This window comes from Gracilimonas mengyeensis (genome assembly GCF_900182705.1).
In the GTDB taxonomy this organism is placed as follows: Bacteria; Bacteroidota; Rhodothermia; order Balneolales; family Balneolaceae; genus Gracilimonas; species Gracilimonas mengyeensis.
In genome coordinates this window covers 173,014-230,684 of record NZ_FXTP01000004.1, presented here as the reverse complement: position 1 = coordinate 230,684, position 57,671 = coordinate 173,014, and the positions used below count along the sequence as shown (strand labels likewise).

Annotated in this window: 39 protein-coding genes (2 of these 39 only partly in view); 13 read left to right on the top strand and 26 right to left on the bottom strand. The window is 45.3% G+C overall.

The features are described 5' to 3' along the window. The 5 genes from FN815_RS06300 to FN815_RS06280 form a co-directional block, all read left to right on the top strand. A protein-coding gene (locus FN815_RS06300; protein ID WP_142453777.1) for a heme exporter protein CcmB crosses the window boundary here: on the top strand, positions 1 to 130 show its final stretch. It extends 536 nt beyond the left edge of the window; only the last 130 of its 666 coding nucleotides appear in the window; the start codon falls outside the window, past its left edge; it ends in the stop codon at positions 128 to 130. Between the two features lie 36 nt (positions 131 to 166). Further along, positions 167 to 1,117, top strand: coding sequence for a glycoside hydrolase family 43 protein (locus FN815_RS06295; protein ID WP_142453776.1), 951 nt, complete (start codon positions 167 to 169; stop codon positions 1,115 to 1,117). A 15-nt stretch (positions 1,118 to 1,132) separates the two neighbouring features. Continuing rightward, positions 1,133 to 2,314 (top strand): DNA polymerase III subunit, encoded by a 1,182-nt coding sequence (locus tag FN815_RS06290; protein ID WP_142453775.1) that lies wholly within the window; start codon positions 1,133 to 1,135, stop codon positions 2,312 to 2,314. Positions 2,315 to 2,416: 102 nt separating this feature from the next. After that, complete coding sequence (dapF, locus tag FN815_RS06285) at positions 2,417 to 3,247, top strand: diaminopimelate epimerase (RefSeq protein ID WP_142453774.1); 831 nt, start codon at positions 2,417 to 2,419, stop codon at positions 3,245 to 3,247. Next, entirely contained in the window at positions 3,240 to 4,523 is a 1,284-nt protein-coding gene (locus FN815_RS06280; protein WP_142453773.1) for a type IX secretion system plug protein, read from the top strand. The genes dapF and FN815_RS06280 overlap by 8 nt, the downstream gene beginning before the upstream one ends. A gap of 323 nt (positions 4,524 to 4,846) precedes the next feature. On the opposite strand, the gene FN815_RS06275 is transcribed toward FN815_RS06280, so the two are convergent. The 6 genes from FN815_RS06275 to FN815_RS06250 are packed head-to-tail and all read right to left on the bottom strand — an operon-like array spanning position 4,847 to position 18,359. Continuing rightward, on the bottom strand, positions 4,847 to 8,224 hold the full coding sequence (locus FN815_RS06275) for a peptidase MA family metallohydrolase (RefSeq protein ID WP_142453772.1): 3,378 nt from the start codon (positions 8,222 to 8,224) through the stop codon (positions 4,847 to 4,849). 16 nt (positions 8,225 to 8,240) lie between these two features. Beyond that, a complete protein-coding gene (gene rnr / locus FN815_RS06270) occupies positions 8,241 to 10,406 on the bottom strand; it encodes a ribonuclease R (protein WP_142453771.1) in 2,166 nt (721 codons plus the stop codon). A 25-nt stretch (positions 10,407 to 10,431) separates the two neighbouring features. Then, complete coding sequence (locus FN815_RS06265) at positions 10,432 to 15,129, bottom strand: translocation/assembly module TamB domain-containing protein (protein ID WP_142453770.1); 4,698 nt, start codon at positions 15,127 to 15,129, stop codon at positions 10,432 to 10,434. Next, on the bottom strand, positions 15,129 to 16,220 hold the full coding sequence (gene aroB, locus FN815_RS06260) for a 3-dehydroquinate synthase (RefSeq protein ID WP_142453769.1): 1,092 nt from the start codon (positions 16,218 to 16,220) through the stop codon (positions 15,129 to 15,131). The genes FN815_RS06265 and aroB overlap by 1 nt, the downstream gene beginning before the upstream one ends. After that, positions 16,213 to 16,779 carry a shikimate kinase gene (locus FN815_RS06255; protein WP_142453768.1) on the bottom strand — a complete coding sequence of 189 codons (567 nt, stop codon included), beginning with the start codon at positions 16,777 to 16,779 and terminating at the stop codon, positions 16,213 to 16,215. Before FN815_RS06255 ends, aroB begins: the two co-directional genes overlap by 8 nt. Beyond that, on the bottom strand, positions 16,776 to 18,359 hold the full coding sequence (locus FN815_RS06250; protein WP_142453767.1) for an NFACT RNA binding domain-containing protein: 1,584 nt from the start codon (positions 18,357 to 18,359) through the stop codon (positions 16,776 to 16,778). Before FN815_RS06250 ends, FN815_RS06255 begins: the two co-directional genes overlap by 4 nt. 33 nt (positions 18,360 to 18,392) lie before the next feature. Here FN815_RS06250 and FN815_RS06245 point away from each other — a divergent pair, with 33 nt between their 5' ends. Then, positions 18,393 to 19,046 (top strand): hypothetical protein, encoded by a 654-nt coding sequence (locus FN815_RS06245; protein ID WP_142453766.1) that lies wholly within the window; start codon positions 18,393 to 18,395, stop codon positions 19,044 to 19,046. Positions 19,047 to 19,127: 81 nt separating this feature from the next. Here the strand turns inward: FN815_RS06245 and FN815_RS06240 are convergent, their stop codons facing one another. The 8 genes from FN815_RS06240 to FN815_RS06205 form a co-directional block, all read right to left on the bottom strand. Continuing rightward, on the bottom strand, positions 19,128 to 20,534 hold the full coding sequence (locus tag FN815_RS06240) for an NAD-dependent malic enzyme (protein ID WP_142453765.1): 1,407 nt from the start codon (positions 20,532 to 20,534) through the stop codon (positions 19,128 to 19,130). Between the two features lie 164 nt (positions 20,535 to 20,698). Beyond that, positions 20,699 to 22,444 (bottom strand): alpha/beta hydrolase, encoded by a 1,746-nt coding sequence (locus FN815_RS06235; protein WP_142453764.1) that lies wholly within the window; start codon positions 22,442 to 22,444, stop codon positions 20,699 to 20,701. Positions 22,445 to 22,774: 330 nt separating this feature from the next. Then, on the bottom strand, positions 22,775 to 23,068 hold the full coding sequence (locus tag FN815_RS06230; protein ID WP_142453763.1) for an HU family DNA-binding protein: 294 nt from the start codon (positions 23,066 to 23,068) through the stop codon (positions 22,775 to 22,777). Positions 23,069 to 23,292: 224 nt separating this feature from the next. Continuing rightward, the gene (locus tag FN815_RS06225; RefSeq protein ID WP_142453762.1) at positions 23,293 to 26,019 is read right to left on the bottom strand and encodes a DUF5916 domain-containing protein; all 2,727 of its coding nucleotides are present in this window, start codon (positions 26,017 to 26,019) and stop codon (positions 23,293 to 23,295) included. A gap of 110 nt (positions 26,020 to 26,129) precedes the next feature. Next, entirely contained in the window at positions 26,130 to 26,942 is an 813-nt protein-coding gene (locus FN815_RS06220) for a DUF4097 family beta strand repeat-containing protein (RefSeq protein ID WP_142453761.1), read from the bottom strand. A 12-nt stretch (positions 26,943 to 26,954) separates the two neighbouring features. Next, positions 26,955 to 27,866, bottom strand: coding sequence for a DUF4097 family beta strand repeat-containing protein (locus FN815_RS06215; protein ID WP_142453760.1), 912 nt, complete (start codon positions 27,864 to 27,866; stop codon positions 26,955 to 26,957). A 20-nt stretch (positions 27,867 to 27,886) separates the two neighbouring features. Further along, positions 27,887 to 28,675 carry a hypothetical protein gene (locus FN815_RS06210; RefSeq protein WP_142453759.1) on the bottom strand — a complete coding sequence of 263 codons (789 nt, stop codon included), beginning with the start codon at positions 28,673 to 28,675 and terminating at the stop codon, positions 27,887 to 27,889. Next, on the bottom strand, positions 28,668 to 29,207 hold the full coding sequence (locus tag FN815_RS06205) for an RNA polymerase sigma factor (RefSeq protein ID WP_246075171.1): 540 nt from the start codon (positions 29,205 to 29,207) through the stop codon (positions 28,668 to 28,670). Before FN815_RS06205 ends, FN815_RS06210 begins: the two co-directional genes overlap by 8 nt. A gap of 936 nt (positions 29,208 to 30,143) precedes the next feature. Between FN815_RS06205 and FN815_RS06200 the strand changes: the two genes are divergently transcribed. Further along, positions 30,144 to 31,880 carry a phospho-sugar mutase gene (locus tag FN815_RS06200; RefSeq protein WP_142453757.1) on the top strand — a complete coding sequence of 579 codons (1,737 nt, stop codon included), beginning with the start codon at positions 30,144 to 30,146 and terminating at the stop codon, positions 31,878 to 31,880. Positions 31,881 to 32,376: 496 nt separating this feature from the next. On the opposite strand, the gene FN815_RS06195 is transcribed toward FN815_RS06200, so the two are convergent. The 4 genes from FN815_RS06195 to rpsF form a co-directional block, all read right to left on the bottom strand. Next, positions 32,377 to 34,260, bottom strand: coding sequence for a protein-disulfide reductase DsbD family protein (locus FN815_RS06195; RefSeq protein WP_246075170.1), 1,884 nt, complete (start codon positions 34,258 to 34,260; stop codon positions 32,377 to 32,379). A 220-nt stretch (positions 34,261 to 34,480) separates the two neighbouring features. Continuing rightward, positions 34,481 to 34,927 (bottom strand): 50S ribosomal protein L9, encoded by a 447-nt coding sequence (gene rplI / locus FN815_RS06190; protein WP_142453755.1) that lies wholly within the window; start codon positions 34,925 to 34,927, stop codon positions 34,481 to 34,483. An 18-nt stretch (positions 34,928 to 34,945) separates the two neighbouring features. Beyond that, positions 34,946 to 35,197, bottom strand: a complete 252-nt coding sequence (gene rpsR, locus FN815_RS06185; protein ID WP_142453754.1) for a 30S ribosomal protein S18 — start codon at positions 35,195 to 35,197, stop codon at positions 34,946 to 34,948. A gap of 30 nt (positions 35,198 to 35,227) precedes the next feature. Then, on the bottom strand, positions 35,228 to 35,614 hold the full coding sequence (gene rpsF / locus FN815_RS06180) for a 30S ribosomal protein S6 (protein ID WP_142453753.1): 387 nt from the start codon (positions 35,612 to 35,614) through the stop codon (positions 35,228 to 35,230). Positions 35,615 to 36,226: 612 nt separating this feature from the next. Between rpsF and FN815_RS06175 the strand changes: the two genes are divergently transcribed. From FN815_RS06175 to FN815_RS06150, 6 genes are all read left to right on the top strand, one after another. Further along, complete coding sequence (locus FN815_RS06175; RefSeq protein ID WP_142453752.1) at positions 36,227 to 37,213, top strand: hypothetical protein; 987 nt, start codon at positions 36,227 to 36,229, stop codon at positions 37,211 to 37,213. Further along, positions 37,213 to 38,943, top strand: a complete 1,731-nt coding sequence (locus FN815_RS06170) for an ATP-dependent DNA ligase (RefSeq protein WP_142453751.1) — start codon at positions 37,213 to 37,215, stop codon at positions 38,941 to 38,943. Before FN815_RS06175 ends, FN815_RS06170 begins: the two co-directional genes overlap by 1 nt. A 485-nt stretch (positions 38,944 to 39,428) precedes the next feature. Continuing rightward, on the top strand, positions 39,429 to 41,186 hold the full coding sequence (locus FN815_RS06165) for a PKD domain-containing protein (protein WP_185957190.1): 1,758 nt from the start codon (positions 39,429 to 39,431) through the stop codon (positions 41,184 to 41,186). 395 nt (positions 41,187 to 41,581) lie between these two features. Beyond that, positions 41,582 to 42,910: an efflux RND transporter periplasmic adaptor subunit gene (locus FN815_RS06160; RefSeq protein WP_142453749.1), complete on the top strand. Its 1,329-nt coding sequence runs from the start codon at positions 41,582 to 41,584 to the stop codon at positions 42,908 to 42,910. Positions 42,911 to 42,921: 11 nt separating this feature from the next. Beyond that, complete coding sequence (locus FN815_RS06155) at positions 42,922 to 46,035, top strand: efflux RND transporter permease subunit (RefSeq protein ID WP_142453748.1); 3,114 nt, start codon at positions 42,922 to 42,924, stop codon at positions 46,033 to 46,035. A gap of 179 nt (positions 46,036 to 46,214) precedes the next feature. Further along, complete coding sequence (locus FN815_RS06150; RefSeq protein ID WP_142453747.1) at positions 46,215 to 47,162, top strand: DNA-3-methyladenine glycosylase family protein; 948 nt, start codon at positions 46,215 to 46,217, stop codon at positions 47,160 to 47,162. Between the two features lie 247 nt (positions 47,163 to 47,409). Here the strand turns inward: FN815_RS06150 and pelA are convergent, their stop codons facing one another. From pelA to FN815_RS06115, 8 genes are all read right to left on the bottom strand, one after another. Continuing rightward, entirely contained in the window at positions 47,410 to 48,537 is a 1,128-nt protein-coding gene (gene pelA, locus FN815_RS06145; RefSeq protein ID WP_142453746.1) for a pectate lyase, read from the bottom strand. Between the two features lie 455 nt (positions 48,538 to 48,992). Continuing rightward, positions 48,993 to 49,652, bottom strand: a complete 660-nt coding sequence (locus FN815_RS06140; RefSeq protein ID WP_142453745.1) for a LutC/YkgG family protein — start codon at positions 49,650 to 49,652, stop codon at positions 48,993 to 48,995. Continuing rightward, a complete protein-coding gene (locus FN815_RS06135) occupies positions 49,645 to 51,072 on the bottom strand; it encodes a LutB/LldF family L-lactate oxidation iron-sulfur protein (protein WP_142453744.1) in 1,428 nt (475 codons plus the stop codon). Before FN815_RS06135 ends, FN815_RS06140 begins: the two co-directional genes overlap by 8 nt. Continuing rightward, positions 51,069 to 51,806: a (Fe-S)-binding protein gene (locus FN815_RS06130; RefSeq protein ID WP_142453743.1), complete on the bottom strand. Its 738-nt coding sequence runs from the start codon at positions 51,804 to 51,806 to the stop codon at positions 51,069 to 51,071. The genes FN815_RS06135 and FN815_RS06130 overlap by 4 nt, the downstream gene beginning before the upstream one ends. 596 nt (positions 51,807 to 52,402) lie before the next feature. Next, on the bottom strand, positions 52,403 to 53,851 hold the full coding sequence (locus tag FN815_RS06125) for an FGGY-family carbohydrate kinase (RefSeq protein ID WP_142453742.1): 1,449 nt from the start codon (positions 53,849 to 53,851) through the stop codon (positions 52,403 to 52,405). Between the two features lie 25 nt (positions 53,852 to 53,876). Further along, positions 53,877 to 55,160 (bottom strand): sugar isomerase, encoded by a 1,284-nt coding sequence (locus FN815_RS06120; RefSeq protein WP_142453741.1) that lies wholly within the window; start codon positions 55,158 to 55,160, stop codon positions 53,877 to 53,879. Positions 55,161 to 55,333: 173 nt separating this feature from the next. Beyond that, positions 55,334 to 55,504, bottom strand: coding sequence for a hypothetical protein (locus tag FN815_RS18860; RefSeq protein ID WP_185957188.1), 171 nt, complete (start codon positions 55,502 to 55,504; stop codon positions 55,334 to 55,336). 24 nt (positions 55,505 to 55,528) lie between these two features. Continuing rightward, positions 55,529 to 57,671, bottom strand: the 3' portion of a protein-coding gene (locus FN815_RS06115) for a bifunctional rhamnulose-1-phosphate aldolase/short-chain dehydrogenase (RefSeq protein ID WP_142453740.1). The gene runs 56 nt beyond the window's last position; the window shows 2,143 of its 2,199 coding nt (coding positions 57-2,199); its start codon lies off the right edge, out of view; the stop codon is at positions 55,529 to 55,531.

Genomic DNA, 57,671 nt, shown 5'->3' with positions numbered 1-57,671 from the left:
CGATATCAGCAAAACAGCTTTTGTAAGCGGTGGCGACGGTTCCTGGAATAACTACACCGCCCTAATTGGATTTGCGGGAGTAACCATCACCGCCGGTGTGCTTCTTTTTGATTACATTTGGGAAGAATAATTTTTAATTACATCCAGCCTTAATTCACTTACTACTATGCTTCGAACTTTTTATGCGTCTTTATTGATTCTCTTCTTAGCTTTTGGTTGTTCTTCATCCGAGCAAGAGAAAAAAATGTACTTGTTTTCTTATTTCCAGGGTAATGGAGAAGACGGCTTGCACCTGGCTTATAGCGAAGATGGTCTGGAATGGACGGCTTTAAATAACAACGAATCTATCTTGGAACCCCAGGTGGGCGATGCCAAACTCATGCGAGATCCCTGCATCATTAAAGGCCCGGATGGTACATTCCATATGGTTTGGACGGCCGGCTGGACCGAAAAAGGCATCGGTTATGCCCACTCTGAAGATTTAGTGAATTGGTCGGAACAGCAGTTTATTCCGGTGATGGAGCACGAACCGGAGGCACGTAATACCTGGGCTCCTGAACTCTATTACGATGAACCCTCCGGGCAGTATATGATTTACTGGGCCACTACCATCCCGGGAAGATTTCCTGAAACGGATTCTACCGGTGACAATGGGTACAATCACCGCATGTATTACACCCTCACTAAAGATTTTGAAACCTTCAGCGATACAAAACTCCTCTACGACCAGGGTTTCAACGTTATTGATGCCACCATCCATCACATTGACGGCGAATATGTGATGTTTCTTAAAAACGAGATCCGCTGGCCTGAAGCCGAAAAGAATATTCGCATTGCAAAATCAGACAGTCTTACCGGTCCTTACTCTACCGCTTCCGAGCCCATCACCCGGAATTGGGTTGAAGGTCCTACTGCTATTGAAAGTGACAGCGGGTGGATAGTATACTTTGACCGTTACATCGACCATCAAATGGGGGCCCGCCGCTCCACCGACTTAAAAGACTGGGAAGATATTTCTGATCAACTTGATTTCCCTGAGGGAACCCGACATGGTACCGTGTTCAAGGTTGATTACGATGAGTTCGAGCGCATTAGCAATTCACTGAATAGCAATTAAAGACGGAATCACTGTATGAAGATAAAATTTGGAAACCGTCGCATCATTGGTCAAAAAAGGGCTAAAGAGCAAGCTGAGCGTATCCTGGATTCCGGACGTATCAGTCACGCCTACTTAATTTCCGGACCTAAGGGTGTAGGAAAAACAGCTTTTGCCCTAACTTTTGCCGAAGCCATAAACGGCATCGATCATCTTAGTGATCTTGGAGAGTACAAATCTTCCAAAAAATCGTCTTGGTTTACTCATCCCGATATTCACGTATTCATCCCCAAACCAACAAAAGTAAATACCGAGGAACTACGAGATCGGCTGCAGCTGCTGGAAAAAGATCCCTACGAAATTATTGGATTTTCACAGCGCCCCTCCCTGGATGACGAATCTTCCAAAAACCTGCAAGCCTTTTATCCCATTGATTATTTCAGGGATGATATACGTCCCATAGCTAAGCTCAAACCCAATGAGGGCAACAGGGTAGTTATCATTCTCACGCAGGTTGAAACCATGCGTAAGGAAACCGCCAATGCCTTCTTGAAGCTTCTGGAAGAGCCTTCCGACCGCCTGATGTTTATTCTAACTACCGAAAGCTATGAGAGCTTGTTGCCCACCATCACCTCCCGCTGCCAGCATATCCCGCTGGGCTCGCTGAGTACCCGCGAGGTTGAACAGGGCCTGGTAGAAGTAGACGGACTGCAGCCTGATGAAGCTGCTTATCTCTCCCGCGTATCGAACGGGAATTATGCCATGACCCGTTTCTTTGATATCTCCAAGCTGAAAGAGAACCGAGAGGAAGTGGTAAAATATATGCGGCTGGCTTATGGACAAGATGCCGCCGGACTCTCTACCCTGGTGCAAGACTGGCAGAGCTCTAATAACATCGAAGGGCTGATTGCCCTCACCAATCTCATAGAGATGTATATTCGGGATCTGATGGTCTACCGGGAAACCGGAAAGAAAGAATTTATCACTAATATTGACCAGCTGGAGTCCATTCAGAAATTTGTAAAGGCCCTTGAGGATGCCCGGCTTGAAGAAATGATTGAACACCTGGATCAGTTCCGTGCCCCCATTCGTCAGTATACAAACCCAAAACTTGTTTTCATCGTGTTGGCATTGCGCTTTAGTAACTTAATGCGTGGCCTGGATCCATTTATTCCGGAAGAAGAAAATTGGCAACATGTTCCTGCGTTTAGCAGTTAGTGTGTTTACAAGAACAATTCTTGAATAATTTTCACAGAAGTTGCTTAACGGGTACCTTATCTTGTGCAAAAGTAAAGGAATAAAAAACGCATATATCATCCAATGACCAATTTGAAGTTTCACAAAATGGAGGGAGCCGGAAACGATTTTGTAGTGCTGGATAACCGGCAGTACCGCTTTTCTCTTGACGAAATTATTGAGTTTACCCCAAAGCTATGCACCCGGCGTTTTGGTGTTGGGGCTGATGGTCTGTTAGTTCTCGAAGAACCGCAAAGAGACGACGTTGACTACACTATGATCTATCGAAATGCCGACGGCAGCGATGCCGGAATGTGTGGAAATGGTGCCCGTTGCCTTGCTTTATTTGCGGCCCGTAATGGTTTCAAACATTCGCACCGTTTTAATGTACACGATAATATGTACCAGGCAGAAGTAACCAAAATGGACGACCGCGTTCGCATTCACTTTCCGGTTGAGGTACAGCCTGAGACCATACAGCTGGACGGCATAGAATTAATCAAAGCAGATGCAGCTACCGAACATTTGGTCCGTTTTGTGGATAAAGAAAGCCTTGAAGCTGAAGAACAGCTGGTAAGTACAGGACGCAAACTTCGCTATCACGAACAGGTAAATCCTCCGGGAACTAACGTCAATTTTGTGCAGTACGAAGAAGGAGAAACATCTATCAATCTGCAGACCTACGAACGGGGTGTTGAAAACCTTACTTTGGCCTGCGGAACCGGAGCTCTTGCTTCGGCCATTGCCACACACTTTCAATCTAAAACAAATAGCGAATCTGCCAGCTACGAGGTATCGGTGAAAGGTGGAACGCTGGAAGTGTCTTTTGATTTTAATGAAGATACCAACACGTACCACCATTTAATATTAACCGGACCCTCCCATTTTGTATTTGAAGGAAGCATCTTTGTATAAATTATTATTGATAACTGCCTTTGCCGTCTTGCTATCCGCTTGCTCGGCAAACCTTCCCAGTCCGGCTAATAACAGTTATTCAACCAAAAAATATACCAGCAGGGCCATGGTACCAGGCCAATTGCCGGCTCCCCAATCTATACAGAGTGTGCAGTTGTATCGCAAGGGCAATCCCACCAACCCACCGGTTCTAAGACTTGATGGCAGCCAGTCTCTCGTGTTAGCCTTTGATGAGCTCTCTGACCTATCCGGGCAGTTCCGGGTCACCTTTACCCATCATAACCGCGACTGGAGCCTTAGCAGCTTGCCCTCAAATTGGCATATGGAAGGCAGGAATGAACTGATCATTGGAGGTGGAGAACGTAACCGGCTTGCAGCTCCGGTTTATCATCATTATAAAGCTGAGTTTCCCGGCGACGGGATCAATTTCACGGTAAGTGGCAACTACATGGTGCATATCTCTGATTTTGCAACCGGCACCCGCCTTTTCTCTCTTCCCTTTTTCGTTACTGAAAATAAAGGCAACATCCGCTCCTGGGTTGATACCAAGTACAATGCTGGTGAACGATATAATGCCTTAGACCGTCCATTCAGTGAATTCATCTACCCCGATTCCATAGAGACTCCTGAGTTTTATCTGTCCTTCTATTTTGCTCAAAATCGTTTTTGGGGAGATATTCGACAGTCAGAAAATTATGATTTCTCTGATGATGAACATGCTGAGTTTCATTTATCAGAGCGTAAAGCCTATCCGGCTAATTATGATTTCATCACCTTGAACATGGATGAGCTTTCCGCCAACGGGCAGAAAATCATTGATTATCAGCCAGATATAACTCCGCCACGAATTATACTTCGGGAGGATGTGCTTAATTTCACCTCTACACCCAGCATTGGCTGGGGTACAAACGTTGCACTGCCGGAAACCTCAAGAGATGCCCGCTATGCGCAAGTTCGCTTTCGTTTTACCGATGGAGGCCGTTTTACCGAACGACAAGGCGTGTACCTTGTGGGGGATTTCAATCAGTGGCTTTTGTCTGAAGATAACAAGCTCAGCTACAATCAAGAGTCCGGCTATTGGGAAGCAACTTCACTTATCAAAGAAGGATCTTATACTTACAAGTACGCTATCAAAGACGGGCAGGAAGTAGATGATTTAACGCTTAGCGATACCATCACCCGTCAAAACCAAGAGTACACCAGCTTTGTGTTTTATCGTGATCCTGATATGCAGTACGACCGCCTACTATACGTAAATTTCTTTTACTCCGAGTAATAGGCATTTAGTCTTCCCTAATGGGATGGCTTTCAGATATGACGCGTTTTTCAAAGCTTTAAATGTATTGCCTTCTATCATTTTTCCAGCCAACCCTCAATAAACGTTAGGACTTTAATACCATCAAAATTCGGGTTCTTTATAAAAGAGATTACGTTTTCACCGGCCTAAAGGCCGGAGCAATTAATTTCTTATCTATCACGAACTCAGGCTAAATTAAACTACACTGAACAACAGGGTTAACGCTGGGCCGGAACAAAAAAAATATAGTCCATGAATATATCCATGGACTATTGTAGAAGTGCAAAGCCAAGTAAGTCAGTTTAAAAGTCTATCCCGATAGAAAAGTAGTGAATAGGTTTGGCTTTGAAGGAATCGCGGTCGAAAGCCCATCCTACATCATACCGGAAAGGTAAACCAAGCAGTATAGTACGCAATCCAAAGCCAGCCCCCATCAGAATATCCCCTTCATAGTAGGGCGCTTCAAACTCCACCAGCTGTCCCTGGCTATTCACTGCGTAATCGCTGGTTTTTTCCTTGGCTATTTTAAAATTGAGAGACTTATCATTTACAATTCGATTGGGACTACCGTCTGAAATTTCATAGAGGCCATAATCAATGGTTTGACCCCAGGCAGTACCAATATCCAGAAAAGCTGCCCCAGTGATGTTATACAAAGGCAGAATGGGAATAGCTCCCGGTACTACCGCAGCAAACAGAGGGAATCGAAATTCCGCATTTACCAAGGCGAAGTTACTTCCGTAGAGGCTGTTGTAGGCATATCCGCGAACGGGGAGTGCAGGAACAGTAAAGAAGCTGTCCGTTAGCCGGTCAAAGGATAACCCGTTATCGCTAAACCTTTGGTTGATCCAACCCAAACGTCCCCCCATAAAGTAGGTTTGCTTGTCACGTCCTAAAGAGGTGGCTCCCGATCCTCTAAAAGCCAGGGAATAATTGGCTCCAAGGTTTACATACTGCCTGAAATCACCTAAAACAGAAGCAAAAAGTGGTGCATTTTCACCTAAACCGGGACTTCCTGAAAGCCCTACGGAATATCGTCGCCCGCCTCTTGGGGTAATAAAGCCGGGCAAGGTACGATCATTGGTAAAAATAACTTCGGGATATAAAAATATGCTGCGCTGGTTAGCAGTGCGGTCTCGGCCCACAGAAATACCCGAATAGTAGTCACTTACAGAACTGTAATCCCGGGTGATACCCATCCCTGCAAAACTAAAATCAATGCGTTTGAAGGTATTAAACGGGTATTGCACATTTATTCCCCCACCGAAAGTACGGAAACGAATCACCTCACCGTAAACCGTCTGATATCTTCGGGAAGTATGGAAATAGGACGCAAAATAGTTGGTCCGGTTTTTCATATACCCGTATTGAATGGAATAGTCACTATTCCGTAAGTCAGTTTTGAAATTGGTTCCCAGCGAAATCTGGTGATCGCCAAGCAAATCGCTTATCACAAACTGAGTAAGCGCGTACGTGCCATAGGTTGAAGCAACTACACTTGGGCTGTATGCGATATCAGTGGAAAAACGCAGGCGGTAATCTTTGGGTTGAAAGCGTCCGTCTTCCGTAGTTGTATTTTCAGGAGAGAAATTTTCTACATCTTCCAGGTAGATGGTAGAGTCTTCCATCACCTCGGTGCTAAACACGTAGTTTCTGAAATCTATTTCTTCATTATTATCCTCTTCTGCCCCTTCCTGATTTTGGGCTGAAACGGTGTCGGTGGCTGCATCTGCAATTTGCCCTGCTTGTTGAGCCTGCTGCGGCTGATTTGGAGTGACTCCAGCTTCCTCACTATCTGCTGGGCGTGATCCTCCCGATCCAAACATCTGACGGGCGTAGAGAATGGCGGGAACGCGTTCCGTTTCAGATTCATTAGCCCTGCGCTGCGCCCAATAATTCTTTGACAAATCTCCCTCTTTACGGCGATCAAATGGTGACCGGAGCAGAAAAATATCAAGATATCCTTCGTTTATAGAGTTAAATGCCATTCGTGAACCATCCGCACTTAATGAAATTTGTGAAGCTCCGGTTTGCAGGTTGGTCAAAGGTGTGGTAGTACGTGTGTTGAAATTGTATTCATAAACGTTCAGAATACCGTTTTCATCCGATATAAAAGCCATACGGCCATTGCGGGTTACTTCGGGAGATTTTTCGCTCCAACCGTCCGTTTTGGTCAATCTGGTTGCAGAGTTGCCGTCCACACTGGCCCGGTAAATATCGGTTTGATAGATGGAAGGATCACCCAGCAAGAAATAATTAACTGCAAACGTATGAAAAACGGTTTTATCGCCGCGGTCGGACGTAAAGTAGACATAACGGGAATCCGGGCTCCATTCCGGTTCGGTATCAGAGAAAAAGTCACCTGTGAGGTTTTTAAGGTTCCTTGTTTCCATATCATAAATGAAGATATCCTGGTAAGCTCCAATATTACCATCAAAAGCAATCTTTGTACCATCTGGCGACCAAGCGATAGAAGCAATGGCATCTATATTGGGAAATTGAATTTTCTCGATATTACCCGTGGCATAATCTATAATCGCCAGATCATCCCGTCCTTTGGATTTAGTAGAAATGGCCACTTTGGATCCATCTGGCGACCAATCCATATTGGGATTTAGAATATTGAGTTCTTCAAATTCAGGGTTGTCTTGTCCTTTTACCAGTGTTTTCAACTTGCGGCCGTCAATGGCACTAATCACCACCACATCAAAATATCCGCGCTTATTGGTGATAAAAGCTACTTTATCGCCCTGCGGAGAAATAGCGGGACTGGTATTATAACTTCCAAATTCACCTCTTTCGGTAAGCTGTGTAGAAATCATATCCGCGCGTTCACGTTCGGCTACTTCCGGATAATAGCGTTCCTGCAGGGCATTATCCCAAACCTCAGAAAGTTCTTCGATATTGAGACCCAAAGATTGCCGCATTCCCTCTTCTACACTTCTGGTCTTTTTAATATTCTGAAGGATTTCTGCAATTTTCTGGCGGCCATATTCCTCAACGATATAATTCCATACAGATTGACCACCACGATACGCATAGTAACCACTCAAATAAGGAATGGGGCGCAGGTAGTTATTGATCACCGCATCCCGGATATACATATCCGTGTTGGTATCCCAGCCAAGAGCAGTGTACTCAGCCAATCCCTCTTCAAACCAAAGTGGAAACTGTAACTGAATATTATTACGGATAATGGAATTGATGGTACCACCGTAGAACATGTCGTTAAATACGGCATGTACCAGCTCGTGATGAAGCGTGCGCCGGAAATCAGCATAATCACCGGTAAAAGGCACCGTCATCCGGTTCTTCATTTTGTCGGTCACACCACCAATACCTTCGGCGTTAACCGGAAGGTTTACCACATTGGTTTGTGAGAAGTCGTTGTGCGAATCATAGACAATGAGAGGGATGCGATTAGAAATCTGATGGTTAAAATCTTCCGAAAGCTGCTTGTAGGCAGATTCTATACTTTTGGCAGCAAAATCAGCCAGTTCATAATTCTTTTTTCCGTAGTAATACACGTCAAAATGTGTGGTTTGAATGTATCGCCATTCAAAATCCTCATACTGTACGCGGTTCTTCCCAAAGGAATAATACTGGGCAAAAGCCTGCTGTGCAGTGAAAGACAGCAGGAAAGCAAAAATCAGAAATAGATAAAATCGCGGGTATCTCATTTTAAACTGGGTTAATTCATTTCCGCGCCAGACCAAAGTCAATCTGACGTTTTTCAAGATCTGTACTCTTCACATGCACTTTTATCTCATCACCAAGCTGAAACTGTTTGCCGCTTTTACGGCCAACCAGTGCATGTCGGTCGGCATTGTACACATAATAATCACCTTTCAGATCACTTATGCGAACCATGCCTTCGCAGAATATATCATTTAATGTCACAAAAACGCCTCTTTCCATCACACCACTAATCACACCGTCAAATACCTGCCCTTGGCGGGAACTCAGAAATTCAACCTGCTTCAGTTTGATGGAATCACGTTCGGCATCTACAGCTAAACGTTCTCTCTCGCTGCAATGTTCACCGTCTTTTTTCAGTTGCTTATGAGTGTACACTTTGGCTCCGGCATTGTAGCCTTTCAGCAACCGGTGCACCAACACATCCGGATAGCGCCTAATGGGACTGGTGAAATGCGCGTAATGTTTAAAGCCAAGCCCAAAGTGACCGATGTTATCCGGTGAGTACTCAGCTTTGGCCATTGCACGCAACGTCAGCCCATTAACGATATACTCAAGACTTGTATTTTCCACTTTCTTAAGCAGGTTGTTAATTTTTTTAGGGCTGATATTATCATCGGCCTCAAAATTAATCCCAATGGGTTTCACCTGCTCGGCAACACCTTGTAATTTTTCGATATCGGGCTTGTCGTGCACCCGGTAAAAGAAAGGAAATAAATCCTTGGATCGTTTCTTGCCCGATTGCTTACGAAGGTTTTCAACATGCGATGCCACTGTCTTATTGGCCATCAACATACATTCTTCAATCAAACGGTGCGCAAAAATTCTCTTTTTAACTACTACTTTTAATGGAGTTCCTTCATCATCCAGCACAAACTTTGGTTCTGGATTATCAAAATCGATGGCACCCTCTTTGAATCGCTTGGTCAATAAAACCTTGGCCAGTTCGGCAGCAAGATTTACTTCGTCTGCCAGCTTGTGGTCTTTTCCGTCCACGATGGCCTGGGCTTCTTCGTAGGTAAAACGCTGCTTGGAGTGTATGGCGGTTTCCTCAATGGAATAATCAACCAGCTTGCCGGTAGGCGAAATTTCCATAAAACAACTGTAGGTAAGCTTGTCCTCGTTAGGACGCAAGCTACACACTCCATTACTCAATACTTCGGGAAGCATAGGGATTACCCGGTCTACCAAATATACGCTGGTACCGCGGTTGTAAGCCTCTTCATCCAGTGCCGATTTTGGCGTTAAATAATGGGTTACATCGGCGATGTGCACACCCAGATAGTAATTGCCATTATCCAGGCGTTCAATACTCAGGGCATCGTCAAAATCTTTAGCATCCTCAGGGTCAATAGTGAAAATATTCTCTGACCGAAGATCACGGCGGCGCTGACATTCTTCTTCAGGTATTTCCAGCGGAATTTGATCCGCGTACTCTTCCACTTCTTTAGGGAATTCCGCAACCATATCGTTTTCTGCCAAAATGGACAGAATGTTGGCGTCATTGGAACCGGATTTTCCTAATATTGATGTAATTCTGGCTTCGGGCAGCGCTTTGGGATGCACCCAGTTTTCAAGCTTAAAAACTACCTTATCGCCATCTGTAGCTCCATTCACAAAATCAGGCAGCACAAAAAAGTTGGTGTGGGCTGATTTTGAATCGGTCTCAATGATATAATTCTCTTTGCTCACTTTACGGAGCGTTCCTACATAAAAATCTTTACCACGCTCAATCATTTCAAGCACTTTACCTTTGGGCTGGCCTCCGCGTTTGGCGGAACCGGTAATTTTCACCCGTACCCGATCGCCTTTCAAGGCTGTTTCCATGTCTCTGGAGGTAACTTTAACATCGTCTTCCAGGCTGTCGGTAATTACATAGCCGGTACCACGGGCTGATACATCCATCCGGCCTTCAATAATATCTGAAGATGAACGGTTGTTGTTGTTTTGTTTCTTATCACCTAAAAGTACATAATTGTCTTTTCGGCTTATCACATTTTTATTGGCAAGCCGGTTCAATGACTTGTCAAGGCGTTTAATTTCTTTGTTACTTTCTAAACGGAGCACACTTATTATCTGCTCCCTGGTAAGTTTATCGTCTGGGCTATTAGCCAGCAGATCTGTAATTAGATCTTCAAACTTACTTAATCTGTCTTTTCTACTCATGTATATATTTTAAATTATAAATCTGTTACGAAGGGGCATCTCCCCTGTTATTATTTTCAGTGAGTGCTTCATCCTCTTCCTGATCCCGAATACCAAACAGGCGCTTTAATGGAGAAATCAATCGGTTAAAAAATTCAGTCCACGTATTAAAGCTTACCTTGGCTTCCACACCTACGCCATTAATTTCCTGGGATTGTTGTGACTGCTCAGTGCTGGCAAGAGTTCCAAAGGTAAGGTCTTGCCGGTGAAAGGCCGTAACGGCAAAAGTTCGGTTTATCTGATAAGTTGCTCCAAGATCGCCAATATTAGATTGCCTTCCGGTAATTTGGCCTTCTCTTCTAAAAATTAATTTATCGTTGTAAAGCCTGAGGGCCACCCCAAGATCCACCTGGTTGTAAGTATTCAGGTTAAAGTCCACATCTAAACTACTTAAATCGCTGTTCAATAACGAATTTACCTGATTTGATAACAATGGGTTAATCAACTGGCTTGAAATCAAAGGATTTAACACCGCCGCACTGCCTGATATATTCTCAGTTAAATAATTAGATTGTGTGGTTCCGGCCGATGAAACGGGTATAAAATCCCCCATCAGCATGAAATTAGCTGCTTGCAAAAGCTTCAGATCTTCGTCCCGGTTGATGGTCGCAATTTGGGTAGCAAGGGTTGAACTTTGCTGCGTTTCAATAGTATTGGGCAACCTGAAGAAGAAATCATTCTCAATGCTTGAGATGGTTCCGTTGATATTGAGTACCAAATCGACTGGAACTCGTTGTGCATTAGCCGGATCACGGTTGGCAGAACTTAGGGTGTTGATATCCGGACGGGCACTATAAATGGCGTTTACATCAAGTCGCGCATTGGCGGGATCGCCTTCCCAGGTAATGGAACCACCCGATTCTAGCTCGAAACGCCGCGTAAAAATATCTCCACTTACAAACTGGTACCGCCCGCCGTCTATGTTGAAGCGACCAAACATCGAGACCTCCTCGTCCTCCAGCAGAATACGCATGCGACCGGTACCCTGGGCGGTTACGATATCTCCTGTTACAGGATCAAAAATAAGACGTACCGTCATCGGGTTATCGGCCACAAACTGCAGATCCAGCGTAAAACGCTCTGCAAAGGTTAAATCCTGCTGCTCCACATTTCCGGATGTATTTGGGCCATTAAATTTCCAAGAACTTGCCGATTGTGTATTAGCCCCGCCATCAAAAGAATCAACAAAGCGGATGAAGCGATTGTCTTCGTTGAATTCTGTTTCTTCAAGCAGTGGAATAGAGATTTCGGAGAAATCGGTGATCTCCATTGGTGTTTCTGTGCGCAGCACCGGGTCAAAATTGGTACCGCTGATGGTAACCGTACCCGAACCATATGCCTCCCCAAAGAAAGCTACGGTTGGATCAAAGCTACTGTTTAAGAACTGGAACTCGTTCATTTCCAGGCTAATATCCAGGCTGTCAACAGGACCAAAATCATTGAGGTTATAATAACCGCTTAATATGCCGGTACCTCCGGAAGGGTCCAGCAGGTAAATATCATCAAAAACAAAACCTTCGCTGCGGCTAAAACTAATGGGTCCCTGAGCATAATAGTGTGTTTCCAGGAACTGGGGTTTCAGATAAGCAGCCGACTCGGTACCTACCATAAAATCGGATTCGAATCCATAGGTATCAAGGTTACCCCAAAATAAACCGGATCCATCGGCACGGCCAGAGCTTTCGTCAAACACTTTGGGGCCTATGAGAGGCAAAATCCAAAGATCAATATTGTGAAAGTCGGCTTTAAAACGATATAGCGAATCTGCCTCAGGAAATTCTCCATCCTGCGGGGCCATCACGTATCCCCGGATGTCGAAATTTTGTCCCTTACGGTCAGTATTCTCAAAATATTCGGGGTATTTGGCCGAATCGGTTTTGATACTCACATGCGTATCAAACCGGTTTAGTTCCTGATTTAACTGGCTTGAAATATTTACGTCGCCGGCCAGGTTTCCATTCAAGGTTAATTCTTCGATATCAATATTACCCTGAATGGTTGGGACGGAAGTAAGTGTCCGGGTCGTAAAAATGCCATTCATCACACCGGCAAACTCAATGCGCCCGCCAATGATATCTGAGATATTTGTGAGGTCCACATTTCGAACGGTATAGTTTACCGAGTCGGCCAAATCCTCACTGTAGGTTCCCTCAATGTCTATCTCCTGACTTCCACTTTGGAATACAAACTGATCAAGGCGGACTTTTTCCCCGCGAGTGTAAGTAATTACTGGAACTTCCTGGTTACGCCATAGCAAAGTGCTGCTACCCAGCACAAACTCGGGTATTTTTATTATCAGGGAGTCTGCATATAAACCGCCTTCGCCTTCCATTCTGAAGGTAATATCTTCATTAAGTCCCAATATTGTATTTCGGAAGGCCAGAGAATCCCGGTCCAGCTCACCTTCAAATTCAAAGCTTCTGCCGTTTATATTTTCAGTTTCTATGGATGTACCACTGGCCTGCAGCTGGAATCCGGAAAATTCTTTCAACGGAGTGTCATACCGAAAACTGCCGGTGAATTGCAGGTTTAAGGAATCTGCTTTGGTTTGATTATAGATGGTTTCAATATCCGAAAAACTGCCGCTTAACAGTAAACGATCCGAGCTGACATTGATGCTGGACTGGAGCCGGGCCGAAGATTGGATAGCAGGAAAATTAAGTAGATAGGCACGTAAAATATCCGGATTTTTTATTCGTGCATTCAGGCTCACCTCCTGATTCGGAATCTGAAGTGAGCCGGTATTGAATGCATCTTCAGGAGCATTCAGGGTAAATTCGCTAGCTATACGGTAGTCAAAAAACTTTCGCCAGTGTCCTACAAGTTGCTGGAGATTCCCAACACGAAATGACCCTTCGGCCGTGGCATCCAGGGCGGTTGAAGTAAATCGAATAATACGTTCATTTGAATTGGGATCGTTGAAATCTACATAGAGTTGGTGACGGGGCAAGGTATCATTTTCAGTCACTGCAAAGGGCACATCAATACTGAATTGGCCGTAAAAATCATCAAACGAATTCCCCTTCAAATTCAACTCATACTCAAGATCAGCTACAACATTTCTGAAACCTTGGTTGGGAAATACTTGCTGTATTTCAACTTGCCCGGCATTTCCGGATAAGTTGTATTCGGGTATCTCCGTTCTCAGGTTAATGGAGCCTGCACTTTCTATGGATGAACCATTTAATCGCATACGCAGGTCCGGTTCAAAATAACCATCTCTCCAATTTACCAATACTGATAGCTGATCAATATGGTAATTGTCAATATTTCCTTCACGCAACTGTAAAGCAAGGCCTCCGTTGCTATTCAGTAGATCATAACTAGAACTACGGATGTCCCCTTCTAATGTAAGATTCGAAGATGCGATATTTTGATTCAGCAAACCACCGATATCAACGGAATCGGTTTCAAAGTGCACAGTAAATGCCCTTTCTCGCTGAAGGCCAAAGGTTCCGTCAATATTTACATTGCCCCGGTTACTAATAAGGTTCAGTTTGGTTGATACCGAATCAATATTCCCGCTAAACGTGCCTTCCAGCCTGCCTGAGCGAAGAGCCTGCGCCTGTGTTTCATTAACCTGTACTCCCATCTTTCTCAAATCCTCTGCCATTACCATAAGGGCTTCCAGTTCGGCACCGTATTGTAGATTTGCAGGCTGAGTCAAATTATCAAGATGCCCGTTCAGGTTAAAAAAGCTATCCCCCATAAATATTTCCAGCGAACTTACCACCAGTGAGTCAATCCTTCCATTGCCTTCAGCAGTCCCGCGTATGTTATCATTCAGGCGAGGAAGCTGTTCCTGAATGTATACGAACTCGTCCGGATTTAGCATAAAATCATCCAATACGAATTCCAGCTGTGCATTTAAAAATTGTTGCTGCAAATTTCCACGAATTAAATTCACGTTAGTCGCTTCTCCGCTAAAACGTGCAAACGACTCGCCCAGCCTCATATTCATGGCATTCATTTCTAAAAACTGATTATCGTTATAAATCTGGCCGTATAGAGAAAAAGTGGAAGCAGTTAACTGTGGCACCTGAAAATCCAACCGGTCAATATCCAGGAAGCGTTGTTCACTGGAGTATTCAAAAAACATATCCAGGTTTAAATCCTGCACCAGCAGGCTATTTGTTTGTTGCTCCAGGTAGCGGCGGACCTCAGGCTGTATATTGCGAAACACCATTTGTCCGCCACTGATATTAACTGAAGGAATCAAAATCCCGAGTTCCGGAAATACCGTACCAGTGGTGTCCCGATTTTGCCTTCGCTGCAAGGCCTGAGTGATAGAAGCACCTTCTTTTCCATTAAAAACAGCTTTTGGTGCCGTAATTTCCAGTGAGTTAACGCGCAACTGATCTCTGAGCATGAACCACGGATCGATACCGATTTCAGCACCCGAGGTCTGGAATACCGGCTTGAAGGAAGAAGAATCAGGATAAATCTTTACATCCTTCAACTCAATTTGAACCGGAAGTAAGCCATCCAGTTTCCCTATACTTAAAACGCCTTGTCGCGACTCATTAAAGCGCTCTTCAATTTCTGTAGCAATCCTGTCTTTTACCGGCTGCAACTGCAAAATACCAAAACTGGTTACCGCAATAACAGCTATAGCAAGTACCAGAACCCCAATAAAGGTCCACAGGTATCTCCAGGTTTTATATATCCAGCGCAGGTAGGCCACTATCTAAAAACGTTTAACATATTTTGCCATGATTGTTCAACCAGTTCCGTGTCATTCACTTCATGAATATAAGGAGTGCCCATTTTCTCTAGTAAAATCAGCCGTATTTGATTGTCCTTAACCTTCTTATCCTTCCTCATGATTTCGGTCAACTCGGCGGGCGATGATGTTATCTCATCCAAAGACAATTCATACAACGGTTTAAACTTCAATAAATTGGTTGGGTTGATGGAAGCCCCTAAAGCATTCGAGGCTTCTACCGCAGCAATCATTCCCGCAAAAACAGCTTCACCGTGAGAATAGCGCTGATAGCCGCCCTCTCTTTCTATCACATGTGCATACGTATGTCCAAAATTAAGGAAGGCTCTCTTGCCTGATTCCAATACATCTTCAGCTACAATATCGGTCTTGGTCTGGGCACTTTTTCGTATGAGTGGCAACCAAGCCTCTGCTTCTGTGAAACGATTGCTTTCTAATAACAAAGCAATGTCGTCAAGCATTTCAGGATGACGGATCATCCCGTATTTAAGCACTTCACTTAAGCCATTTACCCATTCTTTCCTGGAAAGGGTTGACAAAAAAGTACCGTCAGCAAATACGGCTCGGGGCTGATAGAAACTGCCAACCAGGTTCTTTCCTACTTGGTGGTTAATGCCTGTTTTGCCGCCAATAGAACTATCCACCATAGCCAGCAAGGTGGTTGGCACATGAATTAGCGGCAACCCACGCAGTACCGTAGCGGCCACAAAACCAGACAAGTCTCCCGTCACGCCTCCGCCAATAGCAATAAGTGGAGTAGAACGTTCCACTCCCTTTTCAAGCACAAAGTCCACCGCTTGCTTATACACTTCAAAACTTTTGGCCTTTTCGCCACGTGGCACCTCAAATACGTGCAACCTCTTAAAATGTGAAGACAGCGCCGGCTCAAAATAATGCCGGTGATGTTCCAGCACAAAGGCATCCACCATCACAATAGCCGAACGGCTTGGAAACTGCTCAACAAACTTCTCCAGTTCAGGCATCAGCTGCAGGCCTGTGTGGATGTTGTATTTATCTTGGGTAGATGTTTGTACAGGTATCAATTCAGACATGCCGGTTAATTTTGTCAATCGTAGCTTCGGCCATTTCTTCCACCGAGCTAAAAGCGGTGGTATCAATGCATAATGGCGCCTGTTTATAAAATTTTTCTCGGTCGGAATATAAGGCTTTCAGCTCTGCAAAAAGAGCCTCTTTAGTTTTTCTTTTGCCGTTTTCATCGAATAAGATGGGACGCTCATTACTGTTTAATACTCTCTCCACAATTTGTTCCATCGGAGTATCCAAAAATATCAATATTCCTTCGGCTTTGAGCTTTTCAATTATCCCCTGATCTTGTGATGCGCCACCACCCAGAGATAATACCCCTTCGAAATCTTTAGCCAGCTCCAACAGGTATTCCCGTTCTTTTTGGCGAAAATAGGGTTCTCCCTCTTTATCAAAGATTTCTCGAATTTCTTTTCCCTCCCTTTCCTCAATTACATCATCAAGATCCAGGAACGGACACTCCAGCTTTTGAGCCAGCACTTTCCCCAGCGTACTTTTGCCAGAGGCCATAAAGCCGCTTAGAAAAATGGTTTTCTCGGGGTGATGTTGTTTTACTTCAGAGTTCATACGCCAGGCTTTTTGGGGCTTACCATTTCTACATCTTCTTTATCCACCACTACGGCGCCGGGGGGCGACCCCTTGGGCTTGCGCACGTATTTCTTTTTGGTGATGATGACCGGGGCCAGTCCGGCACCCCGTGCCTTGGAATTGAAAGCCGCATAAGAAGCAGCCTCCAGCAACATTTCCTTTGGAGGCATACCCTTGTCATTTCCCATCCGGATCACCAGGTGTGAACCGGGTACCCCGCGGGCGTGCATCCATACATCTTCTTTATGAGCACGTTGCACCAACTCATCATTGCTTTTGGCACTTTTGCCAATCCAAACGGGATAACCTTGCACTTCCAGCGTATGAAAGGGGAGTTTCTCTTCATCACTTTGGCTCTGCTGAGTACGGAAGGGTTCCAGTTCTTTATCGTGTTCTTTTTCCCAATCTTTGAAATCCCACAGGTTTTTGATTTCCTCTGCCTGCGACAACAGCTTCTCGGCCTGCTCTTTCTCGGCTTCCATCTCCGGTATCCGGTTCATGGCTTCCTCGTACGACCGCTCCGCACCTTTGGATTTCTTGTAATATCGCTGGGCGTTTTCGGCTATATCCAAATCCTGCTCCAGCGGTATAGTTACCTTCTCGCCTTCATTGTACAAGTCATCTACTTCAATCTCTTCCGCATTAATATCCCCCAAATGGGCATTAGCCATCAGGATGTGCCCCCACTGCTCATACTTTTCAGCGCGATCCAGACTTTTATCAGCCTGGTATAAATTCTTCAGCCCGGAATTCAGCCGTTTTACTCTCCGTTTCAGGCTTTTCACCAACGAGGATTTCCGCTGCTTTAACCGCTGGTTGTGAGCATAACTTTTATAGCGGTCCAGGATCAGGTCATTCACGCTGTCATATTCCCGCTCTGTTTCAATGGGAAGCAGCTCTTTGGACAGCAAGGTAGTTTCGCCGGTTTCCAGCAAGCGATACACTGGACGCTCTTTCATTTCCCGAACCATTTTTTCCACAAAGGCTTCGACCTCATCCACGGAAGCGTCATCCAGGTTATGGATCTCGATCAAATCTTCCAGGTTTTGGCGGGGTAGCATCAGGTTAAAGGCCGTAAGTTGATTTTTGGTGCTCTTTTTACTCACATCCCCGCTGGGGTCAAAAAGCTCTAATTCTTTGGGTTCCGGTACTTCTTCACCCGGTTCATCATATTCCTTGAACACTTCCTGTATGATGCCGTCTTTACTAAGAAAGGCATTGGCGCGGTTACTGAACAGGCGAAAATGAAGTTTCATCCCGTTAGCAAAATGAAGAAACAGCCAGCGATCGGTTTCGGGGATGGTAACATCGGTGATCTCAACCCCGTAGATGGCTTCAAAAAAATTGATGGTGTTTCTTTTTTTAGCTCCCCGAAAGGTATCCAGATATAAGGCTATGTTGCCGGGGGCCGAGCTGAATTCAAGTCGGTGTTTGTCGTGCTCAGTAACTACGAAACATTCCAGAAAATTTTTATGCGGGCTCACTGCCTGCTCAATTTTACCGCCAGTTAATTTGTTTTTAAGCTCTCGCTTTAGATATATTAATTCGTAAAAATTCATTTAATTCTGCTCAGAGAGGAAGATAACGTTTTCATGCACTATCCAATATTCAATTCTATTGTTAATACTGTAGAAACACAATTGGGAAAAAGAAAGGTTAAAACTACAAAATTCAGAACATGGGAAGATAATAAGATTCATGCCACGGGTTTGGAACTGCTTATTGACCTGCAAAATAATTCTGAATTCATGGATTCGTTGTCAATTAATTTTGATTGGGATAGTTTTCGGGAGACTTCAATGGCCAAAGAGCTGGACGGAATGAAAAATCATCCCTTCTTAAAAATTGAAGCGCTTACCAAATCTTCCGTAACGCCAACTATTGATGTGGAAATGAGCTGGTTATTTGATATTGAACAATGCCAGCCGGAAATACCTGGCCAAACCGGCAACTACCGCATTGAAAAAGCCAGCCAATGGATGGAAGCTATCAGTAACCAGGTAAACGAATTATTGGCAGAAGACGATATCATCACCCGCTGGCACATTGAAATTGACGGTGATAAAAACGGACGCTACCTCTCGGCCATCAACCTCATTTCTTATTTTCAATACAACCTGTCGGAGCCTCGCAGCCTCAACGAAGTGCAACAGCTGGTAAGCCGCCGCCTCCATGAGTTACTACGCAAGGCTAATAAAGTGATTTCCGTATCCAATAGCATTCTGGAAGAATCAATAGCCGCCTGACAAATTTTGAGTTTTAAGGTGTGAGTGTTTAGTAGTCTCCAAAAAAAACTAACACCTCACACCTAAAACCTCAAAGTAGGCCTATTTCCTTGCTACACCGCTATCCTTAGCCGCCTTCTTAACAGCTTTTGCCACCCTATTAGCCACTTGTTTATTAAATACACTGGGTACAATGTACTCTTCTCCCAGGTCTTCTTCATCAATCTGTTCAGCAATAGCTTTAGCAGCAGCCAGTTTCATTTCTTCGTTGATATCGCTGGCCCGAGCATCCAGAGCACCACGAAATATTCCCGGAAATGCCAGCACATTATTGATCTGGTTGGGATAATCACTGCGCCCGGTCGCAATAATGCGGGCAATGGATTCTATTTTCTCTGGTCTGATTTCCGGATCAGGATTGGCCAGAGCGAATACGATAGGATCTTTCGCCATCTTTTCTACAGCTTCCACCGGGATCACGTCTGCTCCGCTAACTCCAATCAATAAATCGGAATCCGTACAAGCTTCCTGCAAAGAACCATCTTCGTTATCAGGATTGGTGTTCTCAGCCAGCCACTGTTTACTGTCGTTTAGCCCTTCCCGGTTCTCGCTAATAATACCGGTGCTATCGCAGCAGAGTATATTTTGGGCGCCGGCGTCATTCAATATCTTGATGATAGCTACACCAGCAGCCCCGGCCCCTACCACTACAATGCGTAGATCTTCCAGCTTCTTCTTCACCAGTTTGAGGGAATTGATAGTAGCAGCCATCACAACTACCGCCGTGCCGTGTTGATCGTCATGAAATACCGGAATATCCAGTTTTTCCTTCAGGCGGTTTTCAATTTCAAAACACCGTGGTGCACTGATATCCTCCAGGTTAATCCCACCAAAACCGGGCGACATCCACTCTACGGCTTTCACAATTTCATCCACATCCTGCGTATCCAGGCAAATGGGATAGGCATCTACATCGCCGAATTCTTTAAATAACATGGCTTTCCCTTCCATCACGGGCATAGCAGCTTCAGGACCAATATTACCGAGTCCCAACACGGCAGAACCGTCACTTACCACAGCCACTGAGTTTTGTTTGATAGTGAGCGTATGTGCCTTTTCTTTGTCTTTGGCAATGGCCTGGCATACACGTCCTACCCCCGGGGTGTAAGCCATAGAGAGCGCATCGCGGGTATCAACCGGCATTTTATTTTCTATTTTGATCTTACCGCCCAAATGCATCAAAAATACCCGGTCTGATACATTTCGGACTTTTATACCCTCAATTTTTTTGATCTCATTCGCGATTTCGCTGGCATGGTTTTCATCCCTTGCGCTTACGGTCAAATCCCGCACTTTGTAATCGCCCTCTACTTTTACTACATCCACGGCACCGGGATCGCCTTCTTTATCAGCGATGGTATTTAGTACCTTGGCCAGCATACCAGGCTTGTTTTTAATGTACAAACGCATAGTAAAACTGTAACTCACACTAGTCTTAATATCACTCATAGCTTACTTTTTTATAAAGTTCTTGAATAAATTATTCCACAACAACCGACTTTCACAGATCGATTTGATCTTAATTTCAGAGCTTACAAAGTTATTGATAATCCAGATGAATATTGGCGGCTTTTACTTACTACAACAAGTTCAATTCCTTCTTCTATCAACACTTACTTCGGAAACACCCAATAATCGATCCCATTTTTCTTTCGTTGCTTCAAATCCCTGACCTCGGGTCCGTCATTCTGGTAAATAACCCTTTTCAGGTCAGAAATGAGCGGTTTCGTTTCAAACACGTACGAATGATCCAGCCACTTGGGAGGATTAATATTGGAAGCATCGATGCTGTCAATGCCATTTTCAACGAAAACCGATTTCCCGCCATCACCCAGCCGCGGTCGTTTCACACGCAACCATTCCGAAAAGGCCAGCGCCTTATCCCGGTCAGAAGCATACAAAGTTCTGCGTTGCCCAACCTGCTGAAAATAGGGCATGATATTTCTTTTAAACACTTCCTGATCCACATCGGGGGCAGCCATAATTAACTGATAGATTTTGTGGAGTTCATCCCTGAAATCACCATCTTGCTGCAGACTACTGATGCTGGATGTCAAGATCCGGTTCCCCATGCTGTGTGCCACCAGGTGGATCTCTTCTACCCCTGTTTTAGTGACGATGCCTTTCAGAAAAGTCTCAAAATCCAGTACCGAAGCATCGGCATATTCAATATCCGAACCATAAAAATGTGGCTTGGCCGCCGAGGGCCAGCTGAAGAAACCTCCCACCCCTTTGAAATTAACATCATAACAAATCTGAGCAGTTCGCCAGGCACAAGCCGCAAAACTGTTGTTGTATCCATGGATAAAAATCAGCGCTGATTTATCACTCTTGGATAACCGGTGTTTTAACAATTCGTAGAAGCGGTCCTCATTAGTCTCCAGCATGTCTGAAATGAGAATGTGCTTTTTCTTCTTCGCCTTTCGTTTTATGAATAGAAATTTAAAGGGACGCTCCATTTTTCCCACCTCATGTCCCGGTGGTATATTTATTTTGAGCCATCCCGTTTCCAATGCACCCAGTGTTGATCCGAAGAATTTATAGTAATCCTTGTTTCCGGTTTTAGCACGATTAGTTCCATAAAAAACAAACACCTCACCACCCGGATCTTTTTTGGAATCTGTTTCGTTCACGGGTGCTTTTCTAAAGAATTCTTCCTCTCTTTCGCTTAATTCAAAGGAGGGCTTGGGTTTTCTTGAAAGCCGATAAGCTTTAAACTGCGGAATTTTTTTTGCCTGTCGCTCGATTTTTTCTTCAGTAATTACCTTAGGTACCGATTCATGAAAATCAAAGTCAGCATCATCCATGTCTTCATAATCTGAATCTGATTCAAAAAATGATTCTTCTGGAGCCGGGGTTACCGAGCTATCAATTTGATCCAGGAAGTCAATACCAAAATGAAGTCGATCAACCTGGCTGGTAGTCAATAGCAAAAACCCTGGTCCGTGATCGAGTGCAATGATTCCTTCTTCTAAATTCCCTTGAGTAGATTCCTCAGACCAGGAAATATCTATAACGACTCCTTCTTTCCCGATGCCGGAGGCTTCTGAAACCTGCCCGGTTTTTTCTATTTGGTTTTCAGCATTCAGTCCAACTACAATCGTATTGGCAGGCAACTTCTTCTGACATATAAATTGTATGGATTCTGCTATTTGCTCGATTTCACTCGTTTCAACATCTGAAAAGGCTCGACTTACGGCAATTAATTGTTCTGTATCGGACGAATTCTTGGAAAGGTTTAGTTGATTCAGGAAAAAACGAAAGCTGGTGCCGTTTCGATCCCAATTAATCCATTTGGTGTTCTCTAACCGAACAGCTAAAAAATAGAAAGGCAGATCTTGTGTATAATAATGTACCATATAACCCCGCAATTTATTTGTTTACGGAGTATAGTTAATTCTTTTTATTTGTGCACCTGGCAGAGTCTGTTGGCATTCTCTACCCTCTTCTTTTTAATATTATTTGATAAAAAGTTCCTAAAATGAAAAAGGCTCCGAATGGAGCCTTTAAAAAATTTATTTCTTTTTCTTGTGTCTGTTTTTTCTCAGACGCTTTTTACGCTTGTGCTTAGCTATTTTAGAGCGCTTTCTTTTTTTACCACTTGGCATAAATACTCACCTACCTGTGTTTAATATATTACTGTTGTTCGAACGGCTTTGAAAATAAGAAGAAATGCATGGTTTTCTAAATCAATTTTCAACCATGTTTGATTTATTCACCTCTTCCTTAAAATCTTTTGAGATTTTCAAAACCGGAACATATTGTTCAGGGACTATAACCTCTTCATTTGTTTTGGGATTACGCGCTACACGCTGCGCTCTTTTCACAACTTTAAAACTTCCAAAACCTCGCAATTCGATATGGTCTCCGCGTTTCATGGCATCTATAACAGTTTCCATAAAACCGTTAACAACCGCCTCGGTTTCTACTTTAGTTAACCCTACAGATGAAGAGATGATATCTACTATGTCTGCCTTAGTCATATTCTAAACGATTGATTATTATTTTATATACGCTTTTTTAAAATACTACTAAGAAAACAAAGCTACATCCAAATCGTTCATTTAGACTAATGAAATTTTAACCTTAGTTAATAGGAAAAACTTATAGAGATCTTAAGTTTTAATTTTCAGTTGACTCTTCCCCCTTCACAATTAACCTGCATGTTCTAAGCCAGAACATGCAAAGTTTATATGTATTCTCTCCTTTAACTACCAAACCAATAGCTCAATTTAACCAGAAACACATTGGTTGGTTTGGCATTGAATATGCCATCGAAGTCACGTCCCAGATCAAAATTACCGCGACTAATTGAGCCACTACGCTGTTGTTGCCACACCAGGTACAAAGTAGACCCCGGCATATATTCCCACCGGAAAACCGCATTGCCTTGTATCGACCGGAAGTTGAAATCCGGGTCGTCAAAAGTAAATGCAGGAGCTTGTCCGTTTCCATCGGGATCAACGGTATATTCTTCATCCTCATCCGAACGACTTATACTTCCTTTGTCTTTGCCATATACATCAAAATTGTAGGTACCGGGCTCATTAAACTCCTTAAAGTTGGTATAACTTCCACTGGCTATAAATGGGCGTACGTACGTTTGCAGGCTCATGGTGGGTGAAAATGTCCAGTTCAAACGAATACTGGTAACCAGGGTATGCTGTTTGATATCTGCAAATACATATCGCTGTCCATAAGGGTTATCAGCCAAGTCGTCATCTTCTGTGGTAACGTATTGATCAATATCTTTTTGATAGACAAACTCGGGAGAAACGGTAATTTGAATATTACTGGAGGGCAAAAAAGTAATACCTGCCCAAATATCATTATCAAATTCCCCGGCAGCATCTCTACGCTGGTAGGTTCCAATATTAAATGAAATCAGCTTATTCGGGTTACTATTGATGTTGGTGTTAAAATTAATGTGTTTGGCTTGCTCCATGATAGGACCCCCACGTGTAATACGGTCTGATACACGATACCCGTTATAATTGGAATTATAATTGAAGGTCCACAGGTTCTTGAAGCGTACAAAGGCTCCAATATTGTACCAGTTGCTGATCATATCCCCGTCATAATTCCATGCCGTTCCTTTAAAGAACCAATGCTCAAAATACTGTAGTCGTTTTGGATCGGTTTCACGATAGACCAATCCAGCATTTACAGAACGGTAGTCTGCCCTGTTTTGAAATCCTATATCGTTGGTTTCATAACCGGGGCTAACTTCAGAGTATGTCAATGAGGTAAGCCAGTGGTCATCTCCACCCTGTTTTTGTATGCTTATTTCAGTAGCAAAACCAGACAGATTGGTTAGCGTGGAATCAATTGATAATCCTTTTGAGTCGACACGATTATAATATCTAACAGACGATTCCTGAGCTCTTTCAATCGCTTTACGGCTGCCATTTATAGTACTATATGAGACAGTACCGCTAGCTACCCAGTTTCTGTTCAGAAAATTATGCTCAAAATCCACACCGCCCAGGTAAGCCGAAGACCGCAAATAGTCTTCCAAATATCCGCCATTCAGGCTTCGATGTACTGCACTTCCAAATCCACCCAGATAGGTGTTTCCATCATTAAAGTCTTTTTTGGTACGGGCTACCATATAATTGGATGCCGGTTCTACCCTTAAGGTCCCTTCTTCACCGCTTTCAACCCGGTAATTTAATTTTTCATCCAGCGTATATGCATCTAAGAAACCGATAGACCAGCCATCCTGGGTTTTGCCGCTTACCTTAGCCGCTGCTGCAATAGTGGTAAATCCGGGATCATCTTCATACTCGGTATCAATATCGGCATCACCAGGGCTGCCTTGTGGCGCGCGCCCTATCCGGCGGGAGTAAAAGGTGATAGGATTGCCAAACCGACTGAACGTCCGCGTATTTCCAAATTGAAAAATATCATTACCCTCTAAAAAGAAAGGACGTTTTTCAGAAAAGTAATTCTCGTTGGCCGTCAGGTTAATCACGGCAGGGTCAGCTTCTACTTGTCCAAAATCCGGGTTGATCGTAGCCGTTAGGGTAAGGTTTGATGTCAGCCCGTACTTAATATCCCCTCCAACTCGAGAAGAAGTTGCATTCCGGCTTATATAAGGACTTTCAGTTTCTGAATTTGGAACACGGGTAAGTTCTGCAGAAACATAGGGAATGACTTCCAAACGGCGGGGTTCATCCAGGTCTTGAATTCCTTCCAGACGTCCAAATCTTGACACCATCCCGTTATCGTTTTGTGATACTGGGGCCCAAAATGAGGTTTCCCCATTTCTCGAAATCTCTCTGGCAAAGTTGACTCCCCAAACCTGCTTTGCCTCCCGCGAACTAAATCTCAGTTGTGAAAGGGGAATTTTTAATTCTGCAACCCACCCATATTCTTTGATATTGGCCTTTCCTTCCCATACCGCATCCCATGAAAGGTCTTCTTCGGTATCATCGTACATCAAAATATCACGCTGTACCCCCCTTGGATTGATCCCAAAAGTAAAAGCAGTACGCCGGTCATTATAACTGTCAAAACTTACAAATACCCAGTCGCTGGTTTCTCCTCCATCACGCCGAAATAGTGGAGCCTTGATAGAGTCAGGAGCAGAATCATAGGCTGTGATTCCCACATAAATGTAGGCATCAGTATAAAGTAATTGTACCTGTGTTTTTTGGGTGGAAGGTGCTCCGTCAACAGGTCGGTTTTGGGTAAATTGAGTGGCTATCGCTGCCCTCTTCCATACCACTTCTGAAAGCCAGCCGTCCAGCCGTATACTTTCTTCTTGGGCTAAACGCTCAGCCTGCATCAATGGATTTTCTACAGTACCAAGGTTGGTTTTCTGAGTTTCCACATTGATGGAATCGCCTTTCTTTTGGTATGAGTTTTGGGCGAAAAGGTCAGCATTCGCCCAAAGGAATGCTATGGCCAGGATAGTAAACAGGTATTTCATAATTACACTCGTTTTAGGTGGAGTCCTATCCCTGTAATCCTCTAAATATCTTTGAGTTACAGCTCCGGTTAATATTTCAACCGTACACGTAATGAAGCAATAAAAGTTACCTATTTATCCTTATTTCGGATATAAATATCGCCGTGCAATGTCTTGAAAAGAAACTCTGGTCCGCCACCGTTTACTTTACCAATCACCCATTTATTAATAGCTACCCGATATTGACCATCGTTATCATCTTCGTTAGAACGCGTGTTGCTATGTTCTATATCCATATCAAAGTTAGAATACACATCGCCCCACTCCGTTTTCATCTTGGCCGTAAAACGAGCATTTCCGGGAAAGGCAACTTCAATATCCCCGTTTACTCCTGTGAAAGACATAGGTGCATCCGGTTTCACATCAATAAACTCGATATCCATATCGCCATTCACACTATTGATTAATACGGTACCACTCACTTCCATCAGTTCGATGTCGCCATTCACGGCACTTATTTCCAATTCTCCTTGCAAACCATTTACTAAGACATCCCCCTGTACGGTGCTTAATTTCAAGGAAAAATTGCGTGGCACAAACACCACCATTTCCAAATCTCCTTGCGAAATAGGGCCGGTTTCAATGCGTACTTCGTTATCGTCTTCAGTGACTTCCATTCCGAATCCGCCTCCGGAAATTCGGCGCATGCCGTTTCTTACCGCTTCATTATCATGATCTTCTATATCGCCGTCATAGTTGATAATAACATTGTCACGGTTGTGCGTTCTGATTTCTATCTCATCAGAGAACATAGCGTTTATGATCAGCTTGCCGGGCTGACCGGGATTGGTTAGCGGAACTTCGATATCGCCTTGAGCCAGTACAGGTAATGTGATTAAGTTGGCAAGTACTGCAAATAGTATTGAGGGTATTAATGCTTTCATGGTCATATTCTTTTAGGATTTACTTTGTTTAATGTATGCGTTACCGTTTAACAGGCGGATACGCATCTCGGGACCACCTTCTCCAAACTGTATAGGAGCCGAGGTTCCGATATTAAATGAATTCATCCCATCCTTTATCTTTGTTGTCCGATTCGGTTTGTATGATATGTTTTCGTAATCGGTATATAAGTCACCGTGTAAACTTTTAAAGGTTACAAGGGCTGATAAACTTTTTGGGCCAGTCACTTCTATATTTCCATTAACAGTATGCAGGTCCGTATTCTCGCTGGGTTGTTTATCAAAATCCACGCTAATATCTCCATTTACCGTCTTTGCCGTAACCGCACCGCGTATATCTTCAATCACAATATTTCCGTTTACATTACCAGCCTCAATACCGCTGCGCATACCTTTTACCTTTAACTCGCCCCCGTTTATAGTAGATATATCAGCCATTAAATGCCGGGGCACCTTTACTTTCAGCGTAAATTCGAATTCAAGATGATAGTCATCCCAGTCGTCCTTACGATTTGAACGATAATGCAATTCATCTCCCTTTACTTCCACCTTGGCCCATGGCTGGCGCACAAACACAAACAGGCTGTAATCTCCACTCAGGCGATCCATATAAAAATCTTCGGGGCCGTATTTATCAAAAAACCGAGCCTTACCTGATATCCGCTTGGTGCCTGTTATCAGAATATCATCGCCGTCATATCCTACAGTTTCAATTTCCCCATTGATGTTTTGGAGGTGAAATACCGTTCGTGCATCAAACTCCCCTGCCGGGATACGCATATCAATGTCTTCTTCAAAATGGCGTTTATCACTCAAGTTTTGGGCAACAACCGGCATCACCCCAAACATAAGTAATAAGGTGGCGGAGATTAATCCTTTCAGGTTTACAAATTGTCTTAGGTTCATTGGCTTCTTCATCATATTCCTCACATTAGCATGGCGATGCTGGTTTGTAATTTCTGTTGCACGGTGTAATCGAGCTCACGCTCTTGAAGCAATCTTTGAAATTCCGGCGCCGAGTTTTTCAGTTCCAGTTCAAGCATGGCATCGGCCAGTTCCACGATTACAATGGGTGATTGCTGCTTGGCTATAGATTGCACCAGCCCCTGTCTCACCCGCTCGTTATCTCCCCATCGCTTCAGAGCCTCAATGGTTTGCACACGGACGTTTACACTTGGGTCGTTATTCAGGGTAAAAAGCAGAGCGTGAATAGCTTCGGTATCAGCGCCCGGGAGTTCAGTGCTTATGTTTACTGCTTTAAGGCGGTCGGCCGCTGAGGCACCTTCAAGCATATTGACCATCATCATTTCCTTCATCTGCTGCATCTCGCGGCTTAACTGTTCTATTTCACTGTCAGAGCTTCCAAACTGTGCACCGGCAAATCCGCCGATCATCAATAATACGGCTGCGTAAGCCAGTCTTGGCATCGTCAAAAGTGCAAAAATTGATCTTGGTATCTCCAGTAAGCGGTTGGTCCAGGATGCTCTTACTTGTTGCTTCTCTTCTTCTAACATCTCATAAAAGCGGATGCTTTGCTGCTCGCTGGGTTTGGGAATGGGAATAGCGCCCAGATCTTCATGCAATGTTTCCAGCTCCCGGAATTCCACAAAGTCAATTTCACCGGAAGCTATCAATTCTTCTACCCTGACTTTTTGCTCCTTGTCGAGGTTTCCTGCCAGGTAATCGGCAATAAGTTGTTCATAATTTTTATCCATAGCTGCAATCCTTGTCGATTTGGTTCACCAAATTCTTGAGTTCTTTCATGGCCCTAAACATTTTTACTTTCACTGCTCCCTCAGTAGTATCATACAGTTCGGCGATTTCCTTGTATTTCAGTCCTTCGTATCTGCTCAAGATGATGATTTCTCTTTTCTCTTCCTCGAGCAGGTCCAACGCTTTCTCCAGGATTTCTTTTTTATCCGCTTTGTTTCGCACCAGTAGCTCTTGCCCATTGTCTTCAGCTTCCAACCGGTTTTCGTCAATTTCCAGCGTTACGCCATTTCGCTGCTCTTTCCGGTAATGATCGATGTGTGCATTACGTGCAATGCTAAACAGCCAGGTACTAAACTTGCCATCGCCACTGTAGGTTTGCCGGTATTTCAGCAAGCGTTCAAATACAGATTGAACCAGGTCTTCGCTTACTTCCTGCTCTTTGCTCATCCGGTAAAAATAACCGAATAGCGGACGGTGATAGCGCTCAAACAGCAATCCCAGCTTATCCAGGTCGCCATTTTTAACCTTCATCATTAGTGCCTTATCCGAATTTGAATTCACGCTGTAATCCCGGGCTTTATGTTTTCACCCTTATACACTGATGCCCATTCAAAAGGTTACACACTTTTTTTGGGTGATGTAGAAAAGACTTGTTAGCCCTTTGAATTATCGGGGCCAGTTTCACCAAACGGAGCATGTCAACATTTCGGAGTTGTAAGCAAGTCACAGACTTGCAAAGTTTTCACATCATGCCATGTCAGCCAATCATCTGCTTGTACTTTTTAAGTCTCAGACTTAAAAGACCCATTGAGAATATTTTACCGTTGGCTTTACCCGTTTATTCCACATCACACTCCGCCAAAGAGTTTCCCCGCTTGGGCGGGGATTAAGGGGTGGGTAAATGGTGCCAAGTGGTAGCAGGCCTGTTCATTGACAAAATCATGTCAACATTTCGGGGTTGTAAGCAAGTCACAGACTTGCAAAGTTTTCACATCATGCCATGTCAACCAATCATTTGCTTGTACTTTTAAGTCTCAGACTTAAAAGATCCATTGAGAATATTTTATCGTTGGCTTTACCCGTTTATTCCACATCACACTCCGCCAAAGAGTTTCCCCGCTTGGGCGGGGATTAAGGGGTGGGTAAATGGTGCCAAGTGGTAGCAGGCCTGTTCATTGACAAAATCATGTCAATATTTCGAGATGGAAGGCAAGTCACAGACTTGCAGAGTTTTCACATCATGCCATGTCAACCAATCATTTGCTTGTACTTTTAAGTCTCAGACTTAAAAGATCCATTGGAGGTACAAGTGTTTTTGTAGTCCAAACTCAGCAAAAAAAACCAAACCCTGCCCAGCGTTAAATTGTTATCATCTTGAACTTGCGCTGTGAATTAGCAGCCTGTTTTATTTATATTCACAACCGTCATTAAGAGCGTATTAATCGTAATAAAACATCATTCAGGAATACTATGAACGCATTAGACTCCTCTGTAGAAAAGAACATTAACGAGTGGCTGAACGGCAATTATGACGAAGAAACCAAACAAGCCATCCAACAAAAACTGGATGATGAAAAATACGACGAGCTCACGGATGCTTTCTACAAAAATCTGGAATTTGGTACCGGTGGATTGCGCGGTATAATGGGGATTGGCTCTAACCGTGTAAACAAATATACCTTCGGGATGGCAACGCAGGGACTCAGCAACTTCCTGAAAAAGCAATACCCCGATGAAGACATTAAAGTGGTGATAGCCCACGATTGCCGCAATAACTCCGACACGCTGGCGAACGTGGTTGCAGATGTGTTTTCAGCAAACGGCATCAAGGTGTTCTTTTTTGATGCACTGCGTCCCACCCCCGAGCTTTCTTTTGCCATTCGCGAACTGGGCTGCAAAAGCGGGGTGATGCTGACTGCCTCCCACAACCCAAAAGAATACAACGGCTATAAAGCCTATGGCGCCGATGGTGGACAACTGGTGGCCCCTTACGACAAAATGGTGATGGATGAAGTCCAGAAGATTTCTGATGTATCCGAAGTGAAGTTTGATCGAAATGATGACTTGGTGGAAACCATCGGGGAAGAAATTGATGAGCGGTACCTGGAGGAATTGAAGAAACTGTCCGTCTCGGAAGAAGCCATCAAGCGGCAAAAAGATTTGAAGATTGTCTTCTCTCCCATCCACGGAACCTCGCGGGAGCTGGTGCCTGAAATTCTGAAGCGATACGGGTTTGAAAATGTAACCGTAGTGGAAGAGCAGATGACGCCCGACGGCGACTTCCCTACCGTGGTATATCCCAATCCCGAGGAAAAAGAGGCCCTGAACATGGCCCTGGATAAAGCCAAGGAAATAGATGCTGATCTCGTTATGGCCACCGACCCCGATGCCGATCGCGTAGGCATCGCTGTTAAAAACCTGGATGGTGAATTTGTATTGCTGAATGGAAATCAAACGGGCTCCTTGATCATCAACTACATGCTGACTGCCTGGGAGAAGGAAGACAAATTGACAGGCAACGAGTATATCGTAAAAACCATTGTTACTTCTTACCTGATCGACCGCATTGCCGATGAAAAGGGCGTTGAGTGCTTCAACACGCTAACGGGTTTTAAATACATCGGCGAACTAATGACCGAACTGGAAGGCAAGAAACAGTTTATTGCCGGCGGTGAAGAAAGTTATGGCTACCTGATTGGCGAACACGTTCGCGACAAAGATGCTGTGGTATCCTGTGCCATCATCGCCGAAATGACCGCTTATTATAAAGATATAGGCAGCAGCTTGTACGAGGCCATGCTGGATATGTATGTTGAATATGGATTATTCCGGGAAAACCTGGTATCTGTGAAAAAAGAAGGGAAAGCCGGGGCAGAAGAAATCCAACAAATGATGGCCAACTTCCGCGCCGAACCTCCTAAAAAACTGGGTGGCTCACAAGTGGTAACCATCAAAGATTATCAATCCGCCAAAGAAAAAAATATTGCCACCGGGGAAATCACCGATATTGATTTACCCAAGTCTAATGTGCTGCAGTTTATCACTGAAGACGGAGCTATTGTATCTGCCCGTCCATCCGGGACCGAACCCAAAATCAAATTCTATTGCAGTGTGAATACCAATCTAATGAGTCCTGAAGACTACCCACAGGTTGTTGCCACCATGGATAAGCGCATTGAGACCATGATTGAAAGCTTGCAGAACTGAGTCTGAATATCGAACAAGGAACATTGAATATGGAATATCGAAGTGTGAGGAATGGATTCCATATCCATGCTTTTTGATAGCCTATTTATTATACAAACGCTTTGATAAGTCTCAGAATTGGTTGTCCCGTTTTATTAGGCCGGGAAATATAGATCGATCAAGTAACCAGTTATTTCCGCTTTTGGATGATTAAAGGAACGAGCAGTAACCAAAAAGGTCAAAGCGGATGCTTGAACCAGCCCGGAAACAGGCTATAAATTTTCAGGCTGAGAAGCCTTGGCACGAACACCCTCCGCATGTTTTGATGAATCAAAACCCGCCACCTCCCTCAAGGGAGGACTTATTCGAGGCAGGCTTCTATTTCCAAAACTTTTAAACTTCTTGATCTTGATTTAATCTCGTTAAAGTCTCTCCCCGAGGAGAAATCAAACAAAACAGCTGTTCTCCCGAGCATTCGGGATGAGAGGTGTTGGTGCCAAAGCCTCGAACAGCTTACTTATTCCCCATCAAACTGTGCCAATCCTTCATCCAGAAAAGCCACGAAATCATCTTTCTTGGTGTAGCCCAGTTTTTGGGTAATCAGCCGTCCGCTTTCGGGATCTACAATGGCATAGGTAGGCAATGCCACATTACCCGTAAGTTCAAACTGGAAGCGTTGATTGGCTGGGCCATCTGTGCCTCCATCGGTGTATAATTTCACCAGCTCCATTTGCTCAAACCGGGATTGTACCTCGGCCAGTGGAAATACGTTCGATTCCATGGCCCGGCAGTTGGTACAGGTATAGCCGGTGAAATCAATGAAAACGGGTTTGCCTGCTTCTGCAGCTACTTCTCTTGACGCTTCGTAATCATCCGACCAGCCTTCATCCGCACTGGTTGCAGCCGCTGTTCCGCCCACTGTACCGATAGAAGCCACCAAGCTTACATCCGTGGCTTGTTTTGGGGGAAGAAAAGCATCCCAGATTCCCAGTGAAGAACCAAGCAATCCCGGGATCAAATAAAAACTAAACAGGAAAAACGGAATAGCTAACAACATGCGACCGGTAGAAATATGGTCTGGCTTGGTTTCGTGCTTAAGCGAAAAGCTTCCGATAAGATAGAGTCCGGTAAGCAGGAAAATGGCAATCCAGGCAGCAATGGTGAACGGGCGTGATACCAGTCCCCATTCCCAGACTAAATCGGCATTGGAAAGAAACTTGAAAGCTGCCGCCAGTTCGATAAAACCGAGCAGTACTTTCACGATATTCATCCAGGCACCACTTTTGGGTAACGACTCCAGCCAGCTGGGAAATGCCGCAAAAAACACAAATGGACTTGCAAAAGCAGCCGAGAACCCAATCATTCCAATAATAGGATAAAACCATTCGCCCCCGGTGGTAGCGGCAAATACGCCTCCTACAAATGGGGCCGTGCATGAAAAGGAAACCGCGCTGATGGTTAATGCCATAAACAAAATTCCTGCAATGCCGGAACTTTGATTACTCTGACGATTTAGCCAGTTGGTTAATTGATGGGGCAATTGTAGTTCATACATGCCCAACAAACTGAACGCAAAGAGAATCAACACCAAGGCTATAAACAAATTCACCCAGGGATTAGAAGCAAAGTTTTGAGCCCCGGAAACCCCAAAAATAGCAGCCAGCAACACCCCGAGTAGTGTAAAAGTAATTACAATGGCGATGCCAAACATAAAGGCTTTACCCACGCTTTTACCTTCTCCGTCCTGCTTAGAGAAATAGGAAACGGTAAGCGGCACCATGGGAAATACGCAAGGTGTTAAAAGTGCGGCAAAACCAGCTAAAATGGCAAGCCAGATGAACCCAAAAATTCCATCCCCGCCCAGACCTGATCTTGAAGTAGAGCCACTGTTTCCATCATTGACTGCTTCACTATTTGAGCTGGCAGAAGTAATAGCGGCTTCAACCGGATTCTCTGAAACACCGGCCACTTCTACAGCTGCAATGATAGATTTGGTTTTGGGAGGCAAGCAAACTTTGTCATCACAAACCTGGTAATACACTTCAATATCCAAGTTCTGTCTGCCTTCACGGTCGGTTTTAATGGCTATCGGAACCGCAAAAGAGGCAAAACTGCTGTGCCAACCCAGTTCTGTTTCAAAGTTGGGATCATACTCTACATCCGCATCAGACTCAGTGACCTCACCGGTCAGTACAAAATTGTTGGATTTGGCAGAAAACTCGGTAGGAAAAGGCCCTGCATCCTCGGCATTTAGGATAGAATAAAGATGCCAGTCACCTTCTATAGAGGCTTCAATTTCAATCTCGAAGGTTTCCCCAGCAAGTACGGTATCCGGGGAGCTGGATACGCTAAACGAAACCGGATCAGGGATTTGGGCTTGCAAAAAAAATGGGGACATCATCGAAATGATCATCCCCATTAAAAGATATTTCACTGAATTCATTGACATTAATTTCATGGATTGCATTCGGCTGAAAGTATATCGAATCTCCGGCGGCTAAATCAACCGGCCTTATTGACCGATTGTAGCATTTCGTGATTTCAACGTCCGGTATAAATATATCATATTTCCGAACTCAAAATAAGTGAAATTAATTCAGAATTCGCAGGTCAAAAAAGGATCATTCGTCCTTAACTACCCAGAATTTCACTTTAGGATTCAGGTCGCCAACAAGGTCAACCGTGGCAGTATATTCACCCAATCCTTTCACTTCCTGATCCAGGCTGATATCGCGCTTGTCTACAAGGATTTCACGCTCTTCAAGCGCATCGGCGATATCGGCGTTGGTTACGGTACCGTGGATACGATCTTCGTCGCCCGTGGTAACGGAGATAGTGAGGGAAGTAACTTCCAACAGCTGAGCCAGATCTTTGGCTTCCTGTACGGTAAGCTCGGCACGTTTGGCGGCCTGCTTCTTCAGGCGTTCCAGTTCCTGGATCGCACCTTTGGTAGCCATTACAGCTTTGCCCTGCGGAATAAGGTAATTGCGGCCATAGCCGTCTTTCACGTCAACCACTTCACCGGCACTGCCTAATTTTTCTACGTCTTCTCTTAAAATAATTTTCATCGTTCTGTCAGCTTTTAATTATCGGAGGTTATCTGCTACATATGGCATCAGGCCAAGAAAACGGGCGCGCTTAACGGCGATCGTCAACTGTCGCTGATGTCTGGCACTGGTTCCGGTCACACGACGGGGCAGAATCTTGCCTTGGTCGTTGGTGAAACGCTGCAGGGTTTCTGTGTCTTTGTAATCGATATATTCAAGACCTGCGCGGGTAAACTTGCATTGCTTTACCTTGCGCTGGTTTTTCTTCGGGTGTGATGGATTCTTAATCATAATATAAGTTCTTTAGTAGGGAGGTTAAATTTAATCGTCGTCTTCTTCGTTATCTTCCTCATCTTCAATAGCAAAGATATCCGGTACTTCATTTTTCTTCTGAAGCTCACGGTGACGCAGCATTTTTGCGTCGTACTTTAAGGTGAGGTATCGCATAACGTTGTCGTCGATGCGCAGTTGGCGCTCAATCTCAGCAATCGCTTCGCCGGGAGCAGTGAAGTACATGTTCACGTAAAAGCCGTTGCCTTTGCTGTCCATTTCGTATGCAAACGGACGCAGGCCCCACTCGTCAACTTCTTCAATTTCGCCACCGTTGTCTTCGATAAGCTTGTTAACTTTATCAACGGTTTCTTTAAACTTATCCTCTTCGAGAACAGGATTTATGATATAGGTAAACTCGTAATAGTTTTTACTCATTTCGGTATGTGTTTCTTTGGTTGTTTTCAGAGATGAAAACAGTCGCCCTGGCACTTTGCCGAGCAACAGAGAAGCCAAAGATACGCTTTTTTTGCAGTCTTATCCAACCTCTGCGTTTTGATTTTTTTGGATGATGGGTATTCAGGTTGCACAAACAAGATTTTCCATGGCACTCACACCCTCCGCGTGTTTTGATAAATCAAAACCCGGCACCTCCCTCAAGGGAGGACTTCTCCGAAGTGGAATTCAATAACTAAATCCTAAATTCAACTTCCAACCTATTATCCAAACTCCAGAAGTCTCTCCTTGAGGAGAGATCGCCTAATGCGGCTGTTCCCGCATTGGGCGTGAGAGGTGTTGGTGGCAAAGCCTGATCTGCTTTTATTAAAATTGCTATATAACTGTGATTTTTTTGATGCAGTGTGATTTGTGAAATTAACATCACAGAACATCAATTACATCATACTTAATAACAGTTTAAGCTCCCAAGTTGACCCACATAATTCTTAAATATAGATGACACGAACTGTCACCCTCTCTTCTTAGTTTAGTTAATGAACTTTCAATAAAATGTAGATTCCTGCCTGCCAGGGATGACTTTACCATAGATAAATGCTAAAAATCACCAAAACCGGAAATCACGGAATTTTGCTACCCGATTTGGGCATTGGCCTGGATTACTCCGGTCCTGATGCACACTTCAATTTTGTATCGCACGGGCATGCCGATCATATTCCCTGGAAGGTTTCAGGAAAAGTGTATGCCACCGAACCCACCAAAAAGTTCATGCGGCTGCGTGGAAAAAGCTATCCGGTTGAATCGCTGGATTTCGGCATCCCTATACAAACCACAGATGCCACGGTGACGCTATATCCGGCAGGACATATCCTGGGCTCGGCTATGGTCTTCGTGGAAAGTGAGGAGGGCAACCTGCTGTACACTGGCGATTACCGTACCCCGCCCTCTCCCGCCACCGAGGGATTTGAGCTGCCGGTAAAGCCGGTCGATTATTTCATTACGGAAGCTACCTTCAGTCTGCCGGTGTACAAGTGGGCGCCTCACAATCAGCTGCAGGATCAAGTAACCGGTTTTGTAAAGGAAGCCCTCGAAGCCGATGCGACACCGGTTTTCCTCGCCTACAATTTGGGGAAAGCACAAGAGCTGCTGTATTTAATGAAGGACTATGATCACCCCAAACAAATACACGGTGCCGGCTATAAACTGTGCCAGGTGTATGAAGATTCCGGGATGAGTTTGGGAGATTACGAGACCTATGATCGTGAAAGCTGTGAGGGAAAGATTCTGATTTGTCCCTCTTCCGCCCTGTCCAATGGTTTTGCCTCCAATGTGCGCAAGAAGAAAATCGCCTATTGTTCGGGATGGGCCGCTATGGAGGCACGACGCAGTCAGCTTACCGTGGATAAACTGATTCCCCTTTCCGACCACCTTGATTTTTTCGAACTCATTCGTCTTTGTGAAAACTTGCAGCCGAGGAAAGTACTCATCACCCACACGCCAAACCCAAATGTAGTGCAGCATTATCTAACGCAACGGAATATTGATGCCATTTCATTGGAAGCCTACGCGGAGGCCAGCTGATGCCATTGTCCCATACCCTTTCGAAACCAAACACTTTTAGAAAACTGGCGGAAACGGCCCAAGCTATTGCCGAAACCCGGGGCAGCAATGCCAAAATTGCCCGCTGTTCCCAATACTTTTCTACCTTGGAAAACGACCGTGATCTGGACTTAGCCGCCTGTTTTTTAGGTGAGGGCGCTTTTTCTGATGTTTCCGGGAAACGGGCTTCCGTAGGCAGCCGTACGACCTCTACCCTGGCTGCTGACTTCTGTGAGATTGATTACGACCTGGTTTTTAAACCATGCAAAACGGCCACCGGAAGTGCCTCCGAAACCATCGAAAAGCTCTTCACTAATATACAGGAGGCAAAAGATAAGTGGTCGGGACGCGGACTAAGCCTGGAGGAAGTCAAAAATATTTATGACCGGCTGTATGAGGTTTCTTCCCGAAACGACAAGCAACAGATCCTGCAGGAAAGCTGGGAGCAGATGACACCACTGGAAGTAAAGTATTTCATCCGCATAATGGGACGGGGCTCTCTTCGCATTGGCTTTGAAAGCAAAAGTATAACCTCGGCACTGGCTAAAGCTTTTGATCATCCCGTAAAGGATATTCGCCATGTGCACATGTTGACCGGCAGCATTGGTAAAACGGCGGTCATGGCGAAAAACAATCAGCTGCACGAGGCCGATTTCCAGCTTTTTCAGCCGGTCGCTTTTATGCTGGCATCACCGGTGGAAAGTCGTTCGGTTGAAGATTTTGAAGCCTATGTTGCGGAAGAAAAATTTGACGGCATGCGTTGTCAGCTCCACGCCAAAGGTGATGAGGTTAAAATCTTTTCCCGTGATTTAAACGATATCTCCGGTTCCTTCCCAGAAATCATCAAAGAATTTGCAGCCAAAGAGTTGCCGGGTACCGTTCTGGATGGCGAAATATGTGTGTATAAAGAGGACACCATTCAGCCTTTTCAACTTTTGCAGCAGCGGATGGGCGTTAAAAAGCCATCTAAAAAGATACAGAAAGAGTATCCCGTGGCCCTTATTTCTTTTGACGTGCTCTATCATAATGAAGAAACTTTGTTTGCCAAGCCGCTCACCGAACGCCGAAAACTACTGAACGAATTATCCGGGGAATATCAGTTGCCGGTTACCATCCAGAAAGCCATCACCGCAGAAGAAGATGTGGATGTGCTCTTCAAACAGGCGCTGGAACATGGAAATGAGGGGTTGATGCTGAAGCATAAGCACTCAGCTTATGAATATGGTCAGCGCAAAAAATCATGGTTAAAAGTAAAACAACCGGGGGGTAGCCTGGATACCATTATGATGTATGCCCACGCCGGCAGTGGTAAACGAGGCGGTACTTACTCTGATTTCACCCTGGGGGTCTCGGTCCGGGAAGATGAAAGATATGAGGAGGAATTCATCCCCATTGGAAAAGCATACGGCGGGTATACGGATGATGAGCTCAAGAAGCTGAATGCCCGCATTAAAGAAATCACAGCTGAAAAATATGGGCCTACTTTGGGCTTATATCCAGACATTGTGATTGAGCTGGAGTTCGATGACATCCAGGTGAATAAACGAACCAAAGCCAATTACACGCTGCGATTTCCCCGGTTTAAAGCCATACGCTGGGATTTGTCCCCCGATGATGTAGATACCCTCAAAGATGTGGAACGGCTGTTTGAGGAAAAATTGAATCAGGAGCGTTTAGGGCAAGCGCAGAATCCTTCTTTTGAAGTTAAGTAGTCATTACTCAGCGTCTACACATTACGTAAATAGCCAGAAAAGCATCTTGGGAATTGGTTAAGCACAATATGGTGATGAACGCATCCGACCTTAAGAACCCCGAATGGGGTTAGATATTAATAGCCCCGAGTAAGCCTGAACAGGCGCAACCCGAGGTTCCAGGCCAGATAAAAACAAGCTTCGCACATTGGTTAAAAAAGAGAAAAATGTAGGGCGAAGCTTGGGCAACCATAGCATTGGTGGTGAGGTCCAACCAACTCTCGAGTGATTTTTCAGCATAATTGCTTTTCAAATTTTCAATTCCTCTTAAAAGATTGTCTGCTAATACTTTATATACCAATAGATAGCATAGCTTTTCTCATTCCTTTGGTTTCTAACATTCTGGCTAAACTACCATTACCGTGACTCTGACCTGATTCCCATCTCACTTTCGTATTACCAAGTGAAAGAGATTCATAATTTTTATCAAGAAAATGGAAAGAAAGATGAGGTCAAAGATCAAATTATTCTACCTGCTAATACCTGTAATGCTCATTTGGGGATGTAGCGAGAATGGCACCGGCCCCAACGATCCAGACGGTGATGATGACGGAGACAACCCTCCTGCCACTACTTTAACTGCCGACGCTGGTGAGGACACCGATGAAATAGTTGGTTTTCTCGTTACCGCTGATGGTTCTGATTCGGATGGAGACGGTACCCTCAGTTATTCCTGGAGTTTCATCAACACACCGGAAAATAGCACGGCTTCTCTTGCTAATGCAGAAACAGAAAATCCGGAGTTCACTCCTGATTTACCCGGGGAATACTCACTGGAACTTGAAGTCAGCTCCGGCGATGAAAGTGAAACCGACACGGTCACCTATTCCGCTATTGCCAAGCGTATTTTTGTTGATGCCAACGATGGCACCGAAGGCGACATCTACGGCTTTCTTGAAGAAAGTTCACTAAAGACCATCTCCAGTGCACTATCACTCTATGAAGAAAATCCGGATAACGATTTTTTGGATATCGATACCATCTTTGTAGACCAGGGATTGTATGATGAGGCGAATGGGGAAAACTTCCCGCTGGACTTCAGTGGTGAACTACTGGTGATTGGAGAAGAAACAGCTGCCCGGGAAGACGTGCATATCCTTAGCCCAGATGTGGACCGTGACCCGGCTGTCTATCTCGGAGAAGGGGTAACGATACGTCACCTGCACATTGAAAACGGATATACCGGGGGCACTTTTAACGGCGATCCGGATGCTGTGTTTGTTAAAAGCGGCAGTTCACCAGAAAGCTCTTATGTTACGCTTGAAAACGTCACACTGCGTACTAATAATAACAACGGCTACATTATGTCCACCGGTTCAAATATCAATGTGGAAGTTAACGGTATAAACGGAAGCAGAAGCACCCTGGATGCAAAAGGAATCGGCCGGGCCTACACGCACCGGTTCAACACCTCTAATGTACGCGTGGATATGGAAAACACCGACATTATGGGCATTGGGAATGATGATGCTTTTGCCCTGGAAGCGGCCAGCAATGGAAATTTATATCTGATCAATTCCACGATTAAACCCGGTGCGGAATCTTCCCAAAACAATGCTGCTATAAATATTGGAGGCCCCGGAACGGTACTGCTTGACAATACCACTATCACCAGCAGCGACGGAACGGAATCGGGCAACCGCTTTAAGTTTGCCATTGATATGGACGCCGATCACCCGGGCGCCAATGTTGATATCCAAAACTCAACCCTACAATACACACTGTGGTCAGCCATTGAAATGTATGCCTCTGTATTTCAAATTAATGACAGTGTGATTGAAGGAGTTCACACACAAAGTACCGCCGATGGTGCTGACTTAGCCCGCAGCGGAATTGATCAACTTGACGGCACCCTGATTCTACGGGGAACTACCATCCGAAACAGTAATGGAAATGCTATAACTATAGATGGTCCCGTAAGCCCCAACGACGATGACTTTATAGTTGATCTGGGTAAAGAGAATACACCGGGACAAAACACCTTCCAGGATATTGACGGCTTTGATGTACTTGTTGGCCGAGGCAGCGATGATGTTGCAGGAGAGATACCTGCTATTGGAAATACTTGGTCCAATGGTTCAGCCTCTCCAACCTGTGGAAATGAGTTGCCGGGTTCTTCAGAAAACGCACAAGAAGAAGTCTACATAAGTACAGACCCAAACAGCCTTAGATGGGGAACGGCTGCTGGTGAAACTTGCAACTAACACGATATATAATCTAGTACTATAGTCGTTTCATCTTATTTAAAGGGAAGTATCAGGAAGTATAATTCTGTTGCTTCCTTTTTTGCTTTAATCCGTATTTGTTCACTCAGATAATTTTATTTCATATCTCTAAAACGATAGCATCTCTAATTTTGTACTAATAAGAAGAGATTTTATGCATTGTGTGCATGATATATCTGGTAAGCCGAATATTCTTGCCGAATTGATTTAGTTAAGCATCATTTTCACAGTTAAAAAATGTAACTGAAATCTCTGAAATCCCTTGAGAAGTCCGGTAAGTCCCTATCTCCAATCCCTTTAATAGCATTTAACAATTGGACGGGAGCGCTTTCTCCCAAATAAGGGTTATTTTCTGTCTAACTAAATATGCAGCAATGAATACATCAAATACGCTCTTTAAAACCAGCCTGTTAACGATCTCACTCTTCTTGTTGATTTCATGTAGTAGTGAACAGGAAACTTCTCAAAACAATCGCAATCCGGAATCATCGGTAATACCCTCGGTGGAAGCCGTACAGGCCCGTTATGGCTCGCTTCCCCTGGTGGAACGCTTCAGTGGCAACGTACGCTCCGAGAATCAGGTGCCGCTGTATCCTGAAATTACCGGTACCATAGAAGCCGTTTATGTGGAAAACGGACAATATGTTGAAAAAGGAGAAAGATTGGTTCAGCTGGAAACCACCCAGCTTCGAAAGCAGTTGCAGCAAGCGGAAGCCGGACTTCGAATCAATCAAGCCGAACTACGTCAGGCCAAGGCACAACTTGGGGAAGTTGAATCCCAATACCGCCGCATCAAGCAGCTTTCCGATCGGGAATTGAGCAGTGACTTGGAACTGGAACAGATTGAAGCAGAACTGGAAACGGCCGAAGCCGATGTAGAGCTGGCCGAAGCGCGTGTAGAGCAAGCCCAGGCACTAGTAGAAGAGCGACAAGAACAACTGGATCGAACGGTGGTTCGTGCCCCGATATCCGGTACTGTAGGACAACGCAATGCTGAGATTGGCATGCAGGCATCCCCAAATACCCAACTGTTTCTTATTGGTGATCTTGACAGACTTAGAGTAGAAATTGTACTTACGGAAACCATGCTCAATCGTATTCAGGTAGGTCAGCGTGCAGAGATTTTGGTTGAAGATGCCTCCGGCGAACAACAAACCATTCAAGCTGAACTCTCACGAATCTCTCCTTTCCTGAACCAACAAACCCGCAGCACCGAAGCAGAAATTGATGTAAGTAACAACAGCGGACTACTACGGCCCGGAATGTTCGTTCCTGTGGATATCTATTTTGGAGAAAGTGAGCAGGCAACGCTTATCCCAACCAGTGCTATTTATACCGATCCTACCTCTGGTCAGGAAGGCATTTATGTAGCCTCATCTCTGGGCAGCGAAATTCAGCCTGCCAACGATCCCGGCGACTCCAGCAATACCGGGTCCTCCTCAACCCTCACAGAACCAACTCCGGTTCAGTTTAAACCCATTAATGTGGTAGCTGAGGGACGTATGGAAGTAGGCGTCAGAGGTCTGGAAAGCGGACAATGGGTAGTAACGGTTGGACAGGATTTACTAAGTGAGGGACGTGGCGAGGCACGCGTGCGTGCTATGAGCTGGGAACGTATTGTAAGGCTACAACAGCTTCAGCGTGAAGACTTGCTGCGACAGATCATGCAGGAGAAAGATCAATCCAATAACATCAACCTTTAAGAGCGAAGACTATGCCTATCACTGAAACGTCGATTAAGCGCCCTATTGCGACTTCGATGGTCTTCCTGATCATCATAACCCTGGGAGTTATTGGTTTTCGGTTTCTCCCGGTTGATTTACTTCCTCCTATTGAATATCCCCAGCTTACCGTAGCTACGGATTATGCCAATGTGGGCCCCGAGGAAATGGAGCAAATCATTACAGAGCCCGTTGAAAATGCACTTGCCGGCGTACCGGGCGTAGAACGCGTTCGTTCCAGATCGGAAGAAGGCGGCAGCCGGGTTACCCTGGAATTTGCCCAAAGTGTGGATGTAGATGTAGCCGCCAATGATGTACGTGCTGCCCTTGACCGTGTTCGTGATGACATTCCCCCGGAAGCCGAGCCCCCGCGAATCTGGAAGTTTGACCCTAATAACTTCCCCATTGTAATCGTGGGTGCCAATTCGGATATGAACCTGGCCGATCTGACCGATCTATTGGACCGGGAAGTAACCAAACGCTTTGAGCAAATTAATGGTGTGGGCTCTATCGACATCTGGGGCGGTATTGAGCGTGAAGTTAAGGTAGATATTAAGCGAGACCGTCTCATTGCTAGTGGCCTTACTACGGCGGAAGTGCAACAAGCTATTGCTCGAGAAAATGCCAATCTGCCGGGAGGGAATGTAAACTCCGGCCTGCAGCAATTGTATGTACGAACGCTTGGTGAGTATGAATCGATAGATCAAATTGCCAATACGGTCATCACAACCATCGATAATAAACCCATCCGTGTTAAAGATGTCGCTGAAGTTTCTTTTGGCTACCAAGATCTGGACCGCGTGGTATATATTGATGAGAAACCTATGGTACGCTTTGGCATTCGCAAGCAGACCGGAGCCAATACCGTAGCGGTAGCTGAAGATATCCGGCAACAGGTAGAGCAGATTAACAGTGAACGCAATGACCTTGAGCTTTTTGTAACCATCGACCAAAGCCAGTTTATTCAAAGCTCTATCGATAATGTGCAAAGCTCAGCCATTTGGGGAGCTCTATTAGCTGTAGTGGTTTTATATGTGTTTTTCAGGAATGGGTCCTCTACTTTTATTATTGCTGTTGCGATACCCATATCCATCATTGCCACTTTTGCCCTGCTGTATTTCAATGATCTTACCTTAAACCAAATGAGTTTTGGAGGGTTGGCCCTCGGGGTTGGATTGATTGTAGATAACGCCATTGTGGTGTTAGAGAACATTATACGGCTTCGGGAAGAAGAGGAAGAAGAACTGGAAGCAAGTGCGTTGATCGGGACTAAACAAGTGGCCGGTGCTATTGTGGCCTCCACCCTTACCACCTGTGTAATCTTTTTACCGGTGATGTTTATGCAAACTATTTCAGGATTGATGTTTCAGGAACTGGCGCTGGTTGTTGTATTCTCCCTGGTCTGTTCTCTGCTAGTAGCACTGACCCTGGTCCCAATGCTTTCCAGCAAATTCCTGACAGTTAAAAAAGGCGGAAATTCTAAAAAGGGAAAGTTCCAGAAGTTTTTCCAGAAGATGGAATTCAAGTATTCCGCTATGCTGGAGAAAATCTTGAACCGTAAGTCATGGGTATTTGGGATTACAGGTGTGCTGGTTGTTGCCAGCTTTCTGCTCTTACCCATTATTCCTGTTGAGTTAGCACCTCAAACCGATGCCGACGAAATCGACATCGACCTGGAGATGGCCGATGGAACCAACATTGCCGTTCAAAACCTGTACCTGAAAGAACTTGAGAATATCGTTCGGGCTACGGTTCCCATGGAAGATGTAGAATTTTTTACTACCGAGGTTCGCGATGGACGTGCTGAAGTGGAACTTGCTATGGTTCCTCAGTCTAAACGTTCTCAAAGCACTTCGGAACTAGCGGATCAAATCCGGGAAAACCTCTCCGGTAAAATCCCCGGTGCCGACATCCGAGTTAATGCCGGCTCTGGATTATGGATATTGCGCCGTGTATTTGGCGGTGGTGGCGCAGAGGACGTGCAGTTTGAATTACGCGGCTATGATATTGAAAAGGCGTACGAACTGGCCCAACAGATCAAATTACGGGTAGAAGAAATCCCGGGCATCATGGAAGTACGTGTCGGACGAAGTGAAGGAAGCCCGGAGGAGCGCATTATTTTTGATCGCGAGAAAATTGCCGACCTGGGAATGTCTATCAACCAGGTTGCCCAAATAATCCAAACCAATATTGGTGGTAGTCGTGCGGGCTCTTACCGTATTGGCGGCGATGAATATCCTATTACCGTTCGCCTGCGTCCTGAAGACCGTTTAGGTACGTTGGATCTAGACAATATTTCAATCCGTACCCCGGCTGGAGAAGTACTTCCCGTCTCGGCTGTCATCAGCAAAGAACGCGCTCGCGGACCGGAAGATATCAACCGAATAAATGGACAGCGCGTGACCAACATCACCGCAAACCTTTCTGGTGATATGGCTCTTGGAGAAGCCGTAGAAGCTATTCAGGAAGAATTAATTGACTTCCCGCTCCCCGAAGGATATTCGATTGTCTACGGCGGAGAATACGAGGAGCAGCAAAAAGCAGCCTCTGACTTCAGCATGGCTATCGTGATGGCCTTTATTTTGATTTACATGGTGATGGCCGGACAGTTTGAGCGTTTCTCTGATCCCCTGGTGGTAATGTTTTCTGTGCCTTTAGCTATTATAGGCGTGATACCCGCCCTCTTGCTTACCGGCACTACCTTGAATATTCAAAGTCTGATGGGAATGATTATGCTGATCGGAATTGTGGTAAACAATGCCATTGTGTTGGTGGATTATATCAACCTGATGCGCCGCGAGAAAAACATGCCGGTTTTTGAAGCGGTGGTTGAAGCGGGAAGATTACGTTTGCGCCCCATACTCATCACTACCTTAACCACTGTACTTGGACTGTTACCTCTCTCCTTTGGAATCGGCGCCGGTGCAGAAATTCAGGCTTCCCTGGCCCGTGTAGTTATTGGTGGACTGACCGCTTCTACCCTGGTAACATTGGTGTTTATCCCTGTGGTGTATGTAACCACAGCCAATTTATTGGAAAAAGCCAAGGCTATCAGCTGGAATCCCTTTGGTTATGCCTCATCTAAAGAAGTGGAATTGGCTAACTGAGAGGCTTGGATTTAGTAGATAAGTGAATAAGTAGATAAGGAAAAACGCAACTCGTTCCAACGCTCTGCGTTGGAACGAATGTGATATATACCCCTTTATAAATCACTGGATAACTGGACTCATTAACCCAGAATCCTTATTTACTTTTTCACTAACTAACTTATTACCTAATCACCACTATGAGCTCCTGGACCTTAAAATCTATTCCTCCGCACGACTGGTTTCTTTGCCTGGATGTGGAATCCTATTTCGATCACGAACATGAACCGGAAAAAATATTTGAGGAAGGATTTACCCGTCCTTTGCCCGTTGGCGATCGTGATATTATCGTAACTGTGTTTTTTAATGGTGATCCGGAAAACCCTGAATTCCACATAGAAACACCGGAATCGCTTGATAAAGAAGAGATTGAGGTAGCGAACCAAAATCTGGCCAAAATTCTTGGTACCGATATGGATTTGCGTCCCCTGTATGAAAAGGCTTCTGATGATCCTGTGTTGGGAAATAAATTGAGTGAACTCTATGGACTGAAGCGCATGACCCGCGCTAATCTGTTTGAAGACATCTTGTACCGTATTGTACAGATGCAGATGAACCACAAGCCAACGGCTAAAAAGATGATGTTCAAAATCCGGGAAAACTATGGCAGTGCCCTTATGCACGGCAAGCAAAACCTGCCTGCCTGGCCGCGGCCGCATCAGTTGATGAAAGCCGACCCGGCCAACATCCGCAAAATGGGTCCTACTTTGCGAAAAGGGCAATATCTGGTCGGTCTTGCCAACGACATTGTAGCCGGTAATGTGGACATGGATTTTCTTATGAAATGTGATCCCGAAACCTTCTACAACACCATCACCAAAATAAAAGGCATTGGCCCCACTTCCGGACAGGATTTAATGATGATGCGTGCCCGAACCGATGCCGTTTTTCCCTCCGTAAAAAAGAAAGGCGAAGAAAAAGGTTTGCGCCGCTGGATTATCTGGAGCTACGGTGAAGATCCCCACAATACTTCCGAAGAAAGATTCCAGGAACTCATCACAAACTGGGAAGGCTATGAGGCTGCAGCCCTTGAGTTTCTATATGTGAATTACGTGCTGAAAGAGAAGGAAGAGCAGGCGAAGAAGTAATTAAGGAGGGAATAAGGTAATAAGAGAACAACCGGGTGATTTGACAGGGAAATTCGGGATCATAATTTTATCAAAAAAACTCTGACTTATAATCTGACTGGTGATAAGATTTAGGAATCTGTGTCCCTCATGGAGGGACAGAAAATTCAACCTGTTGAATTTTCAGGGAGGGCAGTCACTCTGATTATAGAATCACTATATTTTCCTCTTACTAAACCTTATTCAAGAACCGCATGAACAAAAATAGCTATTTCAGTCCCTCCCTCTTTTTCCAGGCCGGATACTTTTCTTCAATCAGCTCCGCCGGCCAGTAGCCGTACCAGGCGTAACCGCCCCGGCGTTCCGGATTGACTTCGGCCAGGGAATATACTTTTTCACCAGACCGGGTGGCGAAAAAAGGAGTATTGCCCTCCACTTCATAATAACGAGCCCAAATGGTAGATGCCGAAGAATCTATGGTTACCTTTCGGTCCACATCCAGATTTTGACCGGGATAGGTATCCGGGGAAATATGAATGGTATCGATGCGGATATTTTCCAGACCGGACCTTCTCATCCAGCTTACTGCGGCATCAACGGCTTCAACGATCCGTTCATCGGGGTTATTAATCTGCATCAGGAATTCCACAACGCCTACCGATTCCCTCGAAACCACCGCCGGAAATTCATAGGTACGCCCCTGCACCGGCTCCAGCGTTTGATGATCGTGCTGCTGTCCCCATGCTTTTTTTACGCCATTCACTTCAATCTGACAACGTAGCGTCACATCTAAAGCTTCATCAAAAGCCTGATTTAGCTCCCGCCTTAATTCCGGTTCCACCCATTCGTAATAGGATTTTCCTGTTTTCACATCCAGCAGCACTTCCATGATGCCGGTCATCACATTATCATTAAAAGTGATGGCATCCACATCCCAGCCACGCCAGCCTCCGCTTGGGTTTTGGGTTTCCAGGATATATCGGAGTCCTTCTTCTGCACTTTCCCTGTATTTCTCATTTCCAGTACGAGAGTACATCCTCGCCAGAAAATCTATTTGAGGATGGGTGTTGTCGTTGTCGAAGGTGCTTTGGACATCACGCGGGCTTAGGGTGTTCTTCAGAGAATCCATATCCACATCCGCCAGCCAATCGATGTTCTTGGGCCAGCCGCCGTCTTCATTTTGAAAAGTCACCAGGTTGTCGGCAATGCCCCGGTAATTGCTGGTATCCAGCCGCGGATAATCTAACTCTTCGGCAAACAGTTCATAGTGATGGATCCCGTCAGCAAACTTATCCAGGCTGATCGGGATCTCTTTATCAGGATCTGCATGATTTGAACATCCGACAAGAAAAGTTAAAAGTATCAGGCAGGTATACTGATAAGTCATAAAGTTCATTTTCTCCAACTAACTGATTTCAATTCCTTTCCGAATTGCAATGTAATCCTGCCCATTGAAAAATGCGAATGTGGTTAGCGAAGTTGAAAATACTTAATGCTCTTCGATTCAAGCATCTTTTCCCATTTCGAGCATCTCACATCCCCCTGCTTCAGACCTGAAGGTCTGAACCGGTCTCCCTTCAAAGGGAGAATTATCAGTTAATACGCATGGAATAAAGAATAACTCAGATATAAATAACTGAATATTAGGCTGGTAAATAGATAATTCCCTCTTTGAAGAGGGACCGGAAATTTCTTTAGAAATTTACAGGGGGATGTGCGATGGTGGATTCAAACGATGAGCCTTATTATCTCTCCCTTTTACTTACTACAACAGTTTGAACCAAGATTAAAAGGATTGACAGGATTGCTTCAACATTCCTTATTCAATGTTTGTTATTCGGTGTTCCATGTTCACCCACCTACCACTAAAATATCCAACTTGCGCGGGCCGTGCACACCCTCCACACGGTTGAGCTCGATATCAGAAGTAGCAGACGGACCGGAAATAAACGTAATCGGCCGACCTTCTTTTTTTACTTGATCCGATACCCCGGCAAAGCCTTCAGGAACGGTTTCCACTATCTGATCTTCCCGAACAATGCATAAATGATAATCGGGCAGCAGGGAAAGTACGCGTCTGCCTTGTCCCGCCCCGGCATCCAGAATAATGGTTCCGGTTTGGGCCACAGCCAGCGCACAGGTAGAGATTACTCCGTCCAGTTGATCTAGTTCGTCGTGAGATAGAGGTGCACCGGAATCATCAAACTGTGGCTCCAGCAGATCCGGTAACCAATCGGTTTTAAAACCGGCAGGAATTACCATTTTTATAGCCTTATGGCGATCACAGGCTTTGCTAATTTCATCTTTTAGCTCTTCTTTCTTGATCCGTTTCACAGTTGCCTGGTATTCGCCGGAGCGTTCTACAAAAAGTGTTACCAGCTCTTCACCACTCAGATTTCCTTTTTGGATGTACTCACGGTTCACTGCAACATCTTCCCGTTTTTCATCCGCAGGCACCTCTTTCAGGGCTGATTGTATGCGGTGCAGTATTTCATCTTTGGCTTTACTCATTGCGGTTCCTCCACCATTCACGGAATGTTTCTTTGGGGATGGGCTTCAGATCCCGCATGGCGCTCCAGCCAGACAGATAGCCCGGCAAACTGGAGATCTTTCCATCTTTGACAAAAATATTTTGCCCTGTTTGAGCCAGCTTCTGCGCCCGTTCATACCTTTTTGAATTCTTAAATGCCTGGGCCATCAATTTCAATCCCACATGCTCCGGGTCCAGTTTAGCTTTTAACGAACCATTACGTTTCTTCTCGTCCACAATTTTGCCCCGCAGGTGCACCAGCACTTTGGGGATATCAATCTTAACCGGACAGACTTCATAGCATGCTCCACATAAACTCGAAGCATACGGAAGCGAAGCTGCTCCGTCATCTTCAATGCCTTTGAGTTGCGGCGTTAAAATGGCGCCTATGGGCCCGGGATATACGGAGTGATAGGCATGTCCGCCGGTACGTTCGTACACGGGACATACATTCAGGCACGCACTGCAGCGGATGCAATTCAACGTCTGCCTTCCCACTTCATCGGCCAATACGTTGGTTCGGCCATTATCCAACAGCACCAAGTGAAACTCCTGGGGACCATCGCCCGGCGTAACGCCCGTCCAAAAGGAGTTGTACGGATTCATACGCTCGGCAGTAGATGAACGAGGCAGCAGCTGCATGAATACTTCAAAATCCTGCCAGGTAGGGATGAGTTTTTCGATGCCCATCACCGTAATCAATGTTTCAGGTAGCGTGGTACACATCCGGCCGTTGCCCTCCGATTCCACCACGGCAATGGTTCCGGTATCCGCCACGCCAAAATTCGCGCCGCTGATGCCCACCTTTGCACTCAAAAACTTCTTCCTGAGATATAAACGGGCCGCCTCTGCCAAATCCTCGGGGCGATCAGTCAATTCCTTGTTATTTAATTTCTCCCGAAATAAATCCCGGATCTCTTTCCGGTTTTTGTGGATGGCCGGCACCAGTATATGCGAAGGCTCATCCTCAGCCAGCTGTACAATCAGCTCCGCCAAATCCGTTTCCAGCGCCTGTATGCCTTCTTTTTTCAGGGCTTCATTCAGTTTGATTTCATCGGTGGTAATGGATTTTACCTTCACCACTTCATCCACCTGCTGCTGTTTTACCAGTCCGGTAATAATATCATTGGCTTCTTCCGCATCCCGTGCCCAGTGTACGTGTCCACCCGCTTCCTGTACGGATGCCTCAAGCTGTAACAGGTATGAATCCAGATGACGCATTACGCGCTTTTTCAGCTTGTTGCCGGCTTCCCGGAGATGCTCCCAATCGGGCATCTCTCCCACAATATCAGCACGTTTATCCCGGATGGTATGGGTCGCGTGGCCCAGGTTTTCCCGCAGTTGCGTGTTGTTTAGATAGGCATCGGCCGTTTCCTGAAAAGTGGGTGTTTGCCTGCTCATTGGTTCTCCTCCGTTGAAGCCAAAATTTCCGCCAGGTGAACCGCCTTGGTATCACTTCCTTTGCGTGATAACCCTCCTCCGATGTGCATCAGACACGAATTATCAATAGACGTACAGGCTTTGGCTCCCGTACTTTCGATATTCTTCATTTTATCGCTGAGCATAGCCATGGAGGTATCGGCATTTTTCACGGCAAAAGTTCCTCCAAAGCCGCAGCATTCTAATGCGCCGGGCAATTCTTCCAGTTCCAGTCCCTTCACTTTTCTCAATAATTTCAGCGGTGCATCCCCTACATGCAGCATCCGAATAGAATGGCAGGTGGGGTGAAAAGTTACTTTGTGGGGATAATAGGCTCCCACATCTTCAATACCCAGCTCATCCACCAAAAACTGCGACAGCTCATATACTTTTGGGATGATTTCTTCTACTTCTTTTGCCAGTTGTGCATCACCGGAACGTTCGGCCACTTTGGGGTAAAACTCGTGAATCATAGCCACACAAGAAGCAGACGGCGCCACGATATACTCCGCATCTCCAAAAACATCGATAAACTTGCGTACCAGCGGAATGGCCTCTTCCTGGTATCCGGTATTGTAATGCATCTGTCCGCAGCAGGTTTGTTCGAAAGGGAAATCAACGGTATGTCCTAACCGCTCCAGCAAACGAACCATGGCTTTGCCCGTTTCAGGGAACAGCGTATCGTTAAAGCAAGTGATGAACAGCGAAATGCGCATGGTAGATTTTATAATGAATTTAAGAGACTGTTTTATAGGTGCCTGTTATTGAAGGCAAGGTCTGGATGCTATGGGAAATCAAAAAGCCATTGTTGCTAAAACTCTTTCTTGTTTCTTCCCTAACATCCAAGGGAGCCAACAAAGGAGACGTAAGTAGGACTACAGAGTTACTATCAATAGTCCCACTGGGACGACCGAGTGTAGCCACGGACTTTGGTCCGTGGAAACATGCGTGCCCTGGCTTAGAAACCTCCGCACCATTACAACCAAAGGCGTAATGTCCATTCGGAGGTTGGGCTGGCAATATGCCAAAGATACATCTTCACGGCTTCTATTTGTGTTCAACATTTTTAGCCCTTGGCACGAACACCCTCCGCGTGTTTTGATAAATCAAAACCCGGCACCTCCCTCAAGGGAGGACTTTTCGAAGCGGATTTCTATCTCCATGTTTTTTTGTAATTATCACAGTCATAATTCAAGCACAGAAAGTCTCTCCTTGAGGAGAGATCAAACAATGTGGCTGTTCCCACATTGTTTGTGAGAGGTGTTGGTGCCGAAGGCAAATCACTTCCAATCAACCCAACGGCCTGCCATCATCAACTCAACACCGATTCTTTCCAGCGGTAACCGCCGGCTTCTGTAGCTTTACAAGCTTCGTGCTTCTTCAATCCAAGTAAACGATTGGCAGCTTCTTTGTCATGCTTCAGCCTGCTGTCATCATTTACCACCATAGCCGCGCCAAGGGCTGAGGCATTCGGTAAACTCGAAGTATAAATCTCTTTTTCCGGGAAAAAACAAGCCAGCAGACGAATAAAAAATTCGTTTTGACTGAACCCTCCGGTTATCACCAGCTTATTGGCTGAAACGTCTCCACCGGCCAGCTTAATAGACTCTGCCTGAATGGATGCTAAATCCAGCATTAACTGATGGTAGGCTTCCTGGTACGAATCAAACTGGGTGATATCCCATTCGCCGGGTTTATTCTGAGGATAAGGCCCGGAATTATAGGCTGTATGTAATTTCAGCTTAAGCGCCGGGTTATCTTTTTGGATAATTTCTTTCATCAGCTTCGGGTCTAAATCAACCGGTTCTGCATCTTCCGGAATATCGAAATGTTGCATCAGCCTTTCTTTTTGTACACTATATTCATTTCCCAGAAAAAAACGGGCCGCCTTCACTTGGTTGCCATATACATCCAGGTAGCAGAGACAATCGCGCTGCAGCTCATCAAAGGTAAGCGGTTGTTTATTAAATGGGTTGAAGGTGATACTCCACGTACCCGTTGAAACCAGCATAAAAGGTTCATCCAGGGCAAATAAATAGGGAGCCAGTGCGGCCGAGCTGTCATGTATACCCACCCCGGTTTCCAAGGTTTTATCTTTCCATGGGACAGGAAAAGTGGCCGTAACAGGCTCAATACCGGGCAGTAATTCCAATAAATCTTCCTGCTTCATCCAGGCGTGATAATCATCCTGCTCAAAATTCCACATAGCCGTATGGCAGCCGATACTTGTTAGCTCTGAAGTTTGCAGCCCCGTCATCACATAACTCAAATACTGAGGAAAGTGCAGGCTCTTCCGAATCTTTTTAAACACTTCCGGCTTCCCGTATTTCAGCCAATACAGCTGCAGGCCCGAATTCAGCATTCCCATAGGCGGGGAAGCCGTTTCCAGCGACAGCCCTTCCCGGCCTTTGTAGCTGCTATAAAACTGATTTAACAAGTCTTCGGGAAAGGGTTTCAGATAATTATATAAGGGCGTTACGGTCTTCCCTTCTTCATCCAAATGTACCAGACTGGCACCGTAGGTCGAAAAATTCAGCGCCTGCACATCCACCGATTCATCCTCCTGCACCTCACGGATATTTTCTTTGATCCAGCGCTCCAGGGCCGGCAAATCCTCACAGGGGTCGCCATCGTCGTCGGTGGTCTGCTTCAGCTTCACCTGCGTTTTCCGCACTACGCCGTACTGCTCGTCAAACAGGAAAAACTTCTTATTGGTTTTCCCAATATCGAAAACGGCGGTTACGGATTTTGGGGTGGTCATGGTTATTCTTCTTTTTTCGGGATGATTACAGGCCGGTAGCCACGCTATCAGCCCCTCGTTCCTCAATCAATTGTTTACGAACGCCCAGCGCTCGGTATAGCTGTATGGGGTCGGCCGCCGCCTGATGACGTACTCGTGCTTCCGTCAGCAGTGGACGCACATCGGTTTGGAAAGCATCCTGCAACACTTCCTGTGCTCCGGCAGGATCATTTTCTTCCCGCACGTCCTTTAATTTATCCCGGTCAATCAACAATGCTTTTACATATGCCTGTTGAATAGCCTCAACTGATTGGAGTAAATCTTCCAGCGGATCTTTCACATTATGGCTGGCGTCAATCATCCAGGCTATCTGGTTGCGGAGTTCTTCAGGACCATCGGTGCCTTCAATCAACTCATTGAAAATCAAGAATAACTGGTAAGGCTTCAGAGAGCCAGCCGTCAAATCATCATCCCCGTACTTAGAATCGTTAAAATGGAATCCGCCCAGTTTACCCTCCATCAGCAGAATAGCTACAATTTGCTCAATGTTGGTATTAGGAAGATGATGCCCTAAATCCACCAGGGTCTTAGCCTGATCACCCAGCTTATTCGCCAGCAGAAAAGAGGTGCCCCAATCGGGAATTACCATGGAATAGAAATTGGGCTCGTAGGGTTTGTATTCAATCAGCACCTGCCAGTCGTCGGGCAGTGCGTCATAAATTTTGTGCAGGGATTCTTCAGTGTTTCTAAGCGCCTTCCCGAAATTCTGTTGTCCGGGAAAATTGGAGCCATCGGCCAGCCACACCGTCAGTGCTTTGGAGCCAAGTGCCTTCCCGTATTTTATCACTTCAATATTATGTTCAATGGCCTGCTCACGGACTTCTTCTTTAGTGTGAGAAAGCGAGCCGTATTTGTAGGAATGCTCCTGATCTTCCTGGTCCTGAAAGGTATTCGAGTTTACGGCATCAAAAACTAAATTATGCTTGTCCGCCAGCTCTTTCACGGCAGCGGTATCTTCGGGGATATCCCAGGGAATATGCAGTGAAATGGCGCCACTTGAATGATTCAGGGCATGCAACAAGCCCACATCCTCAATTTTCTCTTCCAGGCTGCGGGGCTCGCCGCCCATGGCAAACCGTCCAAAACGCGTACCGCCGGCACCTAATGCCCAGCTGGGAATAGCCACCTGAAAGGCTCCGGCCTGCTCCACCAGTTCATTTATGTCGATATTTCGTTTATTAAGCTGATGAGCCAAGGCGTCCAGGCTTTCCTGGTGATCATCTTTAACTGTTTTGTTGTGCTCTTCAATGTGTGAAGATGTGATATTCATAAGGGTGTACTAAATCTTTTTGTGCAATTAAGTCAGCATGGATTTCTCGTCCCGCCAATGTAGAAACAGAGTTAAAATGCTGATTTCGCAGATAATAAATCTACGAACGAATTGCCTTTTTTAGGAATAGACCTGTCAGGTTTCTAAAACCTGACAGGTCTTGGATAGTGCTGTTAATCCTGGCCTTCAATCCAAAACACGGCGGTTCCAAACCAGAGGATCATCCCGGTTGCCATTAACTGTTTATGGGTTTCCAGTGTCATATTCTGGGTGAATACCAGTATAGATGGAATGATGGTCAGCATCAATCCAATAATTGATATGATAATAAGCAGTATTCGCATAGCCGGGAGATCGTTGATTAAGTGTTATCGCAGAAATGCGTCTTTAAGTCCGCCGTCAACTGGAATTACATGCCCGGTTGTATTGCTAAACTTAGAGCTTATCAGGCCATAAATAGCCTCGCATTGTTGTTCCAGGGTAATATTGCGCTGCGTGAGCGTACGACTGGCATAAAACCCGGCCAGTTTGTCGCGCAGGGCTTCCGTGCTTTCTTCTTTGCTAAACTCAATGCCATACTTGGTGAGAGAAGCAATCACACGGTCCCGCGGAAACATGCTGCTGCCTTCCACTACGGTTGCCGGTGCCACACCATTCACCCGAACTTTGGGAGAAAGTGTAATCGCCAATTCGCGAATCAGGTGGTTGGCGGCTGACTTACTGGTGTCGTACGCCATACTTCCTGATTTAGGAACAACAGCATTTGCACTGGTAGTAATTACCATACTTCCTTTCAGGTTCTGAGCATGCCAGATTTCAGATACTTCATCCGCTACAATGTAATTGCCTTTCACGTTTACGGCAAAACTATTATCCCAAGCCGAATCGCCTACGTTTCCATGCTGGTCGGGCGTGGGATACAAGCCGGCAGTAACCGCCACATGATCCACCCCACCGTAAGCCAATACCACTTTCTTCAAAGCTTCTTTCACCGAAGAACGGTCAGTAATATCACAGCCTACGCCAATAATATCTCCTGAACCACTAATGTCCGATCCTGCCACGCCAATGCCCATGCCAATTTCATCCAGCACTTCTTTAGCGGTAGCTTCTGCGGCTTCTTCGTTTAAATCCAATGCGGCTACCGTTCCACCTTCTTCAATCAGGCGGGTAACCAGGGCTTTGCCGATGCCGCTTCCGGCACCAACCACAGCAACAACCTGCCGCGAAAGTTCGCTTTCAGGTGGCATGCGCTGTAGCTTGGCTTCTTCAAGTGCCCAGTATTCAATGTCGTACGCTTCCTGCTTAGGCAGTGCCGTATAGTTAGCTACAGATTCTGCCCCGCGCATCACACCAATAGCAGCGGTATAAAACTCGGCTGTCACGCGTGACTCACTTTTGTTTTTACCCCAGGCAACCATTCCCAATCCGGGAATCAAAATCACCGTAGGGTTGGGATCGCGCATATCCGGCGAATCTTCGTCTTTGTGATTGTTGTAGTAATCAGCGTAGTCATCACGATATTCACCGAGACCTTCTACAATTTTTTCTTTCAGATCATCTACCGAACCCGATTGTGGATCCCATTCCACATACAACGGCTTAATCTTAGTGCGTAAAAAGTGATCAGGACAGGATGTTCCCAACTCGGCCAGACGTGGTGCATCCTTAGAGTTGATGAACTGCAAAGTGGTTTCATCATCCTGAATGGTTCCGATAAACTGGTTTTGCTGGCTTACTTGTCCGCGGAGAAATGGAAGTACTTCTCCAAAAACTTCCCGGCGTTTATCTTTGGCCAGGGATTCAAATTTGGCACCGCCAAATGCTTCTTCGCCTAATTCATGCTCTTCCAGGTAGGCAGCGGCTTTGTTGATAAGTTCCAGGCTAAGTTCGTAGCATTCCTGGTCATCATCGGCCCAGTTAATCAGTCCGTGTCCGCCCAAGATAATGCCGCGAATGTCGGGATTTTCTTTGATGGTTTCCTGAAGCTTCAGGCCTAGTTCAAAACCTGGACGCATCCAGTCAACCCAAGCCACTTCATCCCCGTAAATCTTTTCCATCAGCTCCGGACCATTATCAGCCGTTGCAATGGCAATTACCGGAACGGGATGCGTGTGATCCACAAACTTAAACGGAATAAAACTATGCAGTGGCGTGTCAATAGAAGGTGCCCGCGGGTTTAAGTTGTAGGTGCAATGCGGGTACATTTTCGTCATGGAATCCTCTGCCGGCGTCTTCAGCCCGGTGTTGTCCATATCGTGATATATCTCCTGCAGCTTCAACAATTTCTGTTGATACAAGGAAGCAAAATTTGGTTTCTTGGCCGTACGTAAATCTCCTCCTGAGCCCTTTACCCAAAGTACTTCGGCTTCTTCCCCGTTGATCGGATCCTTTTCCATCACCTTACTGGAGGTATTTCCTCCCCCGGTGTTGTTGATGTAAGCATCACTCCCTAACAGGTTGGAACGATAAACAAGACGTGCCAAAGCGTCTTTATCCTTTACCTCATTT

Coding starts and splice junctions, on each gene's coding strand:
- FN815_RS06295 (WP_142453776.1), top strand. CDS start 167: ATGCTTCGAACTTTTTATGCGTCTTTATTGATTCTCTTCTTAGCTTTT.
- FN815_RS06290 (WP_142453775.1), top strand. CDS start 1,133: ATGAAGATAAAATTTGGAAACCGTCGCATCATTGGTCAAAAAAGGGCT.
- dapF (WP_142453774.1), top strand. CDS start 2,417: ATGACCAATTTGAAGTTTCACAAAATGGAGGGAGCCGGAAACGATTTT.
- FN815_RS06275 (WP_142453772.1), bottom strand. CDS start 8,224: ATGAGATACCCGCGATTTTATCTATTTCTGATTTTTGCTTTCCTGCTG.
- rnr (WP_142453771.1), bottom strand. CDS start 10,406: ATGAGTAGAAAAGACAGATTAAGTAAGTTTGAAGATCTAATTACAGAT.
- aroB (WP_142453769.1), bottom strand. CDS start 16,220: ATGTCTGAATTGATACCTGTACAAACATCTACCCAAGATAAATACAAC.
- FN815_RS06255 (WP_142453768.1), bottom strand. CDS start 16,779: ATGAACTCTGAAGTAAAACAACATCACCCCGAGAAAACCATTTTTCTA.
- FN815_RS06250 (WP_142453767.1), bottom strand. CDS start 18,359: ATGAATTTTTACGAATTAATATATCTAAAGCGAGAGCTTAAAAACAAA.
- FN815_RS06245 (WP_142453766.1), top strand. CDS start 18,393: ATGCACTATCCAATATTCAATTCTATTGTTAATACTGTAGAAACACAA.
- FN815_RS06240 (WP_142453765.1), bottom strand. CDS start 20,534: ATGAGTGATATTAAGACTAGTGTGAGTTACAGTTTTACTATGCGTTTG.
- FN815_RS06235 (WP_142453764.1), bottom strand. CDS start 22,444: ATGGTACATTATTATACACAAGATCTGCCTTTCTATTTTTTAGCTGTT.
- FN815_RS06230 (WP_142453763.1), bottom strand. CDS start 23,068: ATGACTAAGGCAGACATAGTAGATATCATCTCTTCATCTGTAGGGTTA.
- FN815_RS06225 (WP_142453762.1), bottom strand. CDS start 26,019: ATGAAATACCTGTTTACTATCCTGGCCATAGCATTCCTTTGGGCGAAT.
- FN815_RS06220 (WP_142453761.1), bottom strand. CDS start 26,942: ATGAAAGCATTAATACCCTCAATACTATTTGCAGTACTTGCCAACTTA.
- FN815_RS06215 (WP_142453760.1), bottom strand. CDS start 27,866: ATGAACCTAAGACAATTTGTAAACCTGAAAGGATTAATCTCCGCCACC.
- FN815_RS06210 (WP_142453759.1), bottom strand. CDS start 28,675: ATGGATAAAAATTATGAACAACTTATTGCCGATTACCTGGCAGGAAAC.
- FN815_RS06205 (WP_246075171.1), bottom strand. CDS start 29,207: ATGATGAAGGTTAAAAATGGCGACCTGGATAAGCTGGGATTGCTGTTT.
- FN815_RS06200 (WP_142453757.1), top strand. CDS start 30,144: ATGAACGCATTAGACTCCTCTGTAGAAAAGAACATTAACGAGTGGCTG.
- FN815_RS06195 (WP_246075170.1), bottom strand. CDS start 34,260: ATGATGTCCCCATTTTTTTTGCAAGCCCAAATCCCTGATCCGGTTTCG.
- rplI (WP_142453755.1), bottom strand. CDS start 34,927: ATGAAAATTATTTTAAGAGAAGACGTAGAAAAATTAGGCAGTGCCGGT.
- rpsR (WP_142453754.1), bottom strand. CDS start 35,197: ATGATTAAGAATCCATCACACCCGAAGAAAAACCAGCGCAAGGTAAAG.
- rpsF (WP_142453753.1), bottom strand. CDS start 35,614: ATGAGTAAAAACTATTACGAGTTTACCTATATCATAAATCCTGTTCTC.
- FN815_RS06175 (WP_142453752.1), top strand. CDS start 36,227: ATGCTAAAAATCACCAAAACCGGAAATCACGGAATTTTGCTACCCGAT.
- FN815_RS06170 (WP_142453751.1), top strand. CDS start 37,213: ATGCCATTGTCCCATACCCTTTCGAAACCAAACACTTTTAGAAAACTG.
- FN815_RS06165 (WP_185957190.1), top strand. CDS start 39,429: ATGAGGTCAAAGATCAAATTATTCTACCTGCTAATACCTGTAATGCTC.
- FN815_RS06160 (WP_142453749.1), top strand. CDS start 41,582: ATGAATACATCAAATACGCTCTTTAAAACCAGCCTGTTAACGATCTCA.
- FN815_RS06155 (WP_142453748.1), top strand. CDS start 42,922: ATGCCTATCACTGAAACGTCGATTAAGCGCCCTATTGCGACTTCGATG.
- FN815_RS06150 (WP_142453747.1), top strand. CDS start 46,215: ATGAGCTCCTGGACCTTAAAATCTATTCCTCCGCACGACTGGTTTCTT.
- pelA (WP_142453746.1), bottom strand. CDS start 48,537: ATGAACTTTATGACTTATCAGTATACCTGCCTGATACTTTTAACTTTT.
- FN815_RS06140 (WP_142453745.1), bottom strand. CDS start 49,652: ATGAGTAAAGCCAAAGATGAAATACTGCACCGCATACAATCAGCCCTG.
- FN815_RS06135 (WP_142453744.1), bottom strand. CDS start 51,072: ATGAGCAGGCAAACACCCACTTTTCAGGAAACGGCCGATGCCTATCTA.
- FN815_RS06130 (WP_142453743.1), bottom strand. CDS start 51,806: ATGCGCATTTCGCTGTTCATCACTTGCTTTAACGATACGCTGTTCCCT.
- FN815_RS06125 (WP_142453742.1), bottom strand. CDS start 53,851: ATGACCACCCCAAAATCCGTAACCGCCGTTTTCGATATTGGGAAAACC.
- FN815_RS06120 (WP_142453741.1), bottom strand. CDS start 55,160: ATGAATATCACATCTTCACACATTGAAGAGCACAACAAAACAGTTAAA.
- FN815_RS18860 (WP_185957188.1), bottom strand. CDS start 55,504: ATGCGAATACTGCTTATTATCATATCAATTATTGGATTGATGCTGACC.